Here is a 57,671-nt window from a genome sequence, read left to right as displayed (position 1 = left end):
ATTAATTTGACCTGCCACACCATTGTGTTTCAACTCAGTTACTTTAATAAACTCAGGCGTTCCTGAAAGTTTTAGGTTTAACGCACCCTGACTCGCTTCAAACTGGCTGGCTTTTAAAGCGCCATCATAGTTCACTGCATAGCCTTTGAAAGCACCACCAGCTTTTTCATCATTAAACAGGAGTGCCGCGGTTGACTGACCCGTTAAGTGAACCGTTTCATTATTGCCCACCAGTTTTCCAGTCAGATCAATGCCCTGTAGCTGAATGATTTGCTGATTCGGTTTGGCATAGCCACTTGCTTGGAGCTTTCCATTCAATAGATTAACTGGTGAAGCTTCTGCTACCATTTGCGGGTTAAAATCTTTCGCGTTTAAAGCAGCTTTCCACTTCAGTTGACGTTTCTCATCTGGCAGCTCTACCACAGCATTACCACTTAAGCTTCCCTTACCTGCTACATAACTAAAACTCGGCACATTTAAATTATTATTTTTAAAATTTAACTGCGCGAGGTAATTACCCGCAGGTAACGTCGCTTTTTCGTGTTGACTCACAACAGTAGCAACATGAATATCTTGCTGACCTTCAACCAACGCCAGTTTTACATCCCCTGAAGCACTACTTAACCAGCCGATATAAGGCACGGCACGATCAATATTTTTCCAAGAGACATCCATCAACATTGGCTGGACTTTGTTATTTTTCTCTGGGTTTTGGTCTAGTGCGAGATGCCATGCTTCATAACGATCAAAGTCTAGATCTGCAGTTAAGTGTAAACCCTTTTCAAGCGTACCTTTGGATGCAATTTTTGCATCCAAACTTGGTGGTAGAAAGTCAGAAACTACTTGTGGCAGTACATCGTCTTTAGGATTGATTTTATCTAAACGACCTTGTATGTCCCAAGTGACATGATCCTTCCAACTTACCACACCACCCAGATTGACCGAACCTTTCATCAACTGAGCATTTAGGTTATCAATGTCAAGTTGATGAACCAAGTCGGTATGCATCAAGGCTGTATATTGACCTTTTGGAATATCTTTACCACTCAGATCTGTATTTAAGTCGATATTTAAACGTTCGATATCACCTGAAAATTTAGCAACGCCTTTTTCAGCATAGAGTTTGTAATCGGTCAGGAGTGGTAAGTTGTAATGATTAAATTTAAGCTGACCTTGCATCGGTACATGCTTACGTACAGGGTGCAAAATGGCCCAACCCGTCAACAGGTCAGGTGTTCGCGTTGCAAAACCCGCTTGGATAGTGTCCAGTGTCCCTGTTGCGTGTACAGCAATATCATGCACATTTAAACTATCACGCAGTGCCGGTAGGTTGGCAATTGCGGTCGCCTCAAGTGGATATTTCCCTGAGAATTTCATTTTCCCAGTTGCATTACGAACTGCTAAATAGCCCATGTCCATGCGAGAGTCTTCAAACTCAAGTTCCGTCCCCGACCAGAGGGCATTATTTAAATGCACATCATAAAAATCTACTTGGGCATCGGATGCAGTCCGGATATTTAAATGATCAATATCTGCTGTATCTAAACGTAAAACAAAGGGTAATTTAATTTCGCTGAACTTAAAGGGTTCATCACTCGGTTCACCTTTGGTAATGATGCGCAAATTGCGTACATCAGCTTCACGTAGATGAATCTCCTTATCTAAGATGGCACGCCAACCCAAAATCACGTCAGCACGGTCAATTTTGACATCGACAGGCTTTAAGGTAACCACCACATTTTTAAGGATAATGCCTTTCCACAGATTACCGCCTTCATATTCATATTGAATAATCTGCTGACGTTGTAAAACTTGGTCGAGTAAAAACTTACTGCCTTTATCGGTAGAAAACATGACCGCAAGCGATATCACCAACAAGATGAGCGTCAACAACAGCGTCAAAATGACACTTCTAAAAATACGTCGCTGTTTGATAAGCGGCGCAGGTGGTGTTGGTTCTTGCTGCTGTTCTACTTCAGCCATAGTCTTCCCAAAAAAGTGTTAAATATTATAATAATGAGCCAATAAAGAAATGCACACGTATCGGATGACTATCATCAGAAATACCTGAAGCTACATCAATCCGGATCGGGCCTATCGGTGATGCCCAACGCACACCAAGACCAATACTGTATTCGGTGTCATTGCTAAAATCTGTATCATAAGCATTACCAAAGTCGCTGAATACTGCTGCACGCCAGCCTTCTTTAAATTGGTAATTGTATTCCATGGAGCCGACAGCTAAGGCTTGACCACCCACTTTAAAACCATCGACCACAGGTGACAAACTCTTGTAGTCAAAACCACGAATGCCTTGGTCTCCACCCGTGAAATAACGTAAGTTATAAGGGACTTTATTAAAGTCTGAGGTAAAGATATAACCGAGATCGCCACGTCCAACAAATTGGTGGTTGTCATTTTCACCCAAGGAATAGATAAAACGCCAACCTGCATTTACGATGGCCATATCTGCATCTGAAAGCAAGCTTTCGCTTCCCAGTTCAATTTTATAAGTTTGTTTAATTCCCTTACTTGGGTTTACACGTTTATCGCTATCGATTCTAGAAATTTCATAACCCAATAAAAGCGACTCTTGCTCAGGATCATTATTTGCAATAAATGCATCAGGCAAATCATCTACTTTCGCTGAACCCTTTTGCGTCAATCGATCTAAACGGTAACGTACACCATAAGTATGTTGCCAATTTCCCATAGGGTTTTTAATAACACGGTCAGCCCCAGCAACAGCAGACTCAGTGAGTAAGTTTACGCCTTGTCCGATGTCATCTCTTTCTTCACGCTCATACCCGCCCACGAGACTGATATAATCATTTAGTGGATGTTTATATGGAATATTATAGCGACCATCGATAGATTGACGAATTTCTGAAAGTTCTAAGTTGGCATCAAAAGAGTGTCCACGCTGGTTCACAATCGCACGGCGATACTGTGTACGTAAACGAGCACCTGAGTCACTACCATAACCTGCCCCGACTTCTACACTATTTAACTGGTCCGCATTTAAAGTAACTTTAACAGGAATTACTTTTGTTTCTCGAGCTTCCAGTTTTAAACGTTCTTCTTCACTTTCTTTGGTTTCTTGTGCGGTGCGAAGCGCTGCTTGTGCTTTGTACTGCTCGGCATCATTGACACCGGCGAACTGTGCTTCGCTCACCACAGACTGTGTTACTTCACGATTTGAAACAACTTCTTTCCTCTCTTGGATCAAAGCATCTTGACTAGAAAGCTGTTGTTCATCGACCAATTGCTGTAAATCAGGCGGTAACTCACGAACTCTTTCAACCGGATCAGGTCGAACAGCATCTACCAAACTGTAGTTGAAGTAACGTGAGTTGGTCAAATTATTGGCCAAACCATTAACACGCCAAAAGGTATAGTCCGCGCCAGGCTCCCAAGTCACTAAACTTTGTAAAACATCTAAATCAATAGGCAGTGGTTTGCTTGGATCACTCATCACAAACTCAACACCGCCGAGTTTATAACGTTGACCTGTTTCATAACGTAAGTTAATGTCTGCCGTATTTTGCGGCTGCTCAACTTTCACATCATGTAAGCGCCAGTAACTATCAAAGAAACCGTTATTGCTGGCCGCTTCATTAATTCGTGCTTTGGTCGACTCGTATAAGCCGTGGTGCAATACATCACCAACGTCTTGCTCTGGTAAGACTTTAATCACTTGGAACTGCGGTAAGTACTGACCTGCACCACTAAACTCGATATTTTGTTCTTCAATCCGCACAGGAGTATTCGGTACCACTTGAATGCGCACACGGTTACTGCTGGTTTTTTTAAACTTAAACTCAGCATTATAAAAACCGACAGCTTGTGCGGCTTGGTTGGAGAGTGAACGCAACTGTGGCAGTGCAGAAGGAAAGTCTTCAAAAGACTCTTCGGTAAAGCTAGAAACTTTGCCTTTAATATTTTCTTTTAAATTAACCAAAGCGGCCTGATATGCTTTATTGGATATTTCACCTTCATATTTCGCATTGATGATTTCGACATCCACACTGATCCGCGGCACCTTTGCAGTATCCAGTTCTCTTGGTGGTCGAATTTTATAAAGCATGCGCTTAAAAAAATTGGGTTCTTTGGCAATTTGCTCTTCAGTACTCATGCCAAAGTCTAAGGTATTGCCTTCCGTGTTGGCTTCTACTGAAATTTTACTGTCTGCTTGAATGCTTTGCATCAGTTGATCAACATTGACTGGAGCTTGATTAATTTCCGCCATTTCCTGCTGAGTTGCATCACTCACCACCAACTCTGTCGTTTGACCACTTCGGTAAGCTTGGGCTTCTGCTTTCGCTTGCTCAGCCACCTGATAAATATCATTGGCCATGCCTTGATCAACTTGTACAGTTGGCAAATCTTCAAGATCATCAAACTTAATCGGTGCAAATTCAGGTAAATTTTTTAAAGCTGTCTGTTGCTGTTGCAACATTTGCATACTGTCTGGAACCGTGGGCCGAATTACAGCATTTTCAACTTTTTTTAATTTGTCCGCGCTACCCATACCTTGACGAATCGCTTCTTTTTTAATGTCTTCAGTGAATTGTGTAGAATTTTGTGGCTCGACTTGTACGTTACTTGGTTCAATCACAACGGGGGTTTCAGCCAAAGCCGCTTGTGACAAAAGCGTTAAAAAGATACTCAGACACAAATATTTATTGTTATGATGCCACGGTATGAAAGAATTCATACTCAATGAAAGAGTCGACTTTTTAAATTGTGTTTTGGCAAGCATAGAAAACTCTAAATTTATTTAATCGTTATGGATTTGCTCTAATGAATTGTCACAAAAGAACTGAAATCTATTGATTATTTTACCCAATTTCAGGTTTTAAATATCTTACATGATTTTATTGGACGTTTGAGCAATTAGTCACATTTCTTAATAAAACTTAATGCAGTGCAAAAAGCATGAAAAACAATGAACATCTATTAAGTACCCGTCGTTTTCTTCCCATGTTTATTACCCAATTTTTTGGTGCTTTAAACGACAATGTCTATAAACAAGCTTTGCTTTTAGTCATTACTTATGGATGGATTAATCAACAAGCTACAGATGTCAGTACCTTAAATAATTTGGCCGCGCTGTTATTTATTTTGCCTTACTTCATTTTTTCTGCAACCGCAGGACAAATTGCCGATAAGTTTGAGCGCTCACAACTCATTCGTGGCATCAAAGTTCTAGAAATTGTGATTATGCTCATCGGTTCCGCGGGTTTCTTATTGGGCAATTTATGGCTACTGCTCTTGGCTCTATTTATGATGGGCACACATTCCACCTTCTTTGGCCCCATTAAATACGCCATTTTACCTGAGATTCTAAAACCGAATGAACTCATGTCAGGCAATGCGCTATTTCAGTCGGGCACCTCCATTGCTATTTTAATCGGGATGATTTTGGGTGGCGCAGTTATTTCGGTTTCTCAAGGCAATCTTATTTGGATCAGCCTGACTGTCGTCAACATTGCTGTTTTGGGTTATCTATCCAGTCGATTTATCTTAAAACAGCAAGTCAGCTCACCCGAGTTAAAAATTGACTGGAATTTCTTTAGAACCAGTTTTCAAACACTCAAATATGCCAAAAGCCTCCCCCTCATCTTTATGATTTTACTGGGAAATTCGTGGTATTGGTTTTACGGCGCGACCTATCTCACCCAAATTCCACAGTTGACTCAACAAAACCTACATGCATCAGAAAATGTCGTCAGTCTTTTACTCACGTTCTTTTCTGTCGGGATTGGAGTTGGCTCCCTGCTGTGTCGTAGAATTGGCGGCTCTGAAGTGCATATTAAAATGGTGCCTATCGGTGCGATTGGACTCACCCTATTTGCCTTTTACTTGGCTTTGAGTCTGGCTTATGTCCCAGAGCGTACAGGGGCAATGATGAATGTCGCGGATATGTTTAACCACGGTGCAATTTACTACCATGTCATGCTTGCGGTGACCTTGCTCGGCATCAGTGGCGGTTTTTATATTGTGCCGCTATACGCCATGATGCAAGCCTATTCACCGCGTTCACATCGTGCACGTGTTGTTGCCGCAAACAACATTTTAAATGCGGTGTTTATGGTGTCATCTGCTGTATTTTCGATTATCATTTTAAGTGTTTTGAAGATTGATATTAAAATACTTTTCAGCATTACTGCTGTACTGAGTGCGGGATTTACGCTGTGGTTGTTATATCGACTCAAACCCATGCTAAAAACCGTACAACCTGAGTTAGAGGACTAAAGTTATGCGTCATTACACTGGCATCGATAAATTTATCAATTCTTTTGATCAAGCCCTGCGTAGCTTAGTTCCAGGCACGACGTCTGCTCAACGTGAAAACCCAGGCAAGGCGGTCGAAACCCAACTCGCCGTGAGTGAAGCACGTCATGTTGCAGGTTTAATGCGGGTCAACCATAGTGGTGAAGTCTGTGCGCAAGCGCTTTATCATGGGCAAGCTTTAACGGCAAAACTGCCAAATGTACGCCGCGAAATGGAACAAGCCGCGATTGAAGAACAAGACCATCTTGCATGGTGTGAAGACCGATTAAAAGAGCTGGATAGCCATACCAGTCTGCTCAATCCTATTTGGTACGGCTTATCCTTTGGTATGGGCGCAATCGCAGGCATTGCAGGCGATAAATATAGCTTAGGTTTTGTTGCAGAAACTGAACGCCAAGTGAGCCTGCACTTACAGCATCACATCAGCCAACTCCCTGCTCAAGATGACCGTTCTCGTAATATCCTTGTGCAAATGAATGAAGATGAATTACATCACCGTGATACAGCACTGAATGCTGGCGGTGTCGATTTACCGATTCCTGTCAAAATCACCATGACGGCTATTTCAAAACTCATGACCAAGACCAGTTATTTTATTTAAGCAAATATGCCTTACTCTTATAAAAAAGCAGTGGTTATGCCACTGCTTTTTTATTGACTCTAATTTGCTTATTCCGCTGATATCGGCAGTAATAAGGTATTACCCGCTTGCTTTAAATTCGCCGTATATTTTGACGCCAGTGATGGGTTAGATGGATAGCTTTTCCCATTGTACTTCAGTATGACCTGTCCCAAACCACGGGTATAAACCGACAAATCACGCCAACCTTGGGTTTGGGTACTTAAGGCATAAATCGGTGTAGATGACACGGTCATTTTGCTATGCGGTTGAAAACTTCCATTTGCAAGACCTTGAAAGACCAGCAATGTACAGCCACCAGAACCACACCACTCCATCCCACTTAATAGCACCACGGCGTCATCGATTCCGTCTTGGTTTAAATCATATAGGCTAGTTTGATAATCCGATTGATCTTGCGTATAGGCTTGCACAGCTAGTTTTAACCCTTGTTTTTCAGTAGGTTGAGGTACACTCGTTGTATCCATAGCAGTTGTAGTTGTCGCCGTCATTTTGGACGGAGTTGAATGACAGCCCGCTAAAAACATGGCCAAAGAAAGAGCACTCAAAATTTGTATTTTCATGAAAATAGCTCGCTGCGAATTGTGTTTTGTAAGTATGTTAAGCCAGTTCAAGTGCCAATCACACTTCGATATGTTATTTGGCTTCCAAGCAGCTCACCGTTGGAAATACATGCGCTTGATGTTGAAATGCATTATCCTTCCACACATCGAACATTGGAATTTTCACATCTAAAGCCAAAGGCAATTTTTTGGGATTGAACTGCATATGCTCTAAGTCTCTCCCCCATGCAATCAAATCAACATCCAATGAAATCTGATGCGATGGGCGGATACGCCCAGATGTGGCTTCCATATTTTTCAGCAATACCGAAATATCGGCAACGGACAAAGACGATTTCAGCAAACAGGCTGCATTCCAATAATCTGCCCCAACCCCATCGCGGCATGGAATTAAATAAATATTCGAAAAATGTAGTTGCCCAATTTTAGCAAGTTGCTCAGAGGCATATAAAAAATGTTGCTTGGGATTATTATTACTCGCCAGAGCTAGGGCGAAAATCGTTTCGGTGGCGTTCAAGACGAATTCCTACAGAATTTGCTTGCGCGAAAATGGCAGGCTTACGGATGGTAATATTAATCGATTCAATCGCATGAAAGGTAGAAAAAAGTGCGTTGATGACCAATTTTGCCGCATGTTCAATCAGTTCAGGCTTAGCATCTTGAATGACCTTTGCTGCAATTTCACAAATTTCAGCATAATTTAAGGTATGGTCTAAGTCATCTGAGTTTGAAGCTTGTTCCAAATCTGTTTGAATAATCATATCCAACATTAAAGGCTGAATAATCTGACGTTCCCAGTTAAAGCAGCCAACCACTGTTTCAACTTTTAAGCCTTCAATGATAATTGCGTCCACATTATTACCTTTAACAGATTTTGACATTTTAATCCCTGCCTTGCGAAACCATGTTTCTCACCGCTTAAACAGGAAAGCGTTTTTCAGCCCCTCCTTTCAAAAGAAGGACTGAAAGGTTCTTTTGGTGAATGTGCTTCAAAAGAACTTAGTTTTTTAACAACACATTTGGATCCATAGTTTGCACCATTTGCAAACGCTGGTCAGCATAGATGTCGGTATACGGTGCAAGGATGCGCATGAAACGATCGAAATACAGCATCTGTTTAAATAACAAGGCAAAATCACGCGGGAAGCGAATACCGTGACGCTCGCCCACTGCGACCATATCCATCATGATGTCATTCAAATCTGCTGGGTTTGAACTCAGTAATTCTTGCGGATCTGCCAACAACACACCACTGAATAAACGCTCAAGATCTGCGGCCAACACCTGAGTATCAATCTTCACAGCGGTCATGCCCATTTTCAGCATGTTTTCCGCCATGAGTGCATAATCCGTTTTTTGTAAGGCATCCATAAACGCGATACAAGCTGTCCATACTTCAGGTTTCAACTGTCCCACAATGCCGAAATCAATAAAACCCACACGACCATCATCAAGCAGCATTAGGTTTCCAGCATGTAAGTCAGCATGGAAGCTATTACACATCATCAGGCTACCAAACCATGTATTCATGGCAGTAATCAGGACTTGTGAAGGATCTTTACAGCGCTTTTTAACCACTTCAAAATCAGTCAGTGGTACGCCGTAAAGACGCTGCATGGTGAGCACACGGCGAGTCGAATATTGATGATAGACCTTAGGTGCCATCGCCTTATGGTTTTGTGTGATATTGAGATAGTTTACAAAGTCATCCAGATTACTGGCTTCTTCAATAAAATCGACTTCGCGAACCATACGGGTTTTGATTTCTTCCACAATGTCTGCAAGCGATGCAAATTTGACTTTAGGCACTGCTTTTTCTAAAACCTTGGTTGCCCAGTGCAGAACATTTAAGTCGGTATAGAGAATCGTTTCTACACCTGGCTTTTGTACTTTAATCACCACATCTTCGCCTGTCACCAGCTTTGCAGCATGGACTTGAGCAATAGACGCTGAAGCTAAAGGTGTTTCATCAATCGATGCAAAAATCTCAGACAGATTTCGGCCTTCAAACTCAGAAGCTAAAACCCCTTGTACATAACTAAACGGTAAAGATGGGGTTTGGTCTAAACAGCCTTGAAACTCTTCTACGTATTCACGTGGAAAAAGTGAAGGTGTACTCGCAATAAATTGCCCCAACTTGATATAGGTTGAACCCAGAGACTCAAAGGTTTCACGCATCAGTTTGGCATTACTTGGTTTTTCAGTGGCGTACTTAATACCGGCACGTGCTGCAATGACTGCTGTTTCCCCAACACGGGCAACAGAACGCAGTCCATCTAAAAAGATATTGTTTTTCATAATATCGGTCAAAAATAAATTGTATTGAGTGTATCAAAGAATGAAAAAATTGTAGGCTTATCTTGCCTGACAAACTGGACAATCTGTATCTTTTTCGAAAGCAAGCAAACGTTGTTTCATACTTAAGCCATCCCAAAGTAACAAGCGTTGTTTGAGTGCAGTCACATTTAAACCCAAATATAAAAGTGCATGATGCGCTTGAAGACTGGCCATTACATTTGGGGTGGTAGCTAAAACGCCCGAATCTGCACAGCGTAGGCTTTCATTTTCATGTTCTTCTTTCGGGAACAGACATTCATAGCAAGCGGACTCACCTTCCACCATAAAGAGTTGCCCTTGAAAACCAATGGCCGATGCACTGATGAGTGGAATATTGGCCGCTTTACACTGCTGATTGACCAAATACCGCGTCGTAAAATTATCACAACCATCAAGAACTAGGTCCTGACCAACAATTAAGCGAGCTGCATTAGATGTATCAAGCTTTACAGTATGCGCATGGACTTGAATATAGGGATTGATCTGCTTTAAACGCTGGGCCAAAACCTCTGCTTTATAGAAACCGACATTGTTTTCTACATAGGCAATCTGTCTTTGAAGATTGCTTACTTCGATGGTATCAGCATCTATCAGGGTGATTTGCCCTACGCCAGCACGTGCCAGTAACTCCGCTGTCATACAACCAATACCACCACAGCCTACGATAAGTACATTGGCCAACTTTAATTTTTCTTGTGCCTCTATATCCCATCCGTCCAATAAAATTTGGCGGCTATAGAGATGTATTTCAGCATCACTGAGTTCTAGACTTTCATCTAACTCGTCCATGATTCAGCCTTTCGCTAAAGAAAATGTTGATGGTGAATTATAACCATGAAACCAAAGTTAGCTATGCACAAATTCAATAAATGCTATGAGCTTTAGATGGCTCAACTTTTTTCATTTTTAAGTAATGGAGATTGAATCATACTAGTTGCCTAGTTAAATTTTCTTAGGCTATTTATACATCTAACTATATTTCTAGCGGTGTTCCACAAGTTACATCCCGCTATAAATGGTTAAAAGAAAAAGCCAGCCTATTTAGAACTGACTGGCTTTAGCTTTAAGAGCATTTTATTTTTTAAATTAAATTGCAGCTTGTAAAGTTTGCATCTTTGCCACTTCTTGCTGTTTCAGCAAATTACGTTGAATTTTGCCACTCGATGTTTTCGGCAAACTTTCAACAAACTCAATTTCTTTCGGATAAGCATGTTTAGATAAACGTGACCGCACATAGGCTTGGAGTTTGCTATCCAACGCTTTAGAGGCTTGGTACTGTGGCTTTAGCACCACAAAAGCTTTCACCACTTCAGTGCGCTCTGGATCAGGCTTACCAATCACAGCTGACTCGAGTACTTCCGCACACTCAAGCAAAGTACTTTCGACATCAAAAGGTCCAACTCGATAGCCTGACGTTGTAATGACATCGTCAGCACGTCCAACAAAGTCGATACCACCAATTTCATTGAGCTTGACCGTATCACCTGTTAAATAATACTGTCCCACAAAAGACTTTCGATTATTGCCACCATAGCCCTTAAACCATGTCAGTGGTGACTGGCTAAAGTCTATCGCTAATGTTCCAATTTCACCGCACTTCACTTCTTGGTGATTCGCATCAAGTACAGCAAAGCGGTGTCCGGGATTGGCAAAGCCTGCCGACCCGACTTTTTTCTCATGCTCCAATGCATGATGGTTGGCAATCACCATGCCCAATTCAGTTTGTCCATATTGGTCATAGATGTTGACGTTCAGATCATTATTGAACCAATGAATCACTTCTGGGGTCAAAGGCTCACCCGCACTACTGACGGCGCGTAAATGGGTCTTAATGGAAGGATCAAACTTTTCTTTAAAACCAAAGAACATCCGAAAAGCTGTAGGCGAACCCGTTAAGTTACTGACGCGATACTTTTTAATGACTTCAACTGCATGATCGACGCTAAATGTACGCTCATCCATAATGATGCTATGCCCCAAGCTGAGCGGCCCTGTGATTCCGTAGTACAACCCATAAGCCCAGCCCGGATCGGCTAAATTCCAAAATGAATCGTCTTCTCTTAAATCGACTGCATGTTGCATATAGCCCTTAAAAGCCAAAACTGCTTTTAAAGGGACAGGCACCGATTTGGCCAAACCTGTGGTGCCTGAGGTAAACATCATGAGGAAATCATCATCAAAGCTACGCAAAACAGCTTCACATTGATTGGACTGTTGTTTTGCTTCCTGCCAAAAATCAGTTTCATTGCTGGTTAAGTTTGTTCCTGCATTCACAGTCAGGATATGTTTGACTTCAACGTGATTTAGCTTTGGACGTTGCTCTGCATTGGTCACAATCAATTTAGTATTCGCAGTTAAAACTCGATGTTCAATCGCCTTCGACTCAAAAGCAGTAAACAAAGGCTGATAAATCGCGCCGATCCGCCATGTTGCTAAAATTGTAATCAACAGTTCACGCGTACGCGGTAACAGCCCTGCGATACAGTCACCTACTTGAATCCCAATACTTTTAAAATAATTTGCCAACTGAGCTGAGGCAACATCGAGCTGTTCAAAGCTCCATTGCTCAGACTCGCCATTTTTTCCTTCCCAGATGAGTGCTGTTTTTTTCTGCCCTACATAGCGCTGACAGCACTCAATATAGGCATTGATTGCATTGGGTTGGCCTACCAATTGTTCTTGAATCAGTTGATCATAGTTAAATTCTTGATGGGCTTGTTCTAATGTCTTCATCACGACAACCTCGCATTATCCATTTTTTTAAGGCCAAATCCACTTTGGCCGTCCATGTTCTTTATCGTTTTAAGCGTTGAACTGACCTCATTGTCAGTTCTATATTATTTGAAAACCTAGAGCAGCTTAGCTGCTCGACTTAATAATGGTAAATAACTGCTGCACCTAGATAACCATGTTTTAAATGCACCTACAATTTCCAAATCCCTCAATGAAAATGCAGGCTTTGAACATCGACCAAGGTCTAAAACTGAGTAGACTTAAACCTTGGTAACTTCACGTGCAATGACAAGACGCTGGATATCAGACGCCCCTTCATAAATCTGGCTCACACGGACATCCCGATAAATTCGTTCAACAGGAAAATCTGAAACATAGCCATAGCCACCATGAATTTGAATCGCATCAGAACAAACTCGCTCCGCCATAGTTGAGGCAAACAGTTTGGCCATAGAAGCTTCTTTTAAACATGGCAAACCTGCATCCTTCAAAGCGGCTGCATGGAAAATTAACTGACGTGCCGCTTCAATTTGCGTCGCCATATCGGCTAAACGAAAAGCAACTGCCTGATGATGTACAATTTCAACACCGAAGGCTTTGCGTTCATTGGCATATTCAACTGCTGCATCTAAAGCGGCTCGAGCCATACCCACTGATTGCGCTGCAATACCAATACGTCCTGACTCCAAATTCGAAAGCGCAATTTTGTAGCCCTCACCTTCCGCGCCTAGCAAATGATCTGCTGGAATTCGGCAGTTCTCCAAAACAATGGTTGCCGTATCCGAACAGTGCTGCCCCATCTTTTCCTCTATACGAGAGACAATATAGCCTTCGGTATCGGTTGGGACTAAAAAGCAAGAAATGCCTTTCTTCCCCGCAGCTTTGTCTGTGACTGCAAAAACCAAAGCGACTTGAGCATGCTTACCTGTGGTAATGAATTGCTTGGTTCCATTCAGCACCCATTCATCGCCCTCACGAACGGCCTTACATTCCAACGCTCCTGCATCTGAGCCTGCTTGTGGTTCAGTGAGACAAAAGCACCCTAACCACTCACCTGTGGCAAGCTTGCTTAAATATTTCTGCTTTTGCGCATCAGTTCCATAACGCTGGGTAATGCCACACGGCAGTGAGTTTTGCACACTGACAATGGTCGAAATCGCACCATCACCTGCTGCAATTTCCTCAAGTGCCACTACCAGTGAAATATAATCTAAGCCTGCACCACCCCATTCAGGTGAGACAGTCATACCCAAAGCACCTAACTCACCCAGCTCTTTGAGTTCTTGAGCAGGAAACCGTGCGGTTTTGTCACGTTCAGCTGCAGTTGGTTTCAGTTTTTCCTGCGAATAACTACGTAGCATATCCTGAACCATTTTTTGTTCTTCATTTAAAAGCATGGAGTATCCCTTCTCTGTTCAGGTTATTAAATTTAATAAATATTTGATACACGGCGACCCATTCGCAACCTGAAAGCCTTTCAAAAGATAATGTTTCTGCGAGAAAATAGTCTGTAAATTCAAAAAAACAGGTTTTGCGAATGGAGATGGTTTTGCCTACTTTTTCCGAAAGAAAAGTAGGTCGAACCGAAGGTTATAAGAAGCCTTTACTTATCGACGCAAAGGCTCCGTCATAAACTCAAAGATCACAAGTCAAAATAAATTATTTAGGCTGCATACGAATCGCGCCATCTAAACGAATCACTTCACCATTCAAATAGCTATTTTCAAAAATATGCCCCACAAGCTGAGCAAACTCTTGAGGTTTTGCCAACCGCTTCGGAAATGGCACCATTTCACCCAACGCATCTTGTACATTTTGCGGCATCGCCTTCAACATTGGCGTTTCCATAATGCCCGGAGCGATGGTCATCACTCGAATTTTCTCACGTGCTAGCTCGCGTGCCAGTGGTAAAGTCATCGAGACAACAGCACCCTTAGAGGCTGCATAAGCGGTCTGGCCAATTTGCCCGTCATAGGCTGCAACCGAAGCTGTATTCACAATCACTCCGCGTTCTTCTTCACCAGCTTGAAGTTCATATTTCACGATTAACTGCGCAGCAAAACGCAGCATATTAAAAGTACCTGAGACATTGATGTTTAATACTTTTTGGAATAACGCCAGCTCATGAATACCATCACGACCCAACACTTTGGCTGAAGGCGCTACACCTGCGCAGTTCACCAAACCATTCAATTGCCCATATTCAGCCTCGACTTCTTGGAAGAAACTTTGCACAGCATGCTCATCAGTAACATCGAGACTTTTAAACTGAGCATTTTCACCCAACTCACGCTGTAGCTCTTCACCTAAAGCTTGGTTCATATCCACCAAAATGACTTTCGCACCTTGTTCAATCAAATGATGTGCTGTTGCTGCACCTAAACCCGATGCTCCACCCGTGACGACAAAAACCTTCCCTTGAATCTTCATTTATTTTTCCTTGTATGATTGAATGCTACGACTTAAGAAGAAATGTAAACACAGAAGCACTTGAGTACAATTTCCAAATATTGCATCTTCCATGATGGTTTTGGACAATGCTCAAAATGCACAATAAAAATATGGAAGCCACTATGACTGCATCGGAACATGCAAACGCCCAGAAAGATTCCATTTCAATTGCTTTGGTACACGAAGCATTGTTTGAAGCTGAAAAGCAGGGATACGCAGTTGCAGATATTTTGAAAAATGCAGGCATCAATAGCGAATTGTTAAGTGCGACAAAAGCACGGGTCTCAGTCAATCAATATGCACAGCTCTGGACTGAACTGGCCAATGTCATGAATGATGAGTTTTTTGGGATGGATCGTCATGCTATGCGCCGTGGCAGTTTTCAGTTTTTATCTAAATCACTATTACACACCACCCAGCTGGACCAAGCCATTCAGTATATTTTGCAGTTTATGAATTTGGTACTAGACGACTTTAGCAGTCACCTCATGGTGCAAGAACATTATGCTTATATTGTGATTTACGAACGACAACAGCCCAAGCGCATGTTTAGTTACGCAACTTACATCATGCTGATTCATGCTCTAATGTGTTGGTTAGTGGGTCAACGGGTGATTTTGAATCAAATTCAACTCAAATGTGATGCACCCACAGATGACATCGACTACAAAGTTCGTTTTTGTGAAAATATCCAGTATCAAATGGCTGAAAACTATATTCAGTTCGATGCCAATTATTTAAAAATGCCCATAAAACAGGACAGTAAATCGTGGTATCAATTTATTCAGCAAACCCCACATATTTTATTGACCCGTTATAAAAATCCACATTCAACCAGTTCTCAAATTCGTCGCTATTTAATGCAAGAACCCCCGATCCAGTGGCTTGAACTGTCTGAAATTGCCCATCATTTCAATATGTCTGAGGCGACTATTCAGCGACGACTGAAAAGTGAAGGTTTTAGTTATCAACAGCTCAAAAATGATATACGCCGTGATATGGCGATTGAGCTGCTCAGTAACAGCCAAGTATCATTACAAGACATTAGCACTGAACTCAATTTTCATGATCCGAGTGCTTTCCATCGTGCTTTCAAAAAGTGGACTGGGGTCAGCCCTGGCGCTTATCGTCAAAATAAGGATGCTTAACTTCAGTCGATTGGTATAAGCAACTACGAAACGCTCTTGCTCTTTCTACATAACAAAAAACCGACCCATACCATTCTCTCGTTAAAGTAAACCTCAACATTCTATTGTTCTGGGTTTGGTTTTGATTGGCCAAATGAAATGTCAACAGAGCTTATAAATTAAATTGATTTTTTGATGCTCATTCATCGGAAAATCAGGGAGCTGTCGCACTTTGTCACTGACTTAAAAAAATTACCTGCCATAGTGATCTCGTCATATTGTTTTACACAATATTGAATAAAAACATCATGGAGGGAACACATGAGCACCCAATTAAATAAAAACTTAATGAAAAATATCGGATGGTTATCATTACTGCTGTGTACGCAGCAAGCGATAGCAGACTCATACATTTATGTGACCAATACCACCCCTGAAACGGTATCCGTCAATATTAATCATCATGGTACACGCACCTTAACTCAGGGGAGTCAATGGGCTCAAGAAGCCACCCAAATTGCACCTTATGAAACCAAACGTGTACTGCGTTTTAACCGTTATACTGGGGTAAAGTCAGGTCAAACTTATAATTTTGATACCGTGATTACAGGCGGTGGTTCAAGCGTCACGCTGAAGCAATCTATGACTGGCACTTGGTCTGGCAGTGATATTAAACACTCTGCATCTAGCAGTGATTTCTCTGCACCATGGTTCAACGACCGCAACATTCAGCGTTTCAACACCAATTATGCAGGAAAAGCAGCGCAGACTGCTTTTAAAGCTGAATACACTGGTGGTTATGACGACTTCCACTACACTATCCATCAAAATACCGTGCCAGAACCCGTTGCCAGCAGTGCTGATGAGTTTAAAGTTTTAACTCAATATTTATGCTCTTCCTTTGGTGGCAAGTAAAATTGATTCGCGTTTAGAGCAACTGCCGCAAAATCTAAAAGGCTACGACGCGATCTTGTTCCAAGAAACCTTTGCTTCTGGTCGTACCGCCATGTTGGCCAAATTAGCGCAGGAATATCCGTACCAAACTTATATTCCAATCGGTTCAGGCTTCAATATTTATGACAGCGGCATATTAGTTGCAAGTCGCCATCCAATTGTAAAAACGGATCATTTTATTTATCCAAGCTGTACAGGCATTGACTGTTTTGCCGATAAAGGCGTGATTTATGCTGAAATTCTCAAGAATGGCAAAGCCTATCATGTGACCTCCACACATACCGCATCGTTTGATACCGATGCGGCACGTGATATGCGCCAGCAACAATTTAAGCAAATCCGCGCTTTGGTCGATAAGCAAAATATTCCATCATTTGATGCCGTGCTCATGGGCGGTGACTTTAATGTCAACAAACTACTGTGGCCGCAAGATTATGCTCAAATGCAAATTAACTTGAATGGTACGGTCCCAGTCAGCACAGGATATACCGAATCGACCTTCGATCCACGAGTGAATAAACTCGCAGGTGCAGGACTCACGGGTGGCTCTACCGTAGAGTATTTAGACTACGTGGTGTCATCCAATAACCACCGTCAGCCTATGCAAGCACGTAACGATGTCCGTATTCTTCGCTCGGCTGCCGACCCCGTATTTATGACTTGGGACTTATCTGACCACTTCCCAGTAATGGGTCAATTCCAATACAACCCATAAGGAATAATAATGAAGCGCTTTGGGCTTATCGCTTTGGTGCTGAGTGTATTGGTAATCGGTGTGGTGATATGGTTGGGCCTTGGCTCATCATATGCCACATCGGCTCAAACTCAGGCATCCTCACCGTCCCTTACAGAGACTGCTCAACCCAGCAGTTTGCAAGAGAAGCTTGCCGCTGCAAACAATGACGAGTCAAAAATGCAGCAACAACAGCAACAAGAATCCATCCAACAAATCATTCAACATTTTCAAAAAAATCCGGGCAATATCACACAATTATTAAACCAGTTACAGCAAAACTGCCCCGATACCAACTGTCAGGCATTATTAAAACAGGTACTGGCCGAATATCCAGATCAGCAGTTTGCTCAGACTTTAAAACAATTGATAGAACGCCTGCCGCTTTACGAAAAAGAAATGCAAGCTAAAATCATGTCCACACAAATGACTCCACAACAGCGTTATCAGGAAATTTGGAACTTACGTGAGCAGACTTTAGGTAAGCAAGAAACCCAACTCGGCTTTGCTGAAGAAAAAGAGTTTGCTAGCTATCAGTTTGCTTATGGTGAGCTCTTGAGCCGCGCACCGCACATGACCTTACAACAACGACTGAGTGAACTTTCACAACTACAGCAACAATATAGAAACCCGAGCAAAAATATTGATGGTCAGAGTGGTAGTTATGATAAAGCCCTTAAATTGGCTTTAATTGGCGTCACCGACCCAATACAACAGCAAGAAATTACCCAACAAATTCGTAACAGCTACTTTTCAGGCAAAGAAGCGGCGCAGTTGGCTGAACGCGAACAACAAGTCGCTCGACAACAACAACAGATCGCCAGTTATCAATCTGAGCTTGCTGCTCTCAACCAAGAAATGAACCAGCAAAAACAAACCTTAGCTGAAAGTGCATGGCAACAGCAATATCAACTCCGTCTAGAACAACTGAGGCAAAAGCACTTTAACTAGTGGCTTAAACATTCATCATTCTCCACATCAAACAAAGACAGCTAAAGCAAGGTGATATACCTCATGTTGCTTTAGCATGTCCTTATAAATTGCAATTCCACAATGTTTTGAGTTCGCATCACTGATGCGTAAAATAAAGACTATTGCAATGATAATATTAATAAAGTTATTATAATTTAATATCTTAAGTAAAAATAAAAGAACTTTTTGATTAAAACTCCACAATATTTCACCTTGAATACTTCTTTTTGATCAAGCCGAGTCCATTTGAGCAATAGCGTAAAATGTAAACATGCACTCAATTTAATAAATTGAATCTTTTCACTCACTTAACAAATCCATCTTTCATTTATCGGAATCTATTTGCAAAAAGTTCCAAAATGGATTATTTTTCAACCAATTTTAAAGCATTCTTTAATGCTTATTTTCCGGCTGTACTCCCCCTGTTTAATCACCTTATTTCTTTTAAAGGTTATGACATGCTTAAAATGATTGATGTTCTCGATCAACGTCTGGTGCAAAACTTTACTCAAGCTTTGCAGTCTCCTACCCCACAATTTGAAGAGCAACTGGATCAAGGTATTCTCAATGCATCAGACCTTGAATTAAATCATGCTGTTACTGCATTTTTTAATGAAGTTAATGCGATTGAAGCTGCTCAAGCGTTGGATATTAGTGCTGACCGTATTCAAGCCCTTCAGTTAGGTGCATCGTTTAAAGATGAACAATATTTAGCTGATCTAAAGAAAATTGTGACGCTTTGTCTTGCACTTGAAACTGATGCTTTAGAGCAAGTTGAAGTGTTTGATAGCTTACAAGACTATCCTATGTAAGCTTGCAACCCCCTTAAAAAAGCGACTATTAAAGTCGCTTTTTTACATTCAAAATGAATGATTTAGTTATGCAATCTTCATATAAGAAGAAATTATTCTATGCTTTTTTAAAGTTATTCTATACTCCAAAAACCACATAAAGTTCAATCAAGTTATTAAAATTCAGATACTTAAATCAAGATTATCTACTTATTTCAATTTAATATTTTGTTATCCATTTTTCTTTTTTATTTTTCGCATACATCAGGTTAAAAGAACCCACAAATGAACTTATTTAAATGATGCAACATGAAAAACTTTAAACTACTGAGCACTTCACTGATTTTAGGTCTGATCGGCTCGTATGCCAATGCCGCTATTCCAAACACACTTAAACTCGATTATGCCTACTACGCACCAACCAGTCTTGTGGTGAAAGAGCAGAAATTGTTAGAAAAAGCCTTACCTAAAACTGAAATTAAATGGGTATTTAGCCAAGGCAGTAACCGTTCACTGGAATTTTTAAATAGCGGCAGTGTCGATTTTGCTTCAACCGCTGGACTTGCAGCCGTACTCAGTCGTGCCAACGGCAGTCCAATCAATACCGTTTATATCCAGAGCCAACCTGAATGGACTGCTTTGGTGGTTGCTAAAAACTCCCAAATTAAAAGCCTAAAAGACTTAAAAGGAAAAAAAATTGCCGCAACCAAAGGCACAGATCCATTTCTATTTACCTTACAAGCGCTGGATACAGTGGGTCTAAATAAACGTGATGTACAACTGGTTCATTTACAACATCCAGATGGCAAAACAGCTTTAGAACGTGGTCAAGTCGATGCTTGGGCAGGCTTAGATCCCTTGATGGCATCGGCACAAGTGCAGTCTGGCGCAAAACTGTTGTATCGAAATATTGGGTTTAACAGTTATAGCGTGCTCAGTGTCAAAGAGTCTTTTACTCAGCAAAGTCCCGAAGCCATTGAAGCCGTGATTAAAGCTTATGAGCAAGCACGTAAATGGGCCAAAGCTAATCCAGAGAAATTGGCGGAGTTACTGGCACGCGAGTCCAAACTGCCGTTGAATGTCGCAAAATTACAACTAAGCCGTACCAACTTTGATCAAAACATTCCGTCAGCCAAACAGATTGCTGCATTACAAAAGTCTGGCGGCATTTTGAATGAAGAAGACTTAGTTCGTAAAGGCAGCAATGTTAATCAAGTCGTGACTCAGTTGTTTAAACCACAATATGCACAAAAGGTTGTAAGCAAATAATGACCAAGTCAGTCGCGAGCTCTTTCAGCCCTATTGTAGTGAAAAAGAGTTCCTCATTTCAGTTGAAATTGAAGAGTGTTCTCAAAGCGATCACCCTTCCAGCGCTCTTACTGATTGCTTGTGAATATCTAGTCCGTGCTGGTTTTATTGAACCTTATTTATTGCCTGCTCCCAGTAGTCTATGGCAAACCTTTCTAGATTTATGGCAGGCAGATTTATGGATGCATGTCTGGACCAGTACATGGCGGGTGTTTTTAGGCTTTTTTATTGGGAGTGCTCTAGCTTTAATGTTTGCGATTTTGGTGGGACTCAATAAACAGGTTGAAGCTTTTTTAGAACCCAGTTTTTCAGCGATTAAATCCATCCCGAGCTTAGCGTGGATTCCTCTACTTTTACTGTGGTTGGGAATTGATGAAGCATCGAAAATTACCCTAATTGCGATTGGCGCATTTTTTCCGACCTATACCAACACTGTCGCAGCGATTAAAGGGGTTGATCGCAAGCTCATCGAAGTCGCACGAGTCTATCGACTGAAGTACTGGCAGCAAGTGCAACAGATTATTTTGCCTGCGGCATCTCCGGGGATATTAACGGGACTGCGCAACAGTTTAAGTTTGGCATGGATGTTTATGATTGCAGCAGAACTCATTGCAGCGACACAAGGCATAGGCTACTTACTGAGTGATGGCCGAGAAACTTCACGTCCCGATATTGTGATCTTAGCGATTATTCTTTTAGCCGTGCTCGGAAAATTCAGTGATAGCATCATGAAGGCCATCGAGACTTGGCTACTGCGTTGGCGTGACGTATTTGGAACATAAGGTAGAAAAAATAAAAGCGCATCGAATGCGCTTTTATTTTGGAGGGAACAATGAAATTATTGTGTCCACTGCCCTAAAGTAACGCGGTCATTTCCACCATAATCTTTCACCGTACGGACTTGTTTATAGCCCGCTTCTTTAAAGATTTTCTGTACAGCGTCACCTTGATCATAACCATGCTCAAGTACCACCCAGCCATCAAGAGTTAAATGCTTTTTACCTTGCTGGATAATGACTTTCAAATCAGCCAAACCATGATCCGCAGCAACTAGGGCACGTTCAGGCTCAGTTGCTAAGTCTTGCATGTGAGCATCATCAGCATCGATGTACGGCGGGTTCGAGACAATCACATCAAAAAACTTTCGATTTAGCGGTGCAAACCAACTGCCACACACAAAAGTCACATCATTTAAGTCATGCTTTTCTGCATTTTGCTGCGCAACGGCTAAAGTTGGCTCATAAATATCGGTAGCCGTGATGTCCCATGTGTCCCGTTCACTGGCCAATGAAAGCGCAACCGCACCCGTCCCCGTACCTAAATCGACAATTCGGGCATCTTCAGGTAAGTCTAAACGTAATACAGTTTCTACCAGTACCTCGGTATCTGGACGTGGCACTAAAGTGTCAGGAGTGACAATCAGATCCAATGTCCAAAACGGCTGTGAACCTGTCACATAGGCCAAAGGTTCACCTGCTTCAATTCGTGCCAAGGCAGCAACATAAGCCTGCTCTTGTTCATTGGTCAGCACTTGATCTTTTTTCATAACCAAATCAAAAGAATCAATTTTGGTAATGTGTTCCAGCAACCATGCGTTCTCTTGACGTTCGTAACTCTCGGCTTCACCACGTAAAGCCAAAGCTTGGGCAATATTCATTATCCACCATTCTGCTGTGCAAGCATCGCAAGCTGATCTGCTTGATATTCACGATGTAAGCTATCTAATAGTTCAGTTAAATCACCTTCCATAACCGCGTCTAACTTGTATAAAGTTAAGTTAATACGGTGATCGGTCATACGACCTTGCGGGTAGTTATAGGTACGGATACGTTCTGAACGATCGCCCGAGCCAACCAAGTCACGGCGCATTTCAGAAGTTGCTGCATCAGCTGCTGCACGTTTTGCATTTTCCAAGCGTGAAGCAAGTAAAGCCATCGCTTTGGCTTTGTTCTTATGCTGCGAACGCTCTTCCTGACATTCCACCACGGTTCCTGTTGGAATATGAGTAATACGCACAGCTGAATCGGTTTTGTTGATGTGCTGACCACCCGCACCTGAGGCACGGTAGGTATCAATACGTAAGTCTGATGCATTAATCTCGACCGTTGTATCGACATCAATTTCAGGCAAAATCGCAACGGTACACGCCGAAGTATGTACACGACCCTGAGACTCTGTTGCAGGTACACGTTGTACACGGTGCGCGCCACTTTCAAACTTCAAGCGACCGTAAACGCCTTCACCATTCACCAAGCAAATGATTTCTTTATAACCACCGTGTTCGCCTTCATTTTCAGACAACACTTCAATACGCCAGCCTTGTGATTCAGCGTACTTGGTATACATGCGGTATAAATCACCCGAGAAAATAGCAGCTTCATCACCGCCTGTTCCCGCTCGAATTTCCAAATATGCAGAGTTCGCATCATTTGGATCTTTCGGAATCATTAAGATATTTAAATCAGCTTCTAAAGACGCAATAATAGCTTTATTTTCTTTAATTTCTTCAACAGCCATTTCCTTAAAATCAGGATCTGACAGCATCGCTTCAGCCGTTTCAATATCAGCTTCTGCTTGTTTGTACTTGGTCCAAACTTCTGTGATTTCACTTAAATCACTATGTTCACGTGACAACTGACGAAAGCGTTTGTTATCCGAAATGACTTCTACATCTGCAAGTAATGCTGTTAATTCTTCGTGACGGTCAGAAAGTTGATCTAATCGTAAACGTAACGATTCTTTCATTAGGAAAATATCTCAATATAAAGGCTGCAATACAGTTTCACAGCACCAAAAAATTTGCGCTTAGTTTAACGGCTCTATCACGCAAAGAACATCTTTATTCAATCCTGAGCGACGTTTACTTTATACGCCTCAGTGGATTGATACACTTTTAAAGCGTGTTTATGCGCTTACTAACGCTTAAAAAATGCAAAACAGCTTATTTCATATACATCTTTTAAATAGGTCATTTCAGCTCAAAATTCAGAGTGTGAACTGCATCACTCCTAGGTTTATCCACATTTGTATGATTTTGGATAAATTTCATTCTGCTTATTCACATTTGTAATAAAACTGATACAAACAAGAAACCAACGGGTTTCAATTTAGTTTTAACTCTCCACAATTAACTGGAATCTTTTTGTTACATTAGCCACATTGAAAAAAGTAAGACAGTTCAACCAATGTTGGACATGGAGAAACACATGAAACCTAATACACTCTTAATGTCAGCAACATTAGCAACGGCATCTATGTTTACTGCAACTGCGTATGCAGACAGCACAACTCGCGTTGCAGCAGCCAGTGCTTTAGGTAGTGTTGCAGGGACAGCAATTGGTAAAAACATGGGCGGCACAACTGGTGCAACTATTGGCGCAGCACTTGGTGGTGCAGGTGGTGCAGCAGTTGCAAGTGACAAACGTCATCGTACTGAATCTGCTATTGGCGGTGCGATCGGTGGTGGTGCGGGCTATACCGTAGGTAAAAGCATGGGCGGAACCAATGGTGGCTACGTGGGTTCTGCATTAGGTGCAGCGGGCGGGGCAGCACTCGGCAACAAAATCTCAAAAGATAAACAGTATGACTCTTACCATGGTAAAAAATGGAAGAAAAAACATAAACACCATTAATTAGCTGCATCGTAAAGATGTCATTGAAAGCACCTTCGGGTGCTTTTTTATGGCACAGATTTAGACGCAACAACACATCAGCCAAACTGGTAGAAAATACGAAGAGTCGTTACACAGCACTTACCAAAGCAACGGTTTCGATAAAATTTCTCTTCATTATTCTTCCAACTTGTTTCGCTAAAGTGAAATCAAGACAAAATAGACATGCTCTTAGGAGTTTAAAAATGAAAATTAAATCAATTTTAATGAGTACCGTAATTGCAGCTTCAGCATTAACGATGACCACAACATATGCAGGTAATACAACCAATACCGCACTGACGTCTGCATTAGGTGGTGTTGTCGGTGCCGCGATTGGTAACCAAATGGGTGGGCAAACAGGCGCGATGATTGGTTCTGCCATTGGTGGTGGTGCAGGTGCAGCTGCTTCAGCCAACAAACGTGACCGTAATGGTGCAATCATTGGTGGAGCACTCGGTGGTGCTGGTGGTTATACCGTAGGTAAAAACATGGGCGGTACCAATGGTGGGTATATTGGTGCAGGTCTCGGTTCAGCGGGTGGCGCAGTTCTAGGTAAAAAAGTCTCTGAAGACCGTCGTTACGATGATGAATATGACCGCCGTTACGATAACCGTTATGATCGTCGTTATGACAGCCGCGGCTACCGTAATAGCAATTATAAATATAATGGTCGTGACTATCGTGGTGACAATGGCCGTCACTTGGGATGGTACAAAAACGGTAAACGTTAAGCGCCGCATAAAACATTCTCAAATAAAAGAGCACCTTCGGGTGCTTTTTTTTATCTGACCACTACATTTAAGAAAGACACTGTATCGTTTCTGCGATGCAGTTGCTTACTTCTTTTTGCTTTAAACGCATATGTGACTGGTGCGGTTCAACGATGTTGAATAGATATTTAGTTTCATTTTTAAATCAACACCTTATATAAAACAACCAGAATATCGAATAAAATCGATATACAAAATAACAGTTATATCGTATTATTTCGATATATAAAGCAAAACTGAGAAGTAGAATGCGCACGTTGTCCGAGACTCAATTTTCTATTTTAGAATTAGCTCCAGTCCGCGAAGATCAAACTGTACAACTCACCCTACAGCATAGCTTAAAATTGGCCCAACAAGCTGAGCGTTTAGGCTATAGCCGACTTTGGCTTGCAGAACATCATAATATGGATGGTATTGCCAGCTCTGCAACTGCGGTGCTACTCGGCTATTTACTCGCGAATACCTCAACTTTAAAAGTGGGCTCTGGCGGTATCATGCTCCCAAACCATGCCCCACTGATCGTAGCGGAGCAATTCGGTACACTTGCAACACTCTATCCAAACCGGATTGAATTAGGTTTAGGTCGAGCACCGGGTACAGACCAAATGACCATGCGTGCACTTCGTCGTGGCCGTCAAGAAACTGAAGATCAGTTCCCACAAGATGTCTTAGAAATTCTGCATTACTTTAAAGATGCTGAGCCAAATCAACGCATCATTGCAACTCCGGGGCAAGGGACACATGTGCCTGTATGGCTACTCGGTTCAAGTTTATTTAGTGCACAACTGGCTGCAAAACTCGGACTTCCCTACTCTTTTGCATCACACTTTGCACCGCGTATGCTGAAACAAGCGATTCAGCTCTATCGTGAAAACTTTGAACCCTCTGAATACTTATCGAAACCTTATGTATCTATGGGTGTTCCAACAGTCGTTGCTGAAACCGATGCTGAAGCTGAATATCTAGCGACCAGTGCCTACCAACGTGTTTTAGGTCTCATGCGCGGTCAAAGTTTAAAGTTAAAAGCACCGATTGCCAGTATGGACGGCCTATGGTCACCTGCGGAAAAAATGTCAGTAGACAGTTTTTATGCCATGGCCCAGATCGGTTCCAATGGCACGGTGAAAGAAGGCTTAAAACAGCTTCTTTTAGAATATGATGTTGATGAGTTTATTTTCACCTGTGACATCTATGACACGGACAAACGTTTAGAAAACTTTGAACGTCTCATGCAGATCAAAAACAGTTAAGTACAAATGAAGTGAATCGCCTTATGCGTATTAATGCATACCCATAAGGCGACGTGCATAAATGAATAACCAAAATCTCAGCCGATATCTAAAAGATCCTTAAAACCCTGCAAAAACTGCTGCTATGTCTAGACTAAAGTTAGCGTGACTGCTCAGACAATTTATCACTTTGCCTTTTTAGAGCAAAAGCACTAAAAATAATAAATTAAGGAAAGACGATAAAAAACAATTAAGGATCGAGCATGGTCAATTTGCATTCAACAGACAACGGATCTGGTTTATTTCAAAACCATCCCGAGTATTTTCAGCATTTTAAAGGGCAATTGATTGCCGCATCAGAAATTAAACAACATGCTTTTACTGAACAACGGGTCGCAATTATTGGCACCAACCAGCATACAGTAACTGCCCTCGAATCGATTTGTCAGGTCGCTCAATCGGTCTATGTTTTTCAAAACGCGCCGCAATTCATCTTGCCGAAAACGGAACGCGGCATTCAACGCTTAATCCAACATCCACTGGTTATTAAGAACCGACGTCTATTTAACACACGGATCAAATGCCTACTGGCTTTACGTTTTTTAGAAACTCAAGTTCAAGACCCATGGCTTAGACACCAACTCAAACCTAACTCCGCTGCCGATAAACTTAAATTTTTTAAGTCCGATCATTATTATCATGCCTTACAGCGCGACAACTGTAAGCTAATCACTTGGCCAATAGTCAAAATCAGAGAACATGACATTCAAAGTTTAGATGGTGCTGAATATCCAGTCGATGTGATCATTACCACCTATAGCCATTAACCATATAGGGTAAGTTTCCTACTTACCCGTTGTTTATTTCGTCACACCTGTATACCGATAGCCTGTATTTGAACGCTGATAACGTAAGTACTTTCCAGTCGGGCGGCTGTTTTGATCTAATAAAGTGATATCAATCTTGTTTAAGTCCTTTGCAACACGAATATATGAACCTTGTCGTTCTTCGTCATAATGACAGTCATAATCTACTTCAATCGAACTTAGTTGCTTGTTTTTGGTCTGAAAAACTGGTGTTGCTATCAAAGCTTGGGCGTGCATTTTAAAAGCTTGAATTTGATAAAGACCGTGACAACTATCGCCTTTGTAATAACTTTGAATCAGATAAATCGGCTGTGCACCCCATTTCACTTGGTCAATCTTTAAAATATAGCCTGTTTCTAAAGGCTGAAGTTTAGTGGAATTGCTCGATTTCATCTGCACATAGGATGAAAATTCACCCATAGTACCGCCACCACCTACATCAAAGGTATAGAATTTAAGCAGTTGGTCTGGTGAGGCATTAATCTTTAGTCTAAGATTTTCAGTCAATTTGGGGAAAGAATAAGCATAACTTTCTGCATTTTCACGGATTAAATCAATCACATCATTTTCGATCTGTTGATTCACCGCATAAAAATCTAGCGCTGCATATTTTCGATCAATCGCCTGCTCAGCCTGTTGACTTGATATATTTTGCGCATATAAAGCCATATTAAAATGAGCACAACAAAATACACCTAATAGGCATTTTGATATTATTTTCATTTGATCTAATCTGTATTTTTATATTGATCAATATTATAAAGCATCATCAATATGACGCTTTATAATGTAATGACAATATCAACCAATGCGACGTTTTAAACCCGTCATTTGGAGTACACGAGTTGAAATTTCTTCAATCGACATTTCCGAGACATTTAAGTATTTAATCCCTTCAGAGATATAAATCCCTTCAATTGCGCGAAGCTCCATTTGGCACTGGCTGAAGCTTGCATAACGGCTATTGGCTTTACGTTCAGAGCGAATAGCGACAAGGCGTTCAGCATCAATCATCAAACCAAAAAGCTTCTGCTTATGTGCGCGAAGTACCGCTGGTAAACGGTTGTCATCCAAGTCTTCTTCGGTCAATGGATAGTTTGCTACACGAATCCCAAACTGTAATGACAAATAAATTGAAGTCGGTGTTTTACCCGAACGTGATACCCCAATCAGAATCAGATCGGCCTTGTCATAGTGGCGTGTACGTGCACCGTCATCGTTATCCAAAGCAAAATGCACCGCATCAATACGTGCTTTATAAGACTCCGAATCGGTCACTGCATGGGTCTGTCCGACTAAAGTTGTAGGCGGTGTTCCCAACTCTTCAGATAATTTACTAATAAGCCCTTCAAATACATCAAGATTTATAGCATTTGCAGTATTAATAATGTCACGCACGTACGGGTCGACTAAAGTGTCAAAAACCAGTGGCTTTTGTCCGTCTTGTTGCGCCCTTAAATTGATCTCAGCAACCACATTTGTAGCAGCTTCTTCAGAGCTAATATAAGGAATAATATGAATGTCAAAGTCAACATTTGGAAACTGCGCCAATAGCGAGTGCCCAAGGGTTTCAGCGGTAATTGCAGTACCATCTGATACAAAAAAAACACTCCGCTTAAATTGTTTACTTCCTGACATTAAAATTCTCCTCAAAAATTTGTCTTAGTGCTATATAATCTTTATAGTAAACCGATCTTACATGACTGTCGCTTAGTAAAATCAAAAAGCTAAGTAGATTTGTTATAATCTGATGCCAAGATAGTGATTAAATACTGCAAAAGTGGAGTAACAACTTTGGAAGCGCGCGTAATTGGTCTAGAAAAATTAGGGAAACACGACGTTGAACTTGTAGGTGGGAAAAACTCATCTTTAGGTGAAATGATCAGCCACCTATCAAATGCAGGTGTATCTGTACCAGGTGGCTTTGCTACTACAGCTCAAGCATATCGTGAATTTCTCGAGCAAAGTGGCCTAAACGCTAAAATCAATGCAGAGTTAAAAGTCCTCAATGTTGATGATGTAAATGCTCTTGCTGAAACAGGCGCGAAAATTCGCCAATGGATTGTAGATACCCCACTTACGGCAGAACTCGAACAAGAAGTTCGTAAAGCATTTGCAGAGCTTTCAAACGGCAACCCAGATATCGCGGTTGCCGTTCGTTCTTCAGCGACAGCAGAAGATTTACCAGATGCTTCTTTTGCAGGTCAACAAGAAACCTTCTTAAACATTCGCGGTATCGACAACGTATTGATCGCGATCAAAGAAGTATTTGCATCACTGTATAACGACCGTGCAATTTCTTACCGCGTACACCAAAATTTTGCGCATGATGTTGTGGCTTTATCTGCTGGTGTTCAGCGTATGGTCCGCTCTGAAACTGGTGCAGCAGGTGTAATGTTTACACTCGACACTGAATCAGGTTTCCGTGACGTAGTATTCATCACTGCATCGTATGGTTTGGGTGAAATGGTCGTTCAAGGTGCAGTAAACCCTGACGAATTCTACCTCTCTAAACCCCTTTTAAATGCAGGCAAGCACGCTGTCCTCCGTCGTAATCTGGGTTCTAAACACCAAAAAATGATTTATGGCGAAGAAGCTTCTGCAGGTAAATCAGTTGTTGTGGTTGATGTTGAAAAACAAGAGCGTCAACAATTCGCATTAAACGACCACGAACTACAAGAACTTGCAAAACAAGCGCTGATCATTGAAAACCACTATGGTTCTCCAATGGACATCGAGTGGGCAAAAGATGGCGATGACGGTCAAATTTATATCGTTCAAGCGCGCCCTGAAACAGTGAAGAGCCGTGAAAACGTCGGTACCATGGAACGCTACCTTTTAAAACAAAAAGGCACTGTGATTTGTGAAGGTCGTTCAATCGGTCAACGTATCGGTTCTGGTAAAGTACGTATTGTTACGTCTATTAAAGAAATGGACAAAGTACAAGACGGTGACGTGCTTGTATCTGACATGACTGACCCAGACTGGGAACCAGTAATGAAGCGTGCCGCTGCAATTGTCACTAACCGTGGTGGTCGTACTTGTCACGCAGCGATTATTGCGCGTGAATTGGGTGTTCCAGCAATCGTCGGTTGTGGTAATGCAACTGAAGTTCTAGTAGACGGCCAAGATGTAACTGTTTCATGTGCTGAAGGTGATACAGGTTTCATCTACGAAGGTTCTTTAGATTTCGAGATTCAAACCAACTCAATCGAATCTATGCCAGAACTTCCGTTCAAAGTAATGATGAACGTCGGTAACCCTGACCGCGCATTTGACTTTGCACAAATTCCAAATGAAGGGATTGGCCTTGCACGTCTTGAGTTCATCATTAACCGTATGATCGGTGTCCACCCTAAAGCATTGTTGAACATTGACAGCTTGCCACGTGAAACACGTGCTGCGGTAATGGCACGTACTGCGGGTTATGCATCGCCAATCGAATTCTATGTTGAAAAACTGGTTGAAGGTATTTCTACCCTTGCTGCAGCATTTGCAGACAAACCTGTGATCGTTCGTATGTCTGACTTTAAGTCAAATGAATACGCAAACTTGATCGGTGGTAAGTTATACGAGCCTGAAGAAGAAAACCCAATGTTGGGCTTCCGTGGTGCAAGCCGTTATGTGTCTGACAACTTCCGTGACTGCTTCGAATTAGAATGCCGCGCGTTGAAAAAAGCACGTGACGAAATGGGCTTAACCAATATTCAAATCATGATTCCTTTCGTACGTACTGTACATGAAGCAAAACGTGTAATTGAATTATTGGCGTTAAACGGCCTGAAACGTGGTGAAAATGGTCTGAAAGTGATCATGATGTGTGAGTTACCAACGAACGCATTATTGGCTGAACAGTTCCTTGAACACTTCGATGGCTTCTCTATCGGTTCAAACGACTTAACCCAGTTAACGCTTGGTCTAGACCGTGACTCTGGTATTGTGTCTCACCTATTTGATGAACGTGATCCAGCAGTAAAAGCACTTCTTTCTATGGCAATTCATGCATGCCGTAAAGCAGGTAAATATGTGGGCATCTGTGGTCAAGGCCCATCAGATCACCCAGATCTTGCGCAGTGGCTTATGGAACAAGGTATCGAATCTGTATCACTTAACCCTGACTCAGTATTAGACACTTGGTTCTTTCTTGCAGAAGAAAAAGTTCAAAAAGCTTAACTTTTTGATGTGATAAAAAAAGACCCTTTCATGGGTCTTTTTTTATCACCACTCTTTCAACGTATCCGCATTAAAACAAGCATATTGATACAAAAATTTAGACTAAGTTTAATACTTACGCATCATCATCTCGATTGAGAAGAGATCGCATTGCGATAAAGCTAGAAGAAGCAGCATAATCCTTGCTACACTGTTCTGCATTTTGTGTAGTTTTGGTGAATTTCAGCTTGAAATTCTCTAGACTATCCGCATGTTTTATCATAGATTTTTATTTGTTTTTCATCTGAAACAAATACATTTATTATTTGAATATCCCAATTTATATTTTGAGATTAAGTTTATATGCAGATTTACTTGGCACGAAATAATCAACAAGCCGGTCCATATACCTTAGAGCAGTTGAATCAAATGCTCGCAAGCCAACAAGTTTTATTGACGGATTTAGTTTGGCATCAGGGTATGCCTGAATGGAAAGCTTTAGGTGAACTCACCCAAGGAAAACTGGCGTATGAACCTGTAGGTTATCAACCTCAGCCCCCTATTCCTGAGCCAATGCATACGCCAAATCAATTTTCACAGCCAAACCGTACAGCAGCGAAAGTTGTTCAACCTGAACTAGCATCAATAGGCACACGCGTTTTAGCCAAAGTCATTGACTTACTTCTTTGGCTCCCTGCCGCTGCTATTCCCTCGTTCTTTTTACAAGCAGATAAATTCGGTGAACTGACTGAAATTCAGCAAAAAATGCAAGCGGCTACTACAGCCACTCAGGCCAGTGAACTGCAAGCACAACTGTTCAGTTTGATTCCAACTGAAGCCTGGACCACCATGGGAATTTACCTGCTGATTATGCTCGGCATACAGGCCTTTTTCTTAGCCAAAAGTGGTCAAAGCATTGGTAAAAAAATCACCAAAATTAAAATTGTAGACGTAGAAACGAACGAAAAAGTCAGCCTTTTGCGTGTATTCACATTGCGCAGTGTTGTCTTTATTGTGCTCAATATGCTGTTCATGCCGTTTATTACCATCGCCGATCACGTCTTTGGTTTAACTGCAAAGCGTCAAACTTTGCACGATAAACTGGCGAAAACCAAGGTCATTAAGCAGTAATTTGACCATATTTAAGCTGAGGTTTGGCGCACCTCAGTTTTCCGCAGTTTATTGATATTCAAAATAAATCCACAAAGAAATTATAAAATTCCGAGTGAAAAAATCGGTTTTTATAACAGTCATTTAAAGCATCTTTACGTATAGCTTAGTTTGTCGATATGAGGCATAATGCCCTACAACGTAGCGGTGTCTTATGATTGAGAAGTGTTTTTAGACTTAAAAAGAAACTTTTCAATCATGCGACACTTTAATCGCTATCCCAATTTTATTAGGGAATGGGACTCTTCACCGAGGTTGTAAAATGAGACAAACGATTTTAGCTGTATTGTCTTTATCTGCGATCGCCGCGCTCTTAACTGGGTGTGGTGGTGATATGGTACTTCTAAACTCAAAAGGTCCAGTTGCACAAGGTCAATCTGACTTAATGATGACTGCGATCTATTTAATGCTATTGGTGGTTATTCCATCAGTCGTAATGGCATTATGGTTTGGTTGGAAATATCGCGCGTCGAATAAAGATGCAGACTATAAACCTACATGGGCACACTCTACTGCAATTGAAATTGTAGTTTGGGGTATTCCTGTCATTATTATTGGTATTCTGGCTTGGTTAACTTGGTGGGGTTCACACAAGTATGACCCTTACCGCCCGCTCGAATCTGATAAAGCACCTGTAAATATTCAAGTCATTGCAGAACAGTTTAAATGGATCTTCATTTACCCTGATCTTAACATTGCGACGGTTAACGAAATTCGTTTCCCTGAAAAAACTCCAGTTGCACTTAAAATTACCTCTAACTTCACGATGAACTCGTTCTTCATCCCTGCGTTAGGTGGTCAAATTTATGCAATGGCAGGCATGCAAACGCACTTGAATTTGTTAGCAGATGGAACTAGCCCAGCTGAAGGCTACCGCGGTTTCTCTTCGAACTATTCAGGCTACGGCTTCTCGCAAATGCGCTTCCGTGCTCACTCTGTAACTGACGCTCAATTCGCTGAATGGGTTGCTGCAGTTAAAGCAGGTAACGGTACAAGCATTAATCCTAAAGCTGTACAAAAAACAATTTTAGATCAAGCTGAATTTGAGTCTTTACGTGACGGTAACCGTGGTAAACACCAAATTGAAGTTTTGATTTCAAAAGCAAAAACTCCTGAAGAGAAGGCTGCTGCTGAGGCAATGAAGCCTTATCCAACTAAGCCACACCCTGTGACTTACTACTCTTCTGTAGAGGAAGGCTTGTTTAAGTCAGTCATCAGCAAATATATGAGCAACTATCACGGTGCTGATCACTCAGCGACTGCGGGTGCTCACGGGGCTGCTTCATCTGAAGCACATGCCGCTGTTGAACCTGCTTCATCAGTTGTAGGGGAATAAGACATGAGCTTCTTAGGTAAGTTAGGTCCGGACGTTATTCCGCACGATCCAATTGTACTGGTCACAGTTGCAATGATGATCTTAGGTGGTATCGCAGTTGTTGCTGGTATTACCTATTTTAAAAAATGGGGCTACTTGTGGAACGAATGGTTCACATCAGTCGACCATAAAAAAATTGGTATCATGTATCTTTTCGTATCGATCATCATGCTTTTGCGTGGTTTCGCTGATGCGATTATGATGCGTCTTCAACTGTTCCTTGCAAAAGGTGGCGGTGAAGGTTATTTACACCCAGAACACTACGATCAGATCTTCACCGCACACGGTGTAATCATGATCTTCTTCGTAGCAATGGGTCTAGTTGTTGGCTTAATGAACATCTCTGTACCACTTCAAATTGGTGCACGTGACGTTGCCTTCCCATTATTAAACTCTCTAAGCTTCTGGTTATTTGCTGGTGCTGCAGGCTTAATGATGGCATCTCTTGCAATTGGTGAATTCGCTGCAACAGGTTGGATGGCTTATCCTCCTCTTTCAGGTATCGAATATTCTCCAGGCGTGGGTGTGGACTACTATATCTGGGCACTTCAGATTTCAGGTTTAGGTACGCTATTAACGGGTGTTAACTTCTTCGTTACCATCATTAAAATGCGCGCGCCTGGTATGTCACTTATGGACATGCCGATCTTTACTTGGACATCTTTGTGTACAGCTGTATTGATCATTGCGTCATTCCCAGTGTTAACAGCAACAATTGCAATGTTAACGCTTGACCGTTACTTCGGTTTCCACTTCTTTACAAATGACATGGGTGGTAGCCCAATGTTGTATGTAAACTTGATTTGGACATGGGGTCACCCAGAAGTTTACATCTTAGTATTACCAGCATTTGGTATTTACTCTGAAGTTGTATCAACGTTCTCTCGTAAAACGTTGTTCGGTTACAAATCAATGGTGTATGCAACAATTGCGATCACAGTACTTGCGTTCGTAGTATGGCTTCACCACTTCTTCACCATGGGTGCTGGTGCGAACGTGAATGCGTTCTTCGGTATCATGACCATGGTTATTGCGATTCCTACTGGTGTGAAAATCTTCTCTTGGTTATTCACAATGTATAAGGGTCGTATCACCTTCACTACTCCTATGTTATGGACGCTTGGCTTCCTTGTAACATTCGGTATTGGCGGTTTAACTGGTGTATTAATGGCTGTTCCACCTGCGGACTTCCTTGTACACAACTCATTGTTCTTGATTGCTCACTTCCATAACGTAATTATCGGTGGTGTGGTGTTTGGTATGTTTGCCGGCATCATTTTCTACTGGCCGAAAATGTTTGGTTGGAAGCTCAATGAAGCATGGGGTAAAGCTGCGTTCTGGTTCTGGTTCTTCGGTTTCTACTTTGCATTCATGCCACTTTATATCCTTGGTTTCATGGGTATGACTCGTCGTTTGAATACATATGACAACCCTGAATGGGATCCGTACATTGCTATTGCATTCTTCGGTTCTGTGTTAGTCGCGATTGGTATTGCATGTTTCGTTATGCAGATTGTTGTTGGTTACTTACAACGCAACGACAACCTCGACCTTACAGGCGATCCATGGGATGGTCGTACACTTGAATGGGCGACTTCGTCTCCTGCTCCGTTCTACAACTTTGCTCACCTTCCAACAATCAATGGTATTGATACGTTCTGGAATGACAAAGAGAATGGCGTAGCATATGCGAAACCTACTTCATACGAAGACATTCATATGCCAACGAATCGTGCTGCTGGTGTTGTGATTGCCATGTTCATTACTGTTATGGGCTTTGGTTTAATCTGGCATATCTGGTGGTTAGTTGTTGTGATGTTCATCGCTGCTATTATCAGCTTCATCGCATCTTCGTTTACGAAGAAAGTGGACTACTATGTTCCTGCTGCTGAAGTTGAGCGTATTGAAAATGAACGTTACGCGATTCTTGAAAAACATTTGAAGAAGGACTAAGACAATGGCTGACGTACTTCATCACGAAAACCACGGACACGATGAGCATCATCACCACGATGATACTGACATCACCGTCTTTGGTTTTTGGACTTATTTGATGAGTGACTTGATTCTATTCGGTACACTCTTCATTGCATTCGCTGTTTTAAGTAGCCATGTGCCTATGGGCACACCAAGTGCAAAAGAATTATTCGGTGAGTCTTTAGGTTTCGTTTTAACTGAAACTTTCGCTCTCTTGATCTCTTCTGTAACTTTTGGTTTTGCGGTTCTTGCTGCATACAAAAAGAACGTCAACCAAGTTTTAACTTGGTTAGCGATCACTTGGTTATTCGGTGCTTCATTCATCGGCATGGAACTATATGAGTTTAATCACTTAGTTCATGCTGGCCATGGTCCAAGCGTAAGTGCGTTTTTATCGTCGTTCTTTACTTTAGTAGGTACGCACGGTATTCACGTAACTTCAGGTTTGGTATGGATGATCATTTTGATGATTCAGATCAAGAAAAATGGTTTGACTCTTCCAAACACTCGTCGTCTTGCTTGCCTAAGCTTGTTCTGGCACTTCCTTGACATCGTTTGGATCTGTGTATTCAGCGTAGTTTACTTGATGGGAGTTCTATAATGAGTCACGATCATAACTCAGCTGGTGCTTCACACGGTAACACCAAGCAATATACGATCGGCTTTATCCTTTCAGTTATCCTGACCGTAATTCCATTCGGTATGGTAATGGCTGGTGGTTTTGGTCGCGGTATTGTTATGGCGGTTATCGCAATTACAGCAGTTGCTCAGGTTCTAGTTCAATTAGTTTACTTCTTGCACATGAACTCATCTTCAGAGCAACGTTGGAACGTGATTGCATTTATCTATACAGTACTTTGTATTGCTGTACTTCTAGTCGGCTCTGTATGGATTATGAACTACTTACACTACAACATGATGATCTAAACTGATCGTCATGTTGAAAAAGTATTTATTCCTGACTAAACCAGGAATTCTCTTTGGTAACTTCGTTACCACTCTGGGCGGCTTCTTTTTAGCCGCTCAGGGGTCTGTAGATTTCCTCCTCCTTCTCATCACTCTACTCGGTACAACACTGGTTGTTGCTTCTGGCTGTGTCGTCAATAACGTCATTGATCAAGATATTGATCAAAAGATGGAACGGACGATGAACCGTGCATTAGTTAAAAAAACCATCAGTCCTTCCGTAGCTTTGGCATTTTCTGCTGCGCTTGGAATATTAGGTTTCGCCCTACTCTGGTTCTTTGTTAATGCTTATGCCTTTGGCTTTGCTGTACTTGGTTTTGTGGTTTATGTGATTTTTTATAGTCTATGGAGCAAACGCACATCCATTCACCAAACCGTGATTGGAAGTATTTCTGGTGCTAGTCCACCAGTGATCGGCTATACAGCTGTGACCAATGAATTTGATGTTGCCGCATTGTTGCTTTTCTTAGCATATGCACTTTGGCAAATGCCTCATTCATGGGGAATTGCGGTATACCGCTTTGACGACTATAAAAATGCAGGCATTCCAATTTTACCTGTAGCACGTTCAATTTTCCGCACGAAAGTTGAAAGCTTGATTTATGTCTTGCTGTTTGCTGCGGTGTTAAATGGTTTGTATTGTTTTGGCTATACCAATATGTTTTTTCTTATCACCTTTAACGCACTCTGTGCTTATTGGGTATATTTATCAATCATTGGTTTTAAAGCTGAAAATGATCAGGTTTGGGCAAAACGCTATTTCTTATACTCAGTGATTTTAATTACTGCATTAAGTTTTAGTTTTAGTTTTAGCTACGTCTCACCTGCTCCACATTTGCCGCTGTTTTAAAAAAGATAGAGTTCTCTCTATCTTTTTTTATTTCAACTTATTCAATATTTAAGTCTAGTCTTTAAGTTGTTACCATAGCAGACACAACAATAACTCATGCTCTGCAATGAAAATGCCATCACAATTTTTTAAAAAATCTATTTTTATTAGTCTATTCCCTATCACTCTTGCTTATAGCACGCACAGTTTTTCTGGTTTTGATGTTTCTTGCTATCCATCGACCAACATTCAAACCAATGCCTATACCGCCTGTGACAATTTGCCTGCACTCACGCCCGCCAATGACAACCAAACCAATATGCTCTTACTTCTGAGCGACATGGGTTTGGCTAAATTGAATTTTAATCAGCCAAATAATCCGCTTTGGGAAACTGAATATAGCAACGTACCATTTGCGGCTAAAACATTGTTTGAAAGCGTAACCAATAAACGACCGAATGCCCGATTAAAACCAAGCAATGTAAAGACACCCTACCAAGAACATTGCAGTAGTCTAGACAATGGTGCGGATCAATTTACCCAGCAGGTGAAAGCCGACAAAAATCTCAGCAAAGCCGAAAAAGATTTACTGATTCAAGAAAGACAAAATATCTCGGCCTGTGACCGTGATCTTGCCCTCTTCCAAGTCAATCCGAACTGGTCTATACAAGCACGTCAGTATGCGTCTTATTTAAATGCAACCATTGCCTTTTACAATAGTAACTTTTCCACAGCTACTAAAATTTACTCAGTTTTAACTACGGTTGATCAGCCTTGGATCAAAGAAACATCGCAATATATGTTGATTCGTAGCAGCCTCAATGAAAGCTATCAGTCGGGTGTCGGCAAATATGGCGACTTAAAAACCGATAAAGTAGATCAGACTTTACTCAAAAACACCTATGAGCATATCACTACCTACTTCAAACGCTTTCCTGAGGGAAAATATGCGGCAAGCGCACGCGGTTTACTGCGTCGTTGTTATTGGCTGAGTGGAAATACCGAACTCCTGACCAACGAACTCGCATGGCAAATCAATCATCCTGATTCCAAATACTATAATTTAGAGCTTGATAATCTAGCCTTTGAAATGGATCGCCATGTTTTTCAAAGCCGCTCATTCAATGCAAAAAATCTAAAAGATCCCTTCTTTCTGACCATTTCAGATTTAATGCAAATGCGTCAGGCAACATCGGCAGAAGATAAAGTCTTAAGCTGGTCTGAACTTAACAACCAAAAAACACGATTTAAGAGTCAGCCAGAACTGTTCCAATACCTACAAGCCAATCACTTATTCTTTGTGCAGAACAAACCAGCCGAAGCTTTAAAATATTTGCCAGAACATTCCTCTAATTCAATCGATAGTTATCTTCAACTCAGTCAAATATTGTTAAAAGGTCGTATTTTAGAAAAACTCGGACAAACTCAAAATGCACAGCAGTATTGGGAAGGTTGGCTGAGTCAATCAAAGTCCATCGAACAGCGTGGCTTATTTGAGCTAATGTTGTATCCACATTATGCTCAGCAGCAAAGTGCAAACCTATTCATCGGTTCAAATGCTAAAATCAAACAAGCTGCATTGCAAAAAAGCTTTATTGAAAATGAAGCCAATGAAAAAAGCTTAATGCAAATTGTACAGTGCAAAGCATCAAGAACAGATCAAAAAAATTTAGCTTTGTATAAAACTTTGCAAAAGTCATTGGTACATCAAAACTTTAAACTGTTTAATCAAGCCTTTGTACTACTACCACAAGATGCCGCGAAGCATAAATATGACTCAGAAACATATCAAAACTATAAAAATCAACCGCCTTTCAGTGATTTCATTTGGGCAGGAACAAAAATCACGCCACAGATTCAATGCCCTGACTTATTCAGTCTGACTCAAAAACTTGAAAATTCACCTCAAGATTTAAAGCTCCGACTTTGTTTGGGCGAATATGCACGCTCGACTCAAGGCTACAACATAAGCTATGTCACCGCTTTAGAAAAAGAAACCTCCAGCTTTAAAGGTGCAATTTTTACCCGTGGTCAAGTGTATAAAGACATCATCAAATCCAGCTCTGTACCCGATTTAAAAGCTTATGCGCTTTATCGCTCAATCATGTGTTACTCACCAAGCGGGATGAATGACTGTCAGAATGCAGAGGTTGAAAAATCTACCCGTAAACAATGGTTCGACCACATTAAACGTGACTACCCAAGTACTTCTTGGGCACAATCTTTAAAGTATTACTGGTAAGACATATATGTTGAAGCAACTTTTTTCAGTTGTTATGACGTTGATCTGTATGCTGAGCATCATAGCTTGTCAGCCGAGTCAGTCAGCTTCAACATCTGGTCAGGTAAATGCCGAAGACTATGATGCGTTTTGGATTTGGGGCAATATTTCATCTGCCCCTTATCTCAAAGCGGCTAAAGAACTTTATATTTTACAAGGTGAAATCCGTTTAGATTCCCAAACACATCACTCTAGACTCATACCGCAAGGCGTAAGCGTCTTAACAATTCCTCAGCAAAAGGTGTGGCTGGTTTTTCGTAATTATCATTTAGACTGGCAAGGCCAAGAGCTTACACAAATTTTAAAACGCGTTCAGCAATGGGAAAATGCAGGGAATCATATTCAAGGCATACAAATTGATTTCGATGCCAAAACCAAACACATTCACCAATATGCCCTATTTTTAAGTCAATTAAGAAAACAATTACCTCAACACTATCAACTCAGTATCACGGGTTTAATGGACTGGACCAATGTCACAAATCAGGGGACTTTAAACCTCCTGAATAACACCATCGACGAGTTGGTCATTCAAACCTATCAAGGTTCAACCACCATACCCAACTATGCAGCTTATCTAAAAAAAGTTTCAGCACTAAAACTGCCTTATAAAATTGGCATTGTTCAACACGGTGAGTGGTGTAGACCGCCTAAGCTTGAAAATGATACAAACTTTAAAGGCTATGTCGTCTTCCTTTTACGCTCAAAACCTCAAAATAATTAGGGCTTTTTAAGAGAAGTTCTTGAATTTGGCGAGCAAAGTCTCTAAAATCCCCCATTCGCATCTAATGCGACACAACCTAGGTTGTGACTCCTTGCTTCTAACAACTTTTTTGTTAGGGGCTGTTTAAACCGTAAGGAGCTGACAATGCGTCATTACGAAATCGTACTTTTAGTACACCCTGATCAAAGCGATCAAGTCGTTGGTATGGTAGAACGCTACCTAACTCACATCAAAGAAGCTGAAGGTCAAATTCACCGTCTTGAAGACTGGGGCCGTCGTCAATTGGCTTACCCAATCAACAAGATCCACAAAGCTCACTACATTCTTATGAATGTTGAGTGTGGTCAAACTACTCTTGATGAGTTAGAAGAATTGTTCCGTTACAACGATGCAATTATTCGTAGCCTTATCATCCGTCGTGAGAACGCTATCACTGAAGAGTCACTATTGGCTAAGAGTGCTGAAGAAAAACGTGCGCGTAAAGCTCAACGTGAAGAAGCACAACAAGCTCAAGACTCTGCTGAAGCATAAGGAGAACATCAATGGCACGTTTTTACCGTCGTCGCAAGTTCTGCCGCTTTACAGCTGAGAACGTTACGTACATCGACTACAAAGATATCGACACTTTAAAACAGTACATCACTGAAAACGGCAAGATTGTTCCTAGCCGTATTACAGGTACTAAAGCTCGTTACCAACGCCAATTAGCGCTTGCTATTAAACAAGCTCGCTACTTGTCTTTGATCCCTTACACTGACAATCATAAGTGAGGTTGAGCTGTGGATATTATCTTATTACAACGCATTAAAAACCTTGGTAAATTAGGCGATAAAGTTTCAGTTAAAGCTGGTTACGGCCGCAACTACCTTATCCCTCAAGGTCAAGCAGTAGCTGCTACTGAAGCTAACACTGCTGCTTTTGAAGCTCGTCGCGCTGAACTTGAGAAAGCTGAAGCTGATGTTTTAGCTGCTGCTCAAGCACGTGCTAGCCAATTAGACGAAGTTAACATCGTAATCACTGCGAAAGCTGGTGACGAAGGTAAACTATTCGGTTCTATCGGTACTCGTGATATCGCTGACGCGTTAACAAATGCTGGTCTTGAAGTTGACCGTGCAGAAGTTCGTTTACCGAACGGTGCACTTCGTCACACTGGCGAATTCAACATCGCAATCCAATTGCACCATGATGTTGTTGCTGAAGTTCTCGTTACTATCGTATCTGAGTAATTTTTTGCAAAAAAAAGAGCATGCTTTTGCATGCTCTTTTTTTTATCTCTATGAAAAAGTAGTTTCTTCGCTCAGCTTAAAACTTCATCAGCCTGCCCCGCAAAATGCCAAATTTGAATATTATGGGTTTTATCCATAAGCCTTGAATTCAGCACACAGCAGCTGCATTTTTTGATAAAGTGCATAGAGTTAAATGGCTGTAATTTTTTCCAAATTTACAGTGAAATTTATCTTAAGTTATCCCTCTTACTGTATTAAAAATCAGGGCGTTATATGTCACAGGCGAATGCCACTGCTCAAAAGAGCTCATCGAAACAAGACAATAAACCGAATGAGTCAGGGCAACTGAAAGAATTCCGTACACCTCCGCATAACTTAGCATTGGAACAAGCCGTACTTGCCGCTTTAATGACGGTTGCTGAATCCTTTGAACAAGTTGGCGATGTCCTAACTGAAAATGACTTTTATGCGACGCGCCATAAATATATTTTTCGTGCGATTGCGCAACTCTCCAAAGACAGCTCACCCTATGATGCGGTTTTAGTCCATGACTGGCTCACCACACAAAACCTACTCGATGCGGTTGGTGGTGAAGAGTACCTGATGCAATTGATGGCAGACTCCCCGTCTAGTTTCTATAACATGGAAACTTATGCCACCAAGATCAAAGAATTTTCAACTTTGCGTAGCATGATTAAGGTCAGCTCTGAAATTTTACAAAATGCCTATGACACCAAAGGTCGTAACGTCAGTGAAATTTTAGATTTGGCCGAAACCAATATTTTCTCCTTGGCAGAACAACACAATAACAACGCCAAAGCTCAAGGGCCTAAAGCCATCAATACAGTTGTGGCCGATGTCTTTGATAAGCTGAATGAGCTGTCGCAAATGGAAGGCAGCATTACAGGCTTAACCACAGGCTTTCTTGAACTCGACAATAAAACTTCGGGTATGCAAGCAGGTGATTTGATTATTGTTGCAGCGCGTCCATCGATGGGTAAAACCACCTTTGCCATGAATTTGGTTGAAAGCGTGCTGTTCAATAATGACCTACCTGCCTTGGTTTACTCCATGGAGATGCCAGCCGACTCCATCGCCATGCGTTTGATTTCATCTTACGGAAAAGTCCATCAGGGCCATTTACGTTCGGGTAAACTCGATGGTGATGAATGGTCAAAAGTGACCGGCACCATTTTGCAACTGCAAGAGAAAAAGCTCTATATCGATGACTCCTCTGCTCTTCCACCTACAGAAGTTCGAGCACGTGCACGTCGTATTGCCAAACAGCACGATGGTAAACTCGGCTGCATTATGGTCGATTACTTACAGCTGATGAAAGTACCAGGCATGGGGGATAACCGTGTCGGTGAGATTTCGGAAATTTCGCGAAGCCTAAAAGCTCTTGCCAAAGAAATGATGTGCCCTGTAATTGCACTATCTCAGCTTAACCGTTCCCTCGAGAACCGCCCAAACAAACGTCCCGTGATGTCAGACTTACGTGAATCCGGTGCGATCGAGCAGGACGCCGACTTGATCATGTTTATTTACCGTGACGAAGTCTATAACAAAGAGTCCAAAGAAGCGGGCACTGCCGAAATTATTATTGGCAAACAGCGTAACGGCCCTATTGGTACCGTTCGACTTGCTTTCGAAGGCCAATATACCCGCTTTAGTAACTTATCCCCTGAGTTTTATGCTCAGTACGATGATGAGGAATAATTAAAGCCTCATCGTCGCCTTTCCATGACCCTGTAGGAGTAATTAGGGTGCGTCAAGCAACAGTTTATATTGATAGCCAAGCGCTGCAATATAATTTAAACCGTGTCAAACAACTTGCCCCAAACGCGAAAATCGTCAGCATGGTCAAAGCCAATGCTTATGGACACGGAGTCAAAGACTGTATAGCAGCCTTAAGTGAAACCGATGCCTTTGGCGTCGCCTGTTTAGAAGAAGCACTGGAAATTCGTGCACTCGGCTTTAAACAACCGATTACACTGATTGAAGGTGTTTTCTCAGCAGATGAAATGCAAACCGTCATTGAGCAAAATATCGAGTGTGTGGTTCATCAGCAACAGCAAGTCGATTGGTTGATCGCACATAAAACCGCATATATCGCACAAAAGCTCAAAGTCTGGGTCAAACTCAACAGCGGTATGAACCGTTTAGGCTTTAAAGTTGCCGAAATCATTGATGTCATCGACTCATTGAAAGCAGAAGGCTTTACATGTGTACTGGCAATGCACTTTGCCAATGCCGATGCGGATCACCCACTCAATGAGCAGCAACGTGCGCAATTTCTACACATCAAAGAAGCGTGCTCACCGATTCTAGCCTCATGTTGTAACTCAGCTGCTATTTTTAAATGGCCTGAACTTAATTTTGATTTTGTTCGTCCTGGCATCATGCTTTACGGTGCATCACCTTTTGCCGATAAAAATACACACGACTTAGACTTAAAGCCAGTTATGACCTTCACGGCGGAAATTATTGCATTAAATACCATTCAAGCAGGTGAAGGTGTCGGCTATGGTTCACATTTTGTCGCAAACCAAGAAACTGAACTGGCCATTGTTTCGATTGGTTATGGAGATGGCTATCCACGTGCATTTTCAAAGCAAAACTATGTTGCTATAAATGGTCAGGCAGTAGCTGTTGTGGGCCGAGTAGCAATGGACATGATTGCGATCGATGTGACGGGTTTAAACGCCAAACTCGGTACAAAGGTTGAGCTCTGGGGTGAAAACCGCTTAGTTGACGATGTTGCGGAAGCCAATGGAACCATTGGTTATGAGCTACTTTGCCGGTTAAGTAATCGCCCTATACGTAAGCAAATCTAACAAAAAAGCCCAAGTTCTACTTGGGCTTTTTTCAACACAAACTCTCATCAGACTGGGCATCGTAAAGGTCTTGTAACAACTGATCAATTTGTTGTTGACTCATACTCTGCGGTTCAAATTTTGCAAAACCCATCTCACGCATTTTGGTATGTACGCTACTCATACGTTGCACATACTTCATGCCCCAAGCTCTAAAATGTGCCGCGTGAATCGTTTTCGCCTCAAAGACTTTAATATCTTTATGTCTAGGGTCTTTCAATAATTTCGACATTAATAATTCTAAAGCAGCTTCATCCCCTTCTAAGCACTGGAAATAATGCTGATCAGCATAATAAAGAACGCCTGAAATATTATGTACTGTATTAAAATCACATGCTTCGCTTAAAATGTCCCGAACATCTTGAAGAAGCTGTACATGATCCGAAGTTGAAGTACTTGCATAGCAAATTTGCCGCATAGACTTCCCCAATTGATTGATTTCATTATTTTTAGCATCTAACACGTTTATACTAAATAGTCATCCGTCGGCTTTGCCAATTCTTGTAATCCTTTTCTTAAGGTATCCGACCATTGCTTACTGATGCTTGAAAAATACGGATCTTCTTCATCAATCCGCTTACCCACTGGAATATGTAAACTATCTCTTGTATACACCAAAGCATCTAAGGGCAAACCGACAGAAACATTGGAACGTAAGGTTGAATCAAAAGAAATCAAACTACACTTCACCGCTTCGGCTAAGGGCATGTCATACCGTAATGCACGATCTAGAATCGGCTTTCCATATTTACTTTCACCAATTTGAAAATACGGCGTATCTTTGGTCGCACAAATAAAATTCCCCTGCGGATAAATATTATAAAGTTGCATTTCTGCCCCTTTAATTTGGCCACCGACCAATAAGCTACAGTAGTAATTACTTTGTTCTTGCGTGTCTGGTGCCATATCCGCCAAGACTTTTTTCAAAGTATGTCCAACCAACTCAGCCGCTTCGAACATGGTATTGACACTATATAAATTCGGTTCTTGGCTTAACTCCAGATGATTTTTTAAATGCCCAATCACCGCTTGAGTCGTTGCTAAGTTTCCTGAGGTTTGAATCGCAATAAAGCGTTCACCCTCTACACCAAAGGTATACAGCTTCCTAAACACGGATATATGGTCTACACCTGCGTTCGTACGTGTATCACTTATAAAAACCAAACCATCTTGAAGACGAAGTGCACAACAATAGGTCATAGAACATCCTTTTTCAGCTAAACCTTAACAACTTAAAACTTGTACCATGGAATGCATCGATTCCACCCCACCTTTTTCACGTACGCCACGAACGGGAGCCACATCCCAATAATCGCGCCCAATAGCTACATAGATATGTGACTGTGGTTTGAACAATTGATTACTGGTATCAAAACAATACCATGCATCATCAATATACACCTCGGCCCACGCGTGACTGGCAAGGTGTGAAGTTTCAGGCACATGCAAATACCCCGATACATAACGTACCGGTAAGCCAAGATGCTTACACATGGCAATAAAAACATGACTATGATCCTGACATACGCCTTGCTGCCCATTGAATGCATCGATTGCCGAAGTGAGCACCGAGGTTTCGGCTGGTACATAAGGAATATGCGCTAAAACGGCTTCTGACAGTTTCATCAAATTTTCCCGATTCAGCGCAGGCACATACTGATGTGCAAATGCCTTCATTTCGGCATTGCACTGAGTATTGGGCGTCGGTTGTAAAAATAAATTGGGATTCAGCCGATCTTGTATGCCATGTTCTGCCAAGCTATTAATTTCAACAATGCCCTGCGCCATTATGGTCAGCTGTTGATACGCTTCACGTTGTGAACTGGTAATCCAAATATTTTGGAAGGCATCCCGTTTTTCTTCTCGCTCTCCTGGCACACTCACATGCCAATGACATACCTTTTGGTGTGAATTATTCGTAGGTGTCATTTTGATATATTGAATACTGTTCAACGCCAATTCACTATATTGATAATGCGTTTGATGATTGATCATAAGTTTCATACATCAACCTCAAACAATTGTTGAATATAATCACTAAAATGATAAAAATTCATCGCATCAGGTTGCGACTTAAGCTCTAGCCAAGCCTGTGCCAAATTTAGCCAGCCCATTTCTTTTAACAACATGACGATGTTTTCTATTTCAACTAAAGTATTTTGTGCATCTTGTTTCAGGCGAATTTGACGGTCAAGCTGCTCAATCATTTGCCCCAAACTAAAGAATAAAAAGACATCACTGGCTTCAGACTCAAGTACATCCTGACACTCTCCAACCACATCACAAATATAGGCGGTGTTTTCAGTGGCATTTTTGATAAATTGATTCAGTTCCGCATAGGCCTTTGCAGATAAAATCCCACGCAAGTCTTGCACATTACTCTTAGCACTTTGAAATTGCTGGTTAAATGAAGCAGGGTTGTTTGGGTTTAAAATCAGCTCATTCAGTGAGCACGCATCAAAAGCAGGCAAACAAAATGCATGTGCATAATCGATTGCAGGCTGATCTTGGGTAAAAGGAAACTGAGCACACAAATATTGAGTACGTGTTAAATAACGCCCTAACCAAAAAATATTTTCAGCATTGGTGCTTAATAAAATCATAGTTCTACCCTCATATTTGTTTATTTTATGAATGTAAGTTTTCCACAACCCAAGTGTCTTTAATTCCTCCTCCTTGGGATGAGTTGACCACCAACGAACCTTCTTTCATCGCAACACGTGTTAAACCACCAGGGACAATTTCGGTACGATACGGTGAACTGAGCACAAACGGTCTAAGGTCAATATGACGCTCAGACACACCCGATTCAGTCATGGTTGGACTGACAGAAAGTTCTAATGTGGGCTGGGCAATATATAAATGCGGTGTCGCCATGAGCTTATCTCTAAATTGCTCAATTTGGCTTTTACAGGCTTGCGGTCCAATCAGCATACCATACCCACCCGAACCTTGCGCCTCTTTGACCACTAACTGCTCAAGGTTCTCCAGTACATAAGCCAAATCTTGCTTGTCACGGCATTGATATGTCGGAACATTTTTTAAGATAGGTTTTTCACCTAAATAAAACTGAATCATTTTATCGACATAAGGATAAATCGATTTATCATCCGCAACCCCTGTGCCTGGTGCATTCGCAATAACCACGTTATGACTCAAATAAGCCGACATCAACCCTGCGACACCTAAAGTGCTATTCGGCATAAAGCACAGCGGGTCAAGGTATGCATCATCCAAACGTCGGTAAATCACATCTACTCGTTGACGGCCACGAATGGTTTTGACATAGACCTTATCATGTTCTACAAATAAATCGCGTGATGTCACCAAAGGCACATCCATTTCACGGGCTAAAAAAGCATGTTCATAATAGGCACTATTAAAACGTCCCGGTGTCAACACCACGATGAAAGGCTGATCGACATAAGCATTTTCAGCCAAGATTTCTTTTAGTAATTGTGGGTATTGTTCTATGCCTAAAATATGGTTCTTCTGCATCAAATCAGGCATAAGTTTTTCACTAATCTTACGACTTTCAAGCATATAAGATACGCCCGATGGCGTTCTTAAATTATCTTCGAGTACATAAAACTCACCCTGCCCATCACGGATAATATCAATTCCACTAATTTGGCTATAAATCTGACCTTTTAAACGGTGCTCATACATATGCGGTTGATAAGCCTCATGCGTCAACACTTGCAGTTCTGGAATAATTTTCGCTTTGAGAATGTCTTGTTGATGGTAAATATCATGTAAAAATAGATTTAAAGCTCGCACACGTTGTGCAGAGCCAAGGGAGATTTTATTCCATTGTTGTTTAGCGATCACACGTGGAATTAAATCATAAGGAATGGTGCGCTCAATGCCCTCAGATTCACCATATACAGTAAACGTAATACCTTCATATAAAAAATGCTGTTTGGCAATTTGGTTCAGTTCTTCGAGTTCTTCTACACTATGCTGTGACAACCAGTGCTCAATACGCGTACAAGCCTCACCAGACATCGCTTGGTCATCTGTCATTTCATTAAAGAAATTCGAGGTCATTTGATGAAACAATCCAGCAGACTGGTTCGATAGACGATCATGAGAGTGAATCGGATTTAATACAGGAGAGTTAAGCTTATATCCGTCCAACATCGTATTTACATTTGTATCTTTATCTTCTTTAAACATACAAACCTCTCAATTGTTATCGATATGTAACCCATACGTAGCAATATCTATGCCATGGATTTCTAAAGATGCTTTGTTTATTAATCGATAAAAAACGCATTGCTTCAATTCTATTTCGCATTAAGTTGTGTCAAAAAATATAACTGAAAAATTTCAAGCAAAGCTTGCTTAAACGAATGAGTTTTCTTATTGTGTTCACATTCAAGTAAGTAATTTCGACTCCTATATTTTATTAAACTATGTCTATACAAGAAAAAGAAACGTCCAATAGTCTCTATCGCCAATGGCAAATTTTGTCTCGCCTTTCCACTGGAAAATGGATGGGGACTCGAGAGCTGCAAGAGATTTTACAACGTGAAGGCATCGATATTACTTTGCGAACCATTCAACGTGATTTAAACCAAATCTCTCAACGCTTTCCGATTGAAAACAATGGGGCTGTGCCTCAAGGTTGGCGCTGGCGTTCTGATGCTCCAATTCAAAGCTTACCGCACATGACCAGCTCTCAGGCGGTAACGTTTATGATGGTGGAAGAACACCTTAAACATCTACTTCCACCAAGCTTAATTGAAGAAATGAATCCATGGTTTGACTTAGCACGTCGTAGCCTCTCTACCCAAAACAATGTACGCCAATGGATTAACCGCGTACGCATTGTCCCTGCGACACAACCACTGATTCCCCCAATTGTGGAGAAAACAGCGCAGCAAGCCATCTATGAAGGACTGCTCCAAGACAAACAGCTGGAATGCGTTTATCAAGGCTTAAACCAAGCGGCTGAAGCAAAAACCTATACGCTCAATCCACTCGCACTGGTTCAAAAAGGTGCAATTATTTATCTGATTTGTACTCGCCACGACAAAACCGATATTCAGACCTTTGCGCTGCACCGTTTCAAATCAGCTACGGTTTTAAACACACGTGCCTTACACCCAGTCAATTTTGATATCGATGAATACATCGAATCAGGTGCGTTAGGTTTCCGTGTAGACTTTTCAAAACCCACAGAAACCGTTGCACTTACCCTGACCATGACTGAAATAGATGCACTGTATTTGGAAGAAACCAAACTCAGTACCAATCAGGTTTTAGAACCGCTTGGAAATGGGCAAATCTTGGTTCATGCGACCGTACCTTTTACCAATCAACTGGTGTGGTGGTTACGTAGTTTTGGTCATAAAATTAGTCACATTGAACCCAAAGAAGTTCGTGATGCAGTTAATCAAACCATCACTGACTAAAATAAAAAAAGCCCCAAGTATTCGGGGCCTTACAGTTTTTTTGGTATTAGATATTTGAATTGCTTGAGTTTGTCGTTTTCATTGCTCATCTTGGTTTAATGCCTCCCCTAAACCAAGATAAGTGCGCTGTTTTTGGTGATTGATACAAACTAGCATTGGCATGCAAGCTCTCCACTGTTAAAACGGATCGATTTCATTGTCATGGTGTTGACCTCATGTTAAGAACGTAAAATCAATTTAAAAGACGGCAATACTTTTGTGAAATAACATGATTGGCTATTTTTATCTGTTTTTATCTTAAACAACTATTTTGCTTTGTTTATCTGCCAAAACAAAAAGCCAGCCTTATGATCAAATCATAGTCAAAATTGATTCACTAAAATTAAGCTATAAAAAAACCTCATGATAATGCGGTTTTTTTTTAAGAGAAAAATCAGTGTTAATTTGATTTAAATTCCATATAATAAAAAAATTATATTTTTTAATAAGTTATAAAATGAGTTTTTCAGTTAAAGATATTGCCAAAACTTTAAAAGATAATAAAAAACAAGGTTTACCTGTCATTATTTTCACAGGTGCAGGCTGTTCCAAAAGTGCAGGAATGCCTTTAGCGAACGAACTTGTAGCCGAAATTAATAAAAAATTCAAAAGCAATCTTAGAGCATTAACTGATACTCAGAAAAAAGATTATGGTTCATGTATGGGGAAGCTTACCCCACATGAACAAAAAACTCTGATAGAAAAACACATTTCAAAAGCAAAAATCAATTGGGCACATATCGCTTTAGCCAGTCTTTTGAAGGAAGGCTATATTGGTAAAGTTCTAACTTTCAATTTTGATAATATTCTTAATCGTGCATGTAGCTTAGATAATTTTTTCCCACCAACTTATGATCTGAAAGTTCTCTCAGAAGAATACTTTTCTGCTATTCCCAATCAATCTATTGTGCACCTTCATGGACAATGGAGTGGTTTTCAACTTGCAAACTCAGATATTGATACTAAAAAACAAGCTGAAAAATTAAATAATTTTATTAAAAATACTATTAATAACTCACCCACATTATTTATTGGCTATAGTGGTGGAGCAGATTCATTCTTTAAACTTGTCGATGAAGGTTTTATTGGGCAACATCGTTTATTTTGGATTGATTATGTAAAAGAGCCAAACAATAATGTGAAGCAATTTATTGACGTGAACCCTAATCATAGAAATTTTATTGGTGAACAGGATGCTGACCGATTCCTTCTTGAACTCGCAATAGAGTTAAAATGCTTTCCTACAGAATTATTTAAAGACCCAATTAATCATTTAAAAGGAATTTGTGAGTTAGTTAATCAATTCCCACTACCAACATCAGATACTGAGGTTGATATATTAGAGGACACGAAGAAAACTCTAGCTATTGTAGATATAAATAAACCAAATTTTACAATTATCAAATTAGCAGAGGCATTACATACTAGTAAATTTGATTACATTATCAATCAAGCTAAAACACTCGACTTAACCCTAAAACCAATTTCAAAAATTGTTGCTTCTGCGTATTTAGGTAAGGCATTAAATTTTTTAACTAAAGATGACCATCAATTTCAAAAATATTTTGACAAAGCGATAACTTTGCAAATTAACTTCTACCAAGCTTACGCAGAAGTCGGAATTCAAAGCGCTTTAACTGGTAAACAGGATTACTTAGAGAAATCATTAAACTATTTCGAAACATGCTTTCAAATAAATCCTAAAATAACAGACCTAAAACTAATTCAAGGATATGCAATCGTTCTAACTCAAATAGGGGCTTTCAAAAAAGATAAGCATCTTATCTTAAAAGCCATAGGGTTCTATAAAAATTTACTAAATGAATTACAAGGTGATCCTATTTTTTTAAAAAACTATGCAAATGCATATAAAAAATTGGCTTTACTTAGCGGTAACGAGAGTCTATTTAATGAGGCTTTTAAATTTTATAAAAAGTCATTAGAGATAATTCCTAATGATGTTCAAATTCTTATCGATTATGGTATTGCCATTTTTTATTTAGCTCAATTGAATGAAGACTCAAACCTATATAACCATGCTTTAATGCAATTAGAGAAAGCTAAAAAACTAAAGCCTCAAGACCTGAATGTCTTAACAAACTATATCACTTGCCTTTTAGGAGTAGCTAAAATCAATGAAGATGAGTACATTTTTGAAAAAGCAAAAGATATTTGTGAAAATGTATTAAATATTGAACCAAATCATGTAAGTAATTTAGAAAATTATGCTATCAGCCTATGTGCTCTTGCTGAATTAAAAAATGATATAAATCTAGCACAAAAAGCAATTCAGTATTTTGAAAAGACTTTAAAGCTTAAACCCGAAGATCAAGACTTGAGATACAACTATAATGAAGCCATTTCTACCTTAAATAATTTAGATAAAAAAATATAGCTAATACCTAATCTAACTAATAAAAACCCGCACTTGGCGGGTTTTTATTAACTCAAAATCTTAAGCAGATTTTTTCGCTTGTGCATTTTTACGGATCGTAATCATGATTAATTGCACTGCTGCAGGTGTTACCCCCGGAATACGATTTGCTTGAGCCAATGTCTCAGGACGTACATCTTTCAATTTTAAAGTAATTTCACGAGATAAGCCTGAAACGACATCATAATTAAAATCAGCAGGAATTTTAGTTTCTTCCAAACGCTTCATTTGTGCAACGTCTTCATGCTGACGGTTAATATAACCTGCATATTTCACCGCGATTTCAATTTGATCGCCCACTTGTGCAGAGACTTCAGAACCTGTGAGCTCCGCAATTTGAGCAAATGAAATATTCGGACGTTTTAACAAATCAATCGCAGAGCATTCTTTCGATAAATCTGCGCCAGTCATTTCAACAAACTTTTTGCCCATTGGGTTGTTTGGTGCCGCCCAAAGGTGGTGTAAGCGACCTGTTTCCAGTTCAACCGCTTCCATTTTTTCACAGTAAGCTGCCCAACGCTCATCATCCACCAAGCCCATTTCACGACCCACTGGCGTTAAACGTTGATCCGCATTGTCTTCACGTAGCATCAAACGATATTCGGCACGTGAAGTAAACATACGGTACGGTTCTTTCGTGCCTAGCGTGATCAAGTCATCCACCAATACACCCATATAGGCTTCATCACGTTTTGGTGTCCATTGCTCTTGATCCCACGCACGACGCGCAGCGTTTAAGCCTGCAAGCAAGCCTTGTGCACCCGCCTCTTCATACCCTGTCGTACCATTGATTTGACCGGCAAAGTACAAGTTATTAATAGCTTTGGTTTCTAAAGTAAACTTCAACGCTTGCGGGTTGAAATAATCGTATTCAATAGCATAGCCCGGACGTAAAATGTGCGCATTTTCCATCCCGCGAATTGAACGAACCAGCTCAAACTGCACATCAAACGGAAGTGAAGTTGAAATACCATTTGGATAAAGCTCATGTGTATCTAGACCTTCAGGCTCTAAGAATACTTGGTGTGAGTCTTTATCGGCAAAACGGTGAATTTTGTCTTCAATGGATGGGCAGTAACGTGGGCCTACACCTTCAATAACACCAGTGTACATCGGAGAACGGTCTAAACCACCGCGGATGATGTCATGGGTTTTTTCATTGGTATGTGTAATATAACAATTCACTTGTTCAGGGTGCATAGATGCATCACCCATGAATGACATAGTCGGTGATGGGAAGTCACCCGGCTGTGGAATCATCACAGAAAAATCAACCGAACGCGCATCAATACGTGGTGGCGTACCTGTCTTTAAACGACCCACTGGCAAATTCAATTCACGTAAACGGTGTGCCAGTGAAATTGAAGGTGGATCACCTGCACGGCCACCACTTGATTTTTCAAGACCAACGTGAATTACACCGCCCAAGAACGTCCCTGCGGTGAGTACGACTGTTTTCGCATCAAAGCGAATACCCGTTTGAGTTACAACGCCCTTGACAGTATCACCCTCAACAATCAGGTCGTCTGCGGCTTGTTGGAAAATATCGAGATTTGCTTGGTTTTCTAAAGTGTCACGAATCGCGGCTTTATAGCGAATACGGTCTGCCTGTGCACGAGTTGCACGAACGGCTGCACCTTTACGTGAGTTTAGGATACGGAATTGAATACCACCTTTATCGGCAGCCAATGCCATTGCACCGCCTAAGGCATCAATTTCACGCACCAAATGCGATTTACCAATACCACCAATTGCTGGATTACAGCTCATCTGCCCTAAAGTCTCAATATTATGAGTTAAGAGTAAAGTCTGTCGCCCCATACGTGCCGCAGCCAATGCTGCTTCTGTACCTGCGTGACCGCCGCCGATAACAATGACATCGTAAACTTTAGGATAATGCATAGTGGTAAAGGAGATTAAAAAATGATAACGAAAGATTATAGCAAATTTTCGATTGTAAGTTGACAGATTCCATGGAATTTATTGTATATGCGGTGCTGTGCTTACTGCGCCAGCGCTAGGTTTATGTAATTTTACTTGCAGAGCAGTAGCAAAAACTCAACAAAGGATGCGTTTTGTTACCTGAAAAGCCTTGTATTAATTTGATCATTTTTTATCCTATAGGTTGATCAAACAACAACCAAAGGTAAGCATTATGAATAAGAAAATTCTTTTTTCATCCATTCTCTGCGGTTTATTTTTTTCGCCTTTTGTATCAGCCAACGACAAAGTTGAAAAGGTTTATGACAGTCAACGTTATCAACAAGTCTGTAAAGGCAAGTCACAAGGAACAGCGGTTAGTTTTGCCTATCGAGGCATTATTTGGAATGGTACCTGTGAACCTCAATTTTTCCCAAGCTCAAAAAATGCCAATATTCATGGTGATGAAGCTGAGTTAGCCAGCATTTGCCAAGGCGACTCAAAAGCGACATCAATCAATATCGAAGGTAAAGAAATCAAAGGCAAATGTGCCCTTGGTTTTGTAGCACCTAAACCAAGAATGTAAGCAAAACAATTTAAAGTTCATGCTGTATTGAGGGTAAAAAATAGTCCATTTTTTACCCTTTTTTCGACCTTGTAAATTATTGAATTCTGTATACACTCAAAAACACAAAAGATAAAAAACGAATAAAAAAGGTATTCCATGGATTCGGAATTGTTTACAGTTTTTTTGCCTTTGACTTTGGCATTGATGATGATGGGGCTTGGTTTACACCTACGCCCAGCTGATTTTTATCGCCTCACACTGCACCCCAAAGTCATTTTCATCGCGTTATTTTCACAGTTAGTGCTGCTAGTTGGCATTGCGTTCCTGATTTGCCAATTTTTAAATTTAGCGCCTATTTTCGCGATTGGTTTGATGCTCGTTGCAGCCTCACCGGGCGGACCAACGTCAAATCTATTGACCTATTTATTTAAAGGTGATGTTGCGCTCAACATTACTCTCACGGCTACAAACTCCATCATTTCAACACTAACCCTGCCTTTTATTATTAATTTTTCACTGATGTACTTTCTACAAACATCACAACCCGTTGACATGCCCACCATGAAAATGATGAAAGTTTTTTTCATCACTTTACTTCCAGTCAGCATGGGCATGTTTTTACGTTATTACTTCCCAAAACTCGCCGACAGATTAAACCGCCCAATGCGTATTTTGTCTGCGAGCTGTCTCCTTTTTATCTTTTTTCTCGCACTGTACTTAGAGCGACATAATTTTGTTGAATATGTGTTTGAGGTTGGGCCAGCCGTAGCCTTATTCTGCTTCTGTAGCATGTTTATTGGTTTTTTTGTGCCACATCTGGCCAATATTCCAGAAAAACAAGCGTTGACCTGCTCCTTTGAGATCACCATTCACAACACCGCGCTTGCCATTACGGTTGCCCTGTCCGTCTTAGGCAACACCGCCATGGCCATTCCTGCCGGTATTTATTCTATTTTCATGTTTGTATTTGCTGCGTTATTAGGCCTATTAATCTCGCGAAGAAATGACAGTTTATTTTTGAAGAAAGAGACCGCAGCTGAATAATTTCACGGTCATGATTTATATAATTTTAAGGAGAATATGTACCTATGGATTCAGGAATGATAACTATTATGTTACCCCTAGCTCTTGCCATCATCATGATTGGCTTGGGCTTAGAGTTAACCCCAAAAGATTTTGCACGTGTGAGCAAACACCCCAAAGCAGTATTGGTTGCTTTATTTTGTCAGTTGGTACTTCTTGTTGGGATTGCCTTTGTGATTTGCAAAGTGCTCAACTTACCACCACTGCTTGCCGTCGGCTTAATGCTCTTAGCGGCTTCCCCAGGTGGTAGTACTGCAAATTTATTTAGCTATTTGTTCAAAGGTGATATTGCGCTCAATATTACCTTAACCGCGATTAACTCCGTTATTGCAGCGTTTACCTTACCTTTAATTGTCAACTTTGCCATTCAATACTTTATGCAGGATGGACAACACGTCAGTATGCAGTTTAGTAAAATCTTACAGGTTTTCTCGATTATTCTTATCCCCGTCTGTATTGGTATGTTGATTCGCCACTATGCACCCTCTTTTACCAAGAAGCTGAATAAGCCATTGCGTATTTTTTCTGTTGTATTTTTGGTCTTAATCATTGTTGGAGCAATAGCCAAAGAACGCGCACATATTCTGGAATATCTGACTCAGGTCGGTTTAGCCACAGTCATTTTCTGTATTTGTAGTTTAATGATTGGTTATTTTGTACCGAGACTACTGGGCATTAATAGTGCTCAAGCACGGGCCTGTGCCTTTGAAATTGGCATTCATAACAGCACCCTTGCCATGACCATTGCACTCACCGTGATGGCCAGTACGACCATTGCCATGCCCGCAGCGGTCTATTCTATTTTTATGTATATCTTTGCTGCCATCTTTGGCACATTACTCAACCGTTATGCTCCATCGGTTCAAACCAGTACAGAACAAGCCTAGAACAGATGTAGGTCTAAGGATGCTTCGGCATCCTTTTTTATTTTGAGGAATGCTGTCGAACTGCCCCCTGTTCCGCTACAATATTTATTTATACATAAATATTAGGTTATTCCTGTGAAGTGGTTACAAATTCATATTACGGTTGATCAAGCGCAAGTCGATTTTACTGAAACCCTTTTAGAATCTTTGGGTGCAGTCAGTGTCACATTAGATGATGCAGAAAACCAAGACTTACTTGAACCACTTCCAGGTGAAACGCCACTTTGGAATAAAGTCATTGTGACAGGTATTTATGCGCAAGAAGACGATGAAGAAATTGA

The 57,671-nt window shown here is 41.0% G+C and carries 51 protein-coding genes and 1 pseudogene (2 of these 52 running past the window's edge); 32 read left to right on the top strand and 20 right to left on the bottom strand.

Going from position 1 to position 57,671, the window contains the following annotated elements; genetic code table 11:
• Both ACF8FD_RS13990 and ACF8FD_RS13985 read right to left on the bottom strand, forming a co-directional pair.
• Positions 1-1,983: the 5' portion of a translocation/assembly module TamB domain-containing protein gene (locus tag ACF8FD_RS13990; RefSeq protein WP_234304815.1), read on the bottom strand. 2,535 nt of this gene lie to the left of the window's left edge; 1,983 of the gene's 4,518 nt are visible here — the first part of the coding sequence; the start codon lies at positions 1,981-1,983; its stop codon lies off the left edge, out of view.
• 25 nt (positions 1,984-2,008) lie between these two features.
• Positions 2,009-4,762: an autotransporter assembly complex family protein gene (locus ACF8FD_RS13985; protein ID WP_392453492.1), complete on the bottom strand. Its 2,754-nt coding sequence runs from the start codon at positions 4,760-4,762 to the stop codon at positions 2,009-2,011.
• 176 nt (positions 4,763-4,938) lie between these two features.
• On the opposite strand from ACF8FD_RS13985, the gene ACF8FD_RS13980 reads away from it, so the two are divergent.
• A complete protein-coding gene (locus ACF8FD_RS13980; RefSeq protein WP_234304813.1) occupies positions 4,939-6,258 on the top strand; it encodes an MFS transporter in 1,320 nt (439 codons plus the stop codon).
• Positions 6,259-6,262: 4 nt separating this feature from the next.
• Positions 6,263-6,898: a 2-polyprenyl-3-methyl-6-methoxy-1,4-benzoquinone monooxygenase gene (gene coq7 / locus ACF8FD_RS13975; RefSeq protein WP_004696505.1), complete on the top strand. Its 636-nt coding sequence runs from the start codon at positions 6,263-6,265 to the stop codon at positions 6,896-6,898.
• Between the two features lie 68 nt (positions 6,899-6,966).
• Here coq7 and ACF8FD_RS13970 read toward each other — a convergent pair whose 3' ends face one another.
• From ACF8FD_RS13970 to ACF8FD_RS13935, 8 genes are all read right to left on the bottom strand, one after another.
• Complete coding sequence (locus ACF8FD_RS13970; RefSeq protein WP_392453512.1) at positions 6,967-7,404, bottom strand: hypothetical protein; 438 nt, start codon at positions 7,402-7,404, stop codon at positions 6,967-6,969.
• A gap of 169 nt (positions 7,405-7,573) precedes the next feature.
• The gene (locus ACF8FD_RS13965; RefSeq protein ID WP_234304811.1) at positions 7,574-8,017 is read right to left on the bottom strand and encodes a 2-amino-4-hydroxy-6-hydroxymethyldihydropteridine diphosphokinase; all 444 of its coding nucleotides are present in this window, start codon (positions 8,015-8,017) and stop codon (positions 7,574-7,576) included.
• Positions 7,974-8,354: a dihydroneopterin aldolase gene (gene folB, locus ACF8FD_RS13960; RefSeq protein ID WP_234305085.1), complete on the bottom strand. Its 381-nt coding sequence runs from the start codon at positions 8,352-8,354 to the stop codon at positions 7,974-7,976. The genes ACF8FD_RS13965 and folB overlap by 44 nt, the downstream gene beginning before the upstream one ends.
• Positions 8,355-8,499: 145 nt before the next feature.
• Positions 8,500-9,798 (bottom strand): AarF/ABC1/UbiB kinase family protein, encoded by a 1,299-nt coding sequence (locus ACF8FD_RS13955; RefSeq protein ID WP_078426644.1) that lies wholly within the window; start codon positions 9,796-9,798, stop codon positions 8,500-8,502.
• 57 nt (positions 9,799-9,855) lie between these two features.
• Positions 9,856-10,626, bottom strand: coding sequence for a HesA/MoeB/ThiF family protein (locus ACF8FD_RS13950; RefSeq protein ID WP_392453491.1), 771 nt, complete (start codon positions 10,624-10,626; stop codon positions 9,856-9,858).
• Positions 10,627-10,923: 297 nt separating this feature from the next.
• Entirely contained in the window at positions 10,924-12,570 is a 1,647-nt protein-coding gene (locus ACF8FD_RS13945; protein WP_392453490.1) for an AMP-binding protein, read from the bottom strand.
• A 260-nt stretch (positions 12,571-12,830) separates the two neighbouring features.
• A complete protein-coding gene (locus tag ACF8FD_RS13940; RefSeq protein WP_392453489.1) occupies positions 12,831-13,967 on the bottom strand; it encodes an acyl-CoA dehydrogenase family protein in 1,137 nt (378 codons plus the stop codon).
• Between the two features lie 262 nt (positions 13,968-14,229).
• Positions 14,230-15,000, bottom strand: coding sequence for a 3-hydroxyacyl-CoA dehydrogenase (locus tag ACF8FD_RS13935; RefSeq protein WP_234304808.1), 771 nt, complete (start codon positions 14,998-15,000; stop codon positions 14,230-14,232).
• A gap of 143 nt (positions 15,001-15,143) precedes the next feature.
• On the opposite strand from ACF8FD_RS13935, the gene ACF8FD_RS13930 reads away from it, so the two are divergent.
• From ACF8FD_RS13930 to ACF8FD_RS13905, 6 genes and pseudogenes are all read left to right on the top strand, one after another.
• Positions 15,144-16,169, top strand: coding sequence for an AraC family transcriptional regulator (locus tag ACF8FD_RS13930; RefSeq protein ID WP_234304807.1), 1,026 nt, complete (start codon positions 15,144-15,146; stop codon positions 16,167-16,169).
• 327 nt (positions 16,170-16,496) lie between these two features.
• Positions 16,497-17,817 (top strand): annotated as a pseudogene (locus ACF8FD_RS13925) (sphingomyelin phosphodiesterase).
• 9 nt (positions 17,818-17,826) lie between these two features.
• Entirely contained in the window at positions 17,827-18,786 is a 960-nt protein-coding gene (locus ACF8FD_RS13920; protein ID WP_159152825.1) for a hypothetical protein, read from the top strand.
• Between the two features lie 479 nt (positions 18,787-19,265).
• Positions 19,266-19,619, top strand: coding sequence for a hypothetical protein (locus tag ACF8FD_RS13915; RefSeq protein ID WP_029575052.1), 354 nt, complete (start codon positions 19,266-19,268; stop codon positions 19,617-19,619).
• Positions 19,620-19,907: 288 nt separating this feature from the next.
• Positions 19,908-20,867 (top strand): aliphatic sulfonate ABC transporter substrate-binding protein, encoded by a 960-nt coding sequence (locus tag ACF8FD_RS13910; RefSeq protein WP_234304805.1) that lies wholly within the window; start codon positions 19,908-19,910, stop codon positions 20,865-20,867.
• On the top strand, positions 20,867-21,688 hold the full coding sequence (locus ACF8FD_RS13905) for an ABC transporter permease (protein ID WP_234304804.1): 822 nt from the start codon (positions 20,867-20,869) through the stop codon (positions 21,686-21,688). The genes ACF8FD_RS13910 and ACF8FD_RS13905 overlap by 1 nt, the downstream gene beginning before the upstream one ends.
• A 56-nt stretch (positions 21,689-21,744) precedes the next feature.
• Here the strand turns inward: ACF8FD_RS13905 and prmC are convergent, their stop codons facing one another.
• Both prmC and prfA read right to left on the bottom strand, forming a co-directional pair.
• Entirely contained in the window at positions 21,745-22,563 is an 819-nt protein-coding gene (prmC, locus tag ACF8FD_RS13900; protein WP_004982010.1) for a peptide chain release factor N(5)-glutamine methyltransferase, read from the bottom strand.
• Positions 22,563-23,651 (bottom strand): peptide chain release factor 1, encoded by a 1,089-nt coding sequence (prfA, locus tag ACF8FD_RS13895; RefSeq protein ID WP_004982013.1) that lies wholly within the window; start codon positions 23,649-23,651, stop codon positions 22,563-22,565. Before prfA ends, prmC begins: the two co-directional genes overlap by 1 nt.
• A gap of 461 nt (positions 23,652-24,112) precedes the next feature.
• On the opposite strand from prfA, the gene ACF8FD_RS13890 reads away from it, so the two are divergent.
• The 4 genes from ACF8FD_RS13890 to ACF8FD_RS13875 all read left to right on the top strand — a co-directional run bounded on the left by ACF8FD_RS13890 (position 24,113) and on the right by ACF8FD_RS13875 (position 27,385).
• Positions 24,113-24,538, top strand: coding sequence for a glycine zipper domain-containing protein (locus ACF8FD_RS13890; protein WP_125280501.1), 426 nt, complete (start codon positions 24,113-24,115; stop codon positions 24,536-24,538).
• A gap of 224 nt (positions 24,539-24,762) precedes the next feature.
• Positions 24,763-25,290 carry a hypothetical protein gene (locus ACF8FD_RS13885; protein ID WP_262470214.1) on the top strand — a complete coding sequence of 176 codons (528 nt, stop codon included), beginning with the start codon at positions 24,763-24,765 and terminating at the stop codon, positions 25,288-25,290.
• A 287-nt stretch (positions 25,291-25,577) separates the two neighbouring features.
• Complete coding sequence (locus ACF8FD_RS13880; RefSeq protein WP_348937139.1) at positions 25,578-26,579, top strand: LLM class flavin-dependent oxidoreductase; 1,002 nt, start codon at positions 25,578-25,580, stop codon at positions 26,577-26,579.
• 242 nt (positions 26,580-26,821) lie between these two features.
• Entirely contained in the window at positions 26,822-27,385 is a 564-nt protein-coding gene (locus ACF8FD_RS13875; protein ID WP_126037069.1) for a flavoprotein, read from the top strand.
• A 33-nt stretch (positions 27,386-27,418) separates the two neighbouring features.
• On the opposite strand, the gene ACF8FD_RS13870 is transcribed toward ACF8FD_RS13875, so the two are convergent.
• Positions 27,419-28,093, bottom strand: a complete 675-nt coding sequence (locus tag ACF8FD_RS13870; protein WP_392453487.1) for a hypothetical protein — start codon at positions 28,091-28,093, stop codon at positions 27,419-27,421.
• Positions 28,094-28,225: 132 nt separating this feature from the next.
• Entirely contained in the window at positions 28,226-29,062 is an 837-nt protein-coding gene (locus tag ACF8FD_RS13865; RefSeq protein WP_005400687.1) for a pyruvate, water dikinase regulatory protein, read from the bottom strand.
• Positions 29,063-29,218: 156 nt separating this feature from the next.
• Between ACF8FD_RS13865 and ppsA the strand changes: the two genes are divergently transcribed.
• The 14 genes from ppsA to alr all read left to right on the top strand — a co-directional run bounded on the left by ppsA (position 29,219) and on the right by alr (position 44,961).
• The gene (gene ppsA / locus ACF8FD_RS13860; protein ID WP_176537894.1) at positions 29,219-31,597 is read left to right on the top strand and encodes a phosphoenolpyruvate synthase; all 2,379 of its coding nucleotides are present in this window, start codon (positions 29,219-29,221) and stop codon (positions 31,595-31,597) included.
• A 342-nt stretch (positions 31,598-31,939) separates the two neighbouring features.
• Positions 31,940-32,707, top strand: a complete 768-nt coding sequence (locus ACF8FD_RS13855) for an RDD family protein (RefSeq protein WP_234304801.1) — start codon at positions 31,940-31,942, stop codon at positions 32,705-32,707.
• Between the two features lie 301 nt (positions 32,708-33,008).
• Positions 33,009-34,082: a ubiquinol oxidase subunit II gene (cyoA, locus tag ACF8FD_RS13850; protein WP_004696450.1), complete on the top strand. Its 1,074-nt coding sequence runs from the start codon at positions 33,009-33,011 to the stop codon at positions 34,080-34,082.
• 3 nt (positions 34,083-34,085) lie between these two features.
• On the top strand, positions 34,086-36,074 hold the full coding sequence (gene cyoB / locus ACF8FD_RS13845) for a cytochrome o ubiquinol oxidase subunit I (RefSeq protein ID WP_004982033.1): 1,989 nt from the start codon (positions 34,086-34,088) through the stop codon (positions 36,072-36,074).
• Between the two features lie 4 nt (positions 36,075-36,078).
• Positions 36,079-36,699: a cytochrome o ubiquinol oxidase subunit III gene (gene cyoC / locus ACF8FD_RS13840; protein WP_004696446.1), complete on the top strand. Its 621-nt coding sequence runs from the start codon at positions 36,079-36,081 to the stop codon at positions 36,697-36,699.
• Positions 36,696-37,025 carry a cytochrome o ubiquinol oxidase subunit IV gene (locus tag ACF8FD_RS13835; RefSeq protein WP_026056475.1) on the top strand — a complete coding sequence of 110 codons (330 nt, stop codon included), beginning with the start codon at positions 36,696-36,698 and terminating at the stop codon, positions 37,023-37,025. The genes cyoC and ACF8FD_RS13835 overlap by 4 nt, the downstream gene beginning before the upstream one ends.
• A gap of 10 nt (positions 37,026-37,035) precedes the next feature.
• Complete coding sequence (cyoE, locus tag ACF8FD_RS13830) at positions 37,036-37,914, top strand: heme o synthase (protein ID WP_004982036.1); 879 nt, start codon at positions 37,036-37,038, stop codon at positions 37,912-37,914.
• A gap of 112 nt (positions 37,915-38,026) precedes the next feature.
• Positions 38,027-40,135: a hypothetical protein gene (locus ACF8FD_RS13825; protein WP_392453486.1), complete on the top strand. Its 2,109-nt coding sequence runs from the start codon at positions 38,027-38,029 to the stop codon at positions 40,133-40,135.
• A gap of 7 nt (positions 40,136-40,142) precedes the next feature.
• The gene (locus tag ACF8FD_RS13820) at positions 40,143-40,898 is read left to right on the top strand and encodes a DUF3142 domain-containing protein (protein WP_392453485.1); all 756 of its coding nucleotides are present in this window, start codon (positions 40,143-40,145) and stop codon (positions 40,896-40,898) included.
• Positions 40,899-41,042: 144 nt separating this feature from the next.
• On the top strand, positions 41,043-41,429 hold the full coding sequence (gene rpsF / locus ACF8FD_RS13815) for a 30S ribosomal protein S6 (RefSeq protein ID WP_004696436.1): 387 nt from the start codon (positions 41,043-41,045) through the stop codon (positions 41,427-41,429).
• An 11-nt stretch (positions 41,430-41,440) separates the two neighbouring features.
• Positions 41,441-41,668: a 30S ribosomal protein S18 gene (gene rpsR, locus ACF8FD_RS13810; RefSeq protein ID WP_004278792.1), complete on the top strand. Its 228-nt coding sequence runs from the start codon at positions 41,441-41,443 to the stop codon at positions 41,666-41,668.
• A gap of 9 nt (positions 41,669-41,677) precedes the next feature.
• Positions 41,678-42,124, top strand: a complete 447-nt coding sequence (rplI, locus tag ACF8FD_RS13805) for a 50S ribosomal protein L9 (protein WP_004696433.1) — start codon at positions 41,678-41,680, stop codon at positions 42,122-42,124.
• Between the two features lie 273 nt (positions 42,125-42,397).
• Positions 42,398-43,843 (top strand): replicative DNA helicase, encoded by a 1,446-nt coding sequence (gene dnaB, locus ACF8FD_RS13800; protein WP_004696432.1) that lies wholly within the window; start codon positions 42,398-42,400, stop codon positions 43,841-43,843.
• 47 nt (positions 43,844-43,890) lie between these two features.
• Positions 43,891-44,961, top strand: coding sequence for an alanine racemase (gene alr, locus ACF8FD_RS13795; protein WP_392453484.1), 1,071 nt, complete (start codon positions 43,891-43,893; stop codon positions 44,959-44,961).
• Positions 44,962-44,992: 31 nt separating this feature from the next.
• Here the strand turns inward: alr and ACF8FD_RS13790 are convergent, their stop codons facing one another.
• The 5 genes from ACF8FD_RS13790 to ACF8FD_RS13770 are packed head-to-tail and all read right to left on the bottom strand — an operon-like array spanning position 44,993 to position 49,179.
• Positions 44,993-45,418 carry a BLUF domain-containing protein gene (locus ACF8FD_RS13790; RefSeq protein WP_039890155.1) on the bottom strand — a complete coding sequence of 142 codons (426 nt, stop codon included), beginning with the start codon at positions 45,416-45,418 and terminating at the stop codon, positions 44,993-44,995.
• A 47-nt stretch (positions 45,419-45,465) separates the two neighbouring features.
• A complete protein-coding gene (locus ACF8FD_RS13785) occupies positions 45,466-46,200 on the bottom strand; it encodes a proteasome-type protease (protein ID WP_176537901.1) in 735 nt (244 codons plus the stop codon).
• Between the two features lie 24 nt (positions 46,201-46,224).
• Complete coding sequence (locus ACF8FD_RS13780; RefSeq protein ID WP_234304797.1) at positions 46,225-47,004, bottom strand: transglutaminase family protein; 780 nt, start codon at positions 47,002-47,004, stop codon at positions 46,225-46,227.
• The gene (locus ACF8FD_RS13775) at positions 47,001-47,603 is read right to left on the bottom strand and encodes an alpha-E domain-containing protein (protein WP_183175551.1); all 603 of its coding nucleotides are present in this window, start codon (positions 47,601-47,603) and stop codon (positions 47,001-47,003) included. Before ACF8FD_RS13775 ends, ACF8FD_RS13780 begins: the two co-directional genes overlap by 4 nt.
• 25 nt (positions 47,604-47,628) lie before the next feature.
• Positions 47,629-49,179 carry a circularly permuted type 2 ATP-grasp protein gene (locus tag ACF8FD_RS13770; protein WP_234304796.1) on the bottom strand — a complete coding sequence of 517 codons (1,551 nt, stop codon included), beginning with the start codon at positions 49,177-49,179 and terminating at the stop codon, positions 47,629-47,631.
• A 239-nt stretch (positions 49,180-49,418) separates the two neighbouring features.
• Here ACF8FD_RS13770 and ACF8FD_RS13765 point away from each other — a divergent pair, with 239 nt between their 5' ends.
• Both ACF8FD_RS13765 and ACF8FD_RS13760 read left to right on the top strand, forming a co-directional pair.
• The gene (locus ACF8FD_RS13765) at positions 49,419-50,420 is read left to right on the top strand and encodes a YafY family protein (RefSeq protein ID WP_078425881.1); all 1,002 of its coding nucleotides are present in this window, start codon (positions 49,419-49,421) and stop codon (positions 50,418-50,420) included.
• A gap of 496 nt (positions 50,421-50,916) precedes the next feature.
• On the top strand, positions 50,917-52,854 hold the full coding sequence (locus tag ACF8FD_RS13760; protein WP_234304795.1) for an SIR2 family protein: 1,938 nt from the start codon (positions 50,917-50,919) through the stop codon (positions 52,852-52,854).
• A gap of 60 nt (positions 52,855-52,914) precedes the next feature.
• On the opposite strand, the gene mnmG is transcribed toward ACF8FD_RS13760, so the two are convergent.
• Positions 52,915-54,795 carry a tRNA uridine-5-carboxymethylaminomethyl(34) synthesis enzyme MnmG gene (gene mnmG / locus ACF8FD_RS13755; RefSeq protein ID WP_234304794.1) on the bottom strand — a complete coding sequence of 627 codons (1,881 nt, stop codon included), beginning with the start codon at positions 54,793-54,795 and terminating at the stop codon, positions 52,915-52,917.
• 253 nt (positions 54,796-55,048) lie between these two features.
• Here mnmG and ACF8FD_RS13750 point away from each other — a divergent pair, with 253 nt between their 5' ends.
• From ACF8FD_RS13750 to prmA, 4 genes are all read left to right on the top strand, one after another.
• Positions 55,049-55,399 carry a hypothetical protein gene (locus ACF8FD_RS13750; RefSeq protein WP_004696401.1) on the top strand — a complete coding sequence of 117 codons (351 nt, stop codon included), beginning with the start codon at positions 55,049-55,051 and terminating at the stop codon, positions 55,397-55,399.
• Positions 55,400-55,537: 138 nt separating this feature from the next.
• Entirely contained in the window at positions 55,538-56,425 is an 888-nt protein-coding gene (locus tag ACF8FD_RS13745; RefSeq protein WP_234304793.1) for a bile acid:sodium symporter family protein, read from the top strand.
• A 44-nt stretch (positions 56,426-56,469) separates the two neighbouring features.
• Complete coding sequence (locus tag ACF8FD_RS13740; RefSeq protein ID WP_039890107.1) at positions 56,470-57,351, top strand: bile acid:sodium symporter family protein; 882 nt, start codon at positions 56,470-56,472, stop codon at positions 57,349-57,351.
• Between the two features lie 114 nt (positions 57,352-57,465).
• Positions 57,466-57,671: the 5' portion of a 50S ribosomal protein L11 methyltransferase gene (prmA, locus tag ACF8FD_RS13735; protein ID WP_004696394.1), read on the top strand. 697 nt of this gene lie beyond the right edge of the window; 206 of the gene's 903 nt are visible here — the first part of the coding sequence; its start codon is at positions 57,466-57,468; its stop codon lies beyond the right edge, outside the window.

It is taken from the genome of Acinetobacter sp. TYF_19 (assembly GCF_043105125.1).
GTDB lineage: Bacteria > Pseudomonadota > Gammaproteobacteria > Pseudomonadales > Moraxellaceae > Acinetobacter > Acinetobacter johnsonii.
The sequence above is the reverse complement of the archived record's forward strand: the minus strand, read 5'-3'. Positions and strand labels throughout refer to the sequence as shown.

Coding starts and splice junctions, on each gene's coding strand:
- ACF8FD_RS13985 (WP_392453492.1), bottom strand. CDS start 4,762: ATGCTTGCCAAAACACAATTTAAAAAGTCGACTCTTTCATTGAGTATG.
- ACF8FD_RS13980 (WP_234304813.1), top strand. CDS start 4,939: ATGAAAAACAATGAACATCTATTAAGTACCCGTCGTTTTCTTCCCATG.
- coq7 (WP_004696505.1), top strand. CDS start 6,263: ATGCGTCATTACACTGGCATCGATAAATTTATCAATTCTTTTGATCAA.
- ACF8FD_RS13970 (WP_392453512.1), bottom strand. CDS start 7,404: ATGGATACAACGAGTGTACCTCAACCTACTGAAAAACAAGGGTTAAAA.
- ACF8FD_RS13955 (WP_078426644.1), bottom strand. CDS start 9,798: ATGAAAAACAATATCTTTTTAGATGGACTGCGTTCTGTTGCCCGTGTT.
- ACF8FD_RS13950 (WP_392453491.1), bottom strand. CDS start 10,626: ATGGACGAGTTAGATGAAAGTCTAGAACTCAGTGATGCTGAAATACAT.
- ACF8FD_RS13945 (WP_392453490.1), bottom strand. CDS start 12,570: ATGAAGACATTAGAACAAGCCCATCAAGAATTTAACTATGATCAACTG.
- ACF8FD_RS13940 (WP_392453489.1), bottom strand. CDS start 13,967: ATGCTTTTAAATGAAGAACAAAAAATGGTTCAGGATATGCTACGTAGT.
- ACF8FD_RS13935 (WP_234304808.1), bottom strand. CDS start 15,000: ATGAAGATTCAAGGGAAGGTTTTTGTCGTCACGGGTGGAGCATCGGGT.
- ACF8FD_RS13930 (WP_234304807.1), top strand. CDS start 15,144: ATGACTGCATCGGAACATGCAAACGCCCAGAAAGATTCCATTTCAATT.
- ACF8FD_RS13920 (WP_159152825.1), top strand. CDS start 17,827: ATGAAGCGCTTTGGGCTTATCGCTTTGGTGCTGAGTGTATTGGTAATC.
- ACF8FD_RS13915 (WP_029575052.1), top strand. CDS start 19,266: ATGCTTAAAATGATTGATGTTCTCGATCAACGTCTGGTGCAAAACTTT.
- ACF8FD_RS13910 (WP_234304805.1), top strand. CDS start 19,908: ATGAAAAACTTTAAACTACTGAGCACTTCACTGATTTTAGGTCTGATC.
- ACF8FD_RS13905 (WP_234304804.1), top strand. CDS start 20,867: ATGACCAAGTCAGTCGCGAGCTCTTTCAGCCCTATTGTAGTGAAAAAG.
- prmC (WP_004982010.1), bottom strand. CDS start 22,563: ATGAATATTGCCCAAGCTTTGGCTTTACGTGGTGAAGCCGAGAGTTAC.
- prfA (WP_004982013.1), bottom strand. CDS start 23,651: ATGAAAGAATCGTTACGTTTACGATTAGATCAACTTTCTGACCGTCAC.
- ACF8FD_RS13890 (WP_125280501.1), top strand. CDS start 24,113: ATGAAACCTAATACACTCTTAATGTCAGCAACATTAGCAACGGCATCT.
- ACF8FD_RS13885 (WP_262470214.1), top strand. CDS start 24,763: ATGAAAATTAAATCAATTTTAATGAGTACCGTAATTGCAGCTTCAGCA.
- ACF8FD_RS13880 (WP_348937139.1), top strand. CDS start 25,578: ATGCGCACGTTGTCCGAGACTCAATTTTCTATTTTAGAATTAGCTCCA.
- ACF8FD_RS13875 (WP_126037069.1), top strand. CDS start 26,822: ATGGTCAATTTGCATTCAACAGACAACGGATCTGGTTTATTTCAAAAC.
- ACF8FD_RS13870 (WP_392453487.1), bottom strand. CDS start 28,093: ATGGCTTTATATGCGCAAAATATATCAAGTCAACAGGCTGAGCAGGCG.
- ACF8FD_RS13865 (WP_005400687.1), bottom strand. CDS start 29,062: ATGTCAGGAAGTAAACAATTTAAGCGGAGTGTTTTTTTTGTATCAGAT.
- ACF8FD_RS13855 (WP_234304801.1), top strand. CDS start 31,940: ATGCAGATTTACTTGGCACGAAATAATCAACAAGCCGGTCCATATACC.
- cyoA (WP_004696450.1), top strand. CDS start 33,009: ATGAGACAAACGATTTTAGCTGTATTGTCTTTATCTGCGATCGCCGCG.
- cyoB (WP_004982033.1), top strand. CDS start 34,086: ATGAGCTTCTTAGGTAAGTTAGGTCCGGACGTTATTCCGCACGATCCA.
- cyoC (WP_004696446.1), top strand. CDS start 36,079: ATGGCTGACGTACTTCATCACGAAAACCACGGACACGATGAGCATCAT.
- cyoE (WP_004982036.1), top strand. CDS start 37,036: ATGTTGAAAAAGTATTTATTCCTGACTAAACCAGGAATTCTCTTTGGT.
- ACF8FD_RS13825 (WP_392453486.1), top strand. CDS start 38,027: ATGCCATCACAATTTTTTAAAAAATCTATTTTTATTAGTCTATTCCCT.
- ACF8FD_RS13820 (WP_392453485.1), top strand. CDS start 40,143: ATGTTGAAGCAACTTTTTTCAGTTGTTATGACGTTGATCTGTATGCTG.
- rpsF (WP_004696436.1), top strand. CDS start 41,043: ATGCGTCATTACGAAATCGTACTTTTAGTACACCCTGATCAAAGCGAT.
- rpsR (WP_004278792.1), top strand. CDS start 41,441: ATGGCACGTTTTTACCGTCGTCGCAAGTTCTGCCGCTTTACAGCTGAG.
- dnaB (WP_004696432.1), top strand. CDS start 42,398: ATGTCACAGGCGAATGCCACTGCTCAAAAGAGCTCATCGAAACAAGAC.
- ACF8FD_RS13790 (WP_039890155.1), bottom strand. CDS start 45,418: ATGCGGCAAATTTGCTATGCAAGTACTTCAACTTCGGATCATGTACAG.
- ACF8FD_RS13785 (WP_176537901.1), bottom strand. CDS start 46,200: ATGACCTATTGTTGTGCACTTCGTCTTCAAGATGGTTTGGTTTTTATA.
- ACF8FD_RS13780 (WP_234304797.1), bottom strand. CDS start 47,004: ATGAAACTTATGATCAATCATCAAACGCATTATCAATATAGTGAATTG.
- ACF8FD_RS13775 (WP_183175551.1), bottom strand. CDS start 47,603: ATGATTTTATTAAGCACCAATGCTGAAAATATTTTTTGGTTAGGGCGT.
- ACF8FD_RS13770 (WP_234304796.1), bottom strand. CDS start 49,179: ATGTTTAAAGAAGATAAAGATACAAATGTAAATACGATGTTGGACGGA.
- ACF8FD_RS13765 (WP_078425881.1), top strand. CDS start 49,419: ATGTCTATACAAGAAAAAGAAACGTCCAATAGTCTCTATCGCCAATGG.
- ACF8FD_RS13760 (WP_234304795.1), top strand. CDS start 50,917: ATGAGTTTTTCAGTTAAAGATATTGCCAAAACTTTAAAAGATAATAAA.
- mnmG (WP_234304794.1), bottom strand. CDS start 54,795: ATGCATTATCCTAAAGTTTACGATGTCATTGTTATCGGCGGCGGTCAC.
- ACF8FD_RS13750 (WP_004696401.1), top strand. CDS start 55,049: ATGAATAAGAAAATTCTTTTTTCATCCATTCTCTGCGGTTTATTTTTT.
- ACF8FD_RS13745 (WP_234304793.1), top strand. CDS start 55,538: ATGGATTCGGAATTGTTTACAGTTTTTTTGCCTTTGACTTTGGCATTG.
- ACF8FD_RS13740 (WP_039890107.1), top strand. CDS start 56,470: ATGGATTCAGGAATGATAACTATTATGTTACCCCTAGCTCTTGCCATC.